The 52,773-nt window shown below is 52.7% G+C and carries 35 protein-coding genes; 20 read left to right on the plus strand and 15 right to left on the minus strand.

Going from position 1 to position 52,773, the window contains the following annotated elements:
* Together K2H17_RS05275 and K2H17_RS05280 are read left to right on the plus strand one after the other, a co-directional pair.
* A partial coding sequence (locus K2H17_RS05275; protein ID WP_300132262.1) for a TlpA disulfide reductase family protein occupies positions 1-920 on the plus strand: 920 nt, incomplete at its 5' end.
* Between the two features lie 173 nt (positions 921-1,093).
* Positions 1,094-1,525 carry a DUF695 domain-containing protein gene (locus tag K2H17_RS05280; RefSeq protein WP_300132264.1) on the plus strand — a complete coding sequence of 144 codons (432 nt, stop codon included), beginning with the start codon at positions 1,094-1,096 and terminating at the stop codon, positions 1,523-1,525.
* Positions 1,526-1,609: 84 nt separating this feature from the next.
* On the opposite strand, the gene K2H17_RS05285 is transcribed toward K2H17_RS05280, so the two are convergent.
* Together K2H17_RS05285 and K2H17_RS05290 are read right to left on the minus strand one after the other, a co-directional pair.
* Positions 1,610-2,161: a DUF6155 family protein gene (locus K2H17_RS05285; protein ID WP_300132266.1), complete on the minus strand. Its 552-nt coding sequence runs from the start codon at positions 2,159-2,161 to the stop codon at positions 1,610-1,612.
* Positions 2,162-2,273: 112 nt separating this feature from the next.
* Complete coding sequence (locus K2H17_RS05290) at positions 2,274-4,328, minus strand: cytochrome c biogenesis protein CcdA (protein ID WP_300132267.1); 2,055 nt, start codon at positions 4,326-4,328, stop codon at positions 2,274-2,276.
* A 381-nt stretch (positions 4,329-4,709) separates the two neighbouring features.
* Here K2H17_RS05290 and K2H17_RS05295 point away from each other — a divergent pair, with 381 nt between their 5' ends.
* The 3 genes from K2H17_RS05295 to K2H17_RS05305 all read left to right on the plus strand — a co-directional run bounded on the left by K2H17_RS05295 (position 4,710) and on the right by K2H17_RS05305 (position 8,609).
* Positions 4,710-6,878, plus strand: a complete 2,169-nt coding sequence (locus tag K2H17_RS05295) for an alpha-galactosidase (RefSeq protein ID WP_300132311.1) — start codon at positions 4,710-4,712, stop codon at positions 6,876-6,878.
* Positions 6,879-6,988: 110 nt separating this feature from the next.
* Positions 6,989-8,011, plus strand: a complete 1,023-nt coding sequence (locus tag K2H17_RS05300; protein ID WP_300132269.1) for a branched-chain amino acid aminotransferase — start codon at positions 6,989-6,991, stop codon at positions 8,009-8,011.
* A 46-nt stretch (positions 8,012-8,057) separates the two neighbouring features.
* The gene (locus K2H17_RS05305; RefSeq protein WP_300132270.1) at positions 8,058-8,609 is read left to right on the plus strand and encodes an HD domain-containing protein; all 552 of its coding nucleotides are present in this window, start codon (positions 8,058-8,060) and stop codon (positions 8,607-8,609) included.
* Positions 8,610-8,762: 153 nt separating this feature from the next.
* Here K2H17_RS05305 and K2H17_RS05310 read toward each other — a convergent pair whose 3' ends face one another.
* The 5 genes from K2H17_RS05310 to K2H17_RS05330 all read right to left on the minus strand — a co-directional run bounded on the left by K2H17_RS05310 (position 8,763) and on the right by K2H17_RS05330 (position 19,962).
* On the minus strand, positions 8,763-10,277 hold the full coding sequence (locus tag K2H17_RS05310; protein WP_300132272.1) for a cellulase family glycosylhydrolase: 1,515 nt from the start codon (positions 10,275-10,277) through the stop codon (positions 8,763-8,765).
* A 76-nt stretch (positions 10,278-10,353) separates the two neighbouring features.
* Positions 10,354-12,963 carry a hypothetical protein gene (locus tag K2H17_RS05315; RefSeq protein WP_300132273.1) on the minus strand — a complete coding sequence of 870 codons (2,610 nt, stop codon included), beginning with the start codon at positions 12,961-12,963 and terminating at the stop codon, positions 10,354-10,356.
* A 25-nt stretch (positions 12,964-12,988) separates the two neighbouring features.
* Positions 12,989-14,995, minus strand: coding sequence for a hypothetical protein (locus K2H17_RS05320; protein WP_300132274.1), 2,007 nt, complete (start codon positions 14,993-14,995; stop codon positions 12,989-12,991).
* Between the two features lie 45 nt (positions 14,996-15,040).
* Positions 15,041-16,750: a RagB/SusD family nutrient uptake outer membrane protein gene (locus K2H17_RS05325; protein ID WP_300132275.1), complete on the minus strand. Its 1,710-nt coding sequence runs from the start codon at positions 16,748-16,750 to the stop codon at positions 15,041-15,043.
* A 32-nt stretch (positions 16,751-16,782) separates the two neighbouring features.
* Positions 16,783-19,962: a TonB-dependent receptor gene (locus tag K2H17_RS05330; RefSeq protein ID WP_300132276.1), complete on the minus strand. Its 3,180-nt coding sequence runs from the start codon at positions 19,960-19,962 to the stop codon at positions 16,783-16,785.
* A gap of 444 nt (positions 19,963-20,406) precedes the next feature.
* Between K2H17_RS05330 and K2H17_RS05335 the strand changes: the two genes are divergently transcribed.
* The 5 genes from K2H17_RS05335 to K2H17_RS05355 all read left to right on the plus strand — a co-directional run bounded on the left by K2H17_RS05335 (position 20,407) and on the right by K2H17_RS05355 (position 33,969).
* Entirely contained in the window at positions 20,407-24,441 is a 4,035-nt protein-coding gene (locus K2H17_RS05335) for a hybrid sensor histidine kinase/response regulator transcription factor (RefSeq protein ID WP_300132277.1), read from the plus strand.
* A 212-nt stretch (positions 24,442-24,653) separates the two neighbouring features.
* Positions 24,654-27,530, plus strand: a complete 2,877-nt coding sequence (locus K2H17_RS05340; protein ID WP_300132278.1) for a TIM-barrel domain-containing protein — start codon at positions 24,654-24,656, stop codon at positions 27,528-27,530.
* 45 nt (positions 27,531-27,575) lie between these two features.
* A complete protein-coding gene (locus tag K2H17_RS05345) occupies positions 27,576-30,101 on the plus strand; it encodes a glycoside hydrolase family 2 TIM barrel-domain containing protein (RefSeq protein ID WP_300132279.1) in 2,526 nt (841 codons plus the stop codon).
* A gap of 13 nt (positions 30,102-30,114) precedes the next feature.
* Positions 30,115-32,322, plus strand: a complete 2,208-nt coding sequence (locus tag K2H17_RS05350) for a glycoside hydrolase family 3 C-terminal domain-containing protein (protein ID WP_300132315.1) — start codon at positions 30,115-30,117, stop codon at positions 32,320-32,322.
* Positions 32,323-32,670: 348 nt separating this feature from the next.
* Entirely contained in the window at positions 32,671-33,969 is a 1,299-nt protein-coding gene (locus K2H17_RS05355) for a mechanosensitive ion channel domain-containing protein (protein ID WP_300132280.1), read from the plus strand.
* 117 nt (positions 33,970-34,086) lie between these two features.
* Here the strand turns inward: K2H17_RS05355 and K2H17_RS05360 are convergent, their stop codons facing one another.
* The 4 genes from K2H17_RS05360 to K2H17_RS05375 form a co-directional block, all read right to left on the minus strand.
* Positions 34,087-35,568 (minus strand): AMP-binding protein, encoded by a 1,482-nt coding sequence (locus tag K2H17_RS05360; RefSeq protein WP_300132281.1) that lies wholly within the window; start codon positions 35,566-35,568, stop codon positions 34,087-34,089.
* 352 nt (positions 35,569-35,920) lie between these two features.
* Positions 35,921-37,534 (minus strand): DUF4435 domain-containing protein, encoded by a 1,614-nt coding sequence (locus K2H17_RS05365; protein ID WP_300132282.1) that lies wholly within the window; start codon positions 37,532-37,534, stop codon positions 35,921-35,923.
* 80 nt (positions 37,535-37,614) lie between these two features.
* Positions 37,615-38,310 carry a phosphatase PAP2 family protein gene (locus tag K2H17_RS05370; protein WP_300132283.1) on the minus strand — a complete coding sequence of 232 codons (696 nt, stop codon included), beginning with the start codon at positions 38,308-38,310 and terminating at the stop codon, positions 37,615-37,617.
* A 133-nt stretch (positions 38,311-38,443) separates the two neighbouring features.
* Positions 38,444-39,361 (minus strand): helix-turn-helix domain-containing protein, encoded by a 918-nt coding sequence (locus K2H17_RS05375; RefSeq protein WP_300132284.1) that lies wholly within the window; start codon positions 39,359-39,361, stop codon positions 38,444-38,446.
* Positions 39,362-39,631: 270 nt separating this feature from the next.
* Between K2H17_RS05375 and K2H17_RS05380 the strand changes: the two genes are divergently transcribed.
* The 9 genes from K2H17_RS05380 to K2H17_RS05420 all read left to right on the plus strand — a co-directional run bounded on the left by K2H17_RS05380 (position 39,632) and on the right by K2H17_RS05420 (position 46,377).
* A complete protein-coding gene (locus K2H17_RS05380) occupies positions 39,632-40,009 on the plus strand; it encodes a hypothetical protein (RefSeq protein ID WP_300132285.1) in 378 nt (125 codons plus the stop codon).
* 28 nt (positions 40,010-40,037) lie between these two features.
* A complete protein-coding gene (locus tag K2H17_RS05385) occupies positions 40,038-40,883 on the plus strand; it encodes a peptidylprolyl isomerase (protein WP_363319925.1) in 846 nt (281 codons plus the stop codon).
* A gap of 103 nt (positions 40,884-40,986) precedes the next feature.
* Positions 40,987-41,967 (plus strand): 6-phosphofructokinase, encoded by a 981-nt coding sequence (gene pfkA, locus K2H17_RS05390; RefSeq protein WP_300132287.1) that lies wholly within the window; start codon positions 40,987-40,989, stop codon positions 41,965-41,967.
* Positions 41,968-41,998: 31 nt separating this feature from the next.
* Positions 41,999-42,649: an ABC transporter ATP-binding protein gene (locus K2H17_RS05395; RefSeq protein WP_300132290.1), complete on the plus strand. Its 651-nt coding sequence runs from the start codon at positions 41,999-42,001 to the stop codon at positions 42,647-42,649.
* 23 nt (positions 42,650-42,672) lie between these two features.
* Positions 42,673-43,368 carry a NigD-like C-terminal domain-containing protein gene (locus tag K2H17_RS05400; protein WP_300132291.1) on the plus strand — a complete coding sequence of 232 codons (696 nt, stop codon included), beginning with the start codon at positions 42,673-42,675 and terminating at the stop codon, positions 43,366-43,368.
* A gap of 200 nt (positions 43,369-43,568) precedes the next feature.
* Positions 43,569-43,799, plus strand: coding sequence for a 4Fe-4S binding protein (locus K2H17_RS05405; RefSeq protein ID WP_300132293.1), 231 nt, complete (start codon positions 43,569-43,571; stop codon positions 43,797-43,799).
* Positions 43,800-43,876: 77 nt separating this feature from the next.
* Positions 43,877-44,959 carry a 3-methyl-2-oxobutanoate dehydrogenase subunit VorB gene (locus K2H17_RS05410; protein WP_300132296.1) on the plus strand — a complete coding sequence of 361 codons (1,083 nt, stop codon included), beginning with the start codon at positions 43,877-43,879 and terminating at the stop codon, positions 44,957-44,959.
* Positions 44,960-45,052: 93 nt separating this feature from the next.
* Positions 45,053-45,820: a thiamine pyrophosphate-dependent enzyme gene (locus K2H17_RS05415; protein WP_300132298.1), complete on the plus strand. Its 768-nt coding sequence runs from the start codon at positions 45,053-45,055 to the stop codon at positions 45,818-45,820.
* A gap of 23 nt (positions 45,821-45,843) precedes the next feature.
* Positions 45,844-46,377 carry a 2-oxoacid:acceptor oxidoreductase family protein gene (locus tag K2H17_RS05420; RefSeq protein WP_300132299.1) on the plus strand — a complete coding sequence of 178 codons (534 nt, stop codon included), beginning with the start codon at positions 45,844-45,846 and terminating at the stop codon, positions 46,375-46,377.
* Positions 46,378-46,536: 159 nt separating this feature from the next.
* Here the strand turns inward: K2H17_RS05420 and K2H17_RS05425 are convergent, their stop codons facing one another.
* From K2H17_RS05425 to K2H17_RS05440, 4 genes are all read right to left on the minus strand, one after another.
* Positions 46,537-48,306, minus strand: a complete 1,770-nt coding sequence (locus tag K2H17_RS05425) for a LysM peptidoglycan-binding domain-containing protein (RefSeq protein ID WP_300132300.1) — start codon at positions 48,304-48,306, stop codon at positions 46,537-46,539.
* Positions 48,307-48,367: 61 nt separating this feature from the next.
* The gene (locus tag K2H17_RS05430) at positions 48,368-49,156 is read right to left on the minus strand and encodes a DUF5683 domain-containing protein (RefSeq protein ID WP_300132302.1); all 789 of its coding nucleotides are present in this window, start codon (positions 49,154-49,156) and stop codon (positions 48,368-48,370) included.
* A 185-nt stretch (positions 49,157-49,341) separates the two neighbouring features.
* Positions 49,342-50,223 carry a ParB/RepB/Spo0J family partition protein gene (locus K2H17_RS05435; protein WP_300132304.1) on the minus strand — a complete coding sequence of 294 codons (882 nt, stop codon included), beginning with the start codon at positions 50,221-50,223 and terminating at the stop codon, positions 49,342-49,344.
* A gap of 37 nt (positions 50,224-50,260) precedes the next feature.
* Complete coding sequence (locus tag K2H17_RS05440; protein WP_300132306.1) at positions 50,261-51,025, minus strand: AAA family ATPase; 765 nt, start codon at positions 51,023-51,025, stop codon at positions 50,261-50,263.
* A 192-nt stretch (positions 51,026-51,217) separates the two neighbouring features.
* Between K2H17_RS05440 and K2H17_RS05445 the strand changes: the two genes are divergently transcribed.
* Positions 51,218-52,666 carry an ATP-binding protein gene (locus K2H17_RS05445; protein ID WP_300132309.1) on the plus strand — a complete coding sequence of 483 codons (1,449 nt, stop codon included), beginning with the start codon at positions 51,218-51,220 and terminating at the stop codon, positions 52,664-52,666.
* Positions 52,667-52,773 lie beyond the last annotated feature (107 nt).

Genomic DNA, 52,773 nt, shown 5'->3' on the forward strand with positions numbered 1-52,773 from the left:
CCACAGACCAGATCAAAAATATCCTCCTCAGCTATACCACAGACGCCGACTCAATCATCGCCCTCAGAGCGATCCCGGCCCCTGAGGCTGATTTCATCCGTCTTCAGGCCTACATCGCTGCCTCGGATGCCTACCGCCTCGCTGCCTATATGGCAAGCCGCAGCAACAACAACAGCCTGATAAGTTTCGGCTCCGCTGACATCCTTCCGGCTGCCGCCAGTGTGCTTGACACACCTATGGCCGCATCCTTCCCGACTGCACCGCAGATCATCCTCGGAAACCTCCCCAAAGGTACTCTCGAAGAGCGCCTCGCCGCACTTGACAGCTCCTACAAGACCGCCGAGATCAAAAACCGTGTCAAAGAACTGCTCGTAAGTGCATTCCTGGACTCATTCGACTATGCCAACGATTTTGAAAGCGGTGAGTCTCGTCTGAAAGCCGTGATCGAACAGTATTCACTCCCCGAAACGTATCTTGCCGCCTTCCGCGGACGCCGTGCGACTATCGCCGGCACTCCCTTCCCGGCTTCCGTAAACCTCGTTGACCGCGATGGCAACAAAGTTGATTTCAGCTCGTTCCGCGGCAAATATGTCTACGTCGATCTCTGGGCCTCATGGTGCGGACCCTGCTGCAAGGAAGTCCCTTATCTCCAGCAGCTCGAAAAAGATTTCGAGAATTCCGACGTGGTATTCGTCTCGATCTCCATCGACTCAACCAAGGCTCCCTGGCTCAAAAAGATGGACCAGCTCAACATGCACGGCAATCAGCTTTGGAACAGCGACGGCGAACTGCCGAAGCTTCTCAATATCCGCGGCATCCCCCATTTCATCATCTATGACCGCGAAGGCAAGCTGCTCAACTATGACGCACCACGTCCCAGTTCAGAACAGACCAGAACACTGCTCCAGTCGCTGAAATAATATGCGTTTCACATAAAAAATCAGGACTCACAAAAGATGTTATTTTTTGTGAGTCCTGATTTTTTGTATCTTTGCCGAAACGTTATAGCCACGACACTCATTGATTATATCCTATTATATCCTGTATGTGTCAGTCTGCATGCGTTTGCATTAAGAAAACAATATCTGAATTTATGGAAAATGGAACCTGGTGGACGGCTCCCACTGAAAGCGAATCAGGACGGCTGATTCTCGTAACGGGCCGCAAGGATGTGGAGAAATTCCGCACAAACCCGCGCTTCAACATCCGTGTGGAAGTAAGCTGGAAGTACGAAGGCGACGCCAAAGGAATGCCTGACAAGGAAACTTCCACCCTGATGGAAGAAGTTCAGGAAGCCTTGCAGAAGGAATTTCACAAAGATCCGGTTGCAGTGCTGACAGGCATCTTCACCGGCGACAACCAGCGGGACTGGATTTTCTATACCCTGAGCACCCACATTTTCGGTCGCAAGCTCAACGAGGCTCTCGCCTCCTTCCCGCTGCTGCCTCTGACCGTCTATACTGAAAACGATCCCGGATGGGAAGAGTATGACGAGATGGCAGAAGCCGAGATCAAGCTCGACTGATCTCCCGCCCCAATCCGGCAAAACGAACTGCGGCCTGCCGCGAAACTCTTTTTACAGTCAATCGTCACTCTGCAAAAAACTTTTTTAAGAGTCACTCATATCATATTGACTGAGATCCACACCCGCTTTGGATAGATTGTCGTCGACAATCCTCCGGAGCGGGTTGACTGTATGGCGGTAGTCGCTGATCGAACGGCGCATTTTTAGGATGCGTGGAAGATAGTCCTGCACCATTCCCCGCTCCTGAAGATAGACCAGCACCTCGGCCATGAATTTGTCGATGTTGGTGTAAAGCGCATCGAGCAGCCAGCCCTTGGCGCCGTTGCCGATCAGAGAGAGAAGCGTGGCGACCATCAGCTCGGCCACAGCATCATCGCCCGGCTCAAGCGAGCGGAAACGTTTCAGCGTGGCCCGCAGGCGCGACATGCGCGGACGATAGGCCCGCTTGGTGTAGCGCGTGGCTTCTTTCTGAAGAATCGCTCTGTACTCCTCGGTTTTCTTTTCGACATCAGGTTCTGCAATAAAATCGAGATATTCCTTGGCATCCTTGCTGTGAGAGTAGACATCCATGAGCAGTGACTGAAGCTGCCCGCTGTCGAAATCTTTGAGAAATTTACGAAGGCTTGTTTTTGACATTTCGGTTGGAGAATGTAAACGAGCGGCGTGTCGCACTGTTTGTCCGACACGCCGCTTTGATGTTCGTATCAGCAGGAAGCCTTAAACAGCCTCCCGCAGACCTGGATTCGGTTTATTTCTTATAACCCTTTATACCCTTTTCAAGGAAAGCGGAGAAGCGGGCCACGTTCTCATCGTAGGTGTAAGGACCCGAAAGGAGTTCGCCTTCATCGTTGAGGATGACGTAATAGGGCTGGGCGTTGGCGTTGAATTTGTAGCGTTGCAGATAGCTCCAGCGGTCACCATAGGTGTAGAGAGTCATATCCTTGCCATATTCCTTAACGGTTATAGGTTCAGGAAGGTTCTTCTTCTCGTCAACCATAAGTTTGACTACTGTGAAGTTGTCCTCGATCATTGCCTTGACGTTGGGTTCGTCAAGCACGGCGCCTTCCATCTTGCGGCAGTTGACACAACCGAAGCCTGAGAAGTCGACGAGGACGGGTTTGCCTGATTCCTTGGCAACCTTCATGCCCTCTTCAAAGTCGTCATATTCCTTGAATCCTTCGCCGTAGAGGTTGAAGTCCTGGGTAAACAAGGGCGGAACGAAAGCGCTGACACTCTTGAGAGGAGCACCCCAGAGGCCGGGGATCAGGTAGATGGTGAACGAGAACGAGCAGATCGCGAGGAAGAAGCGGGTAACACCGATGCTTCTGTCAGCAGGACCATAGTGGGCGAAGTTGAACTGGCCGATCAGATAAAGACCGAGCAGGGCGAAGATAACAATCCACAATGCGAGGAAGGCTTCACGGTCGAGAATGTGCCAGCCGTATGCGAGGTCGGCCACAGAGAGGAACTTGAGCGAGAGTGCGAGTTCCACAAAACCGAGCACCACTTTGAGTGTGTTCATCCAGCCGCCTGAGCTTGGAGCTGCCTGAAGCATGGTCGGGAACATGGCGAAGAGCATGAATGGCAATGCCAGTGCGGTCGAGAAGCCGAGCATACCGATTGCCGGACCCCAGAGGTCGCCCTGTGAGGCGGCTTCAACAAGCAGTGTGCCGATGATAGGGCCTGTGCAGGAGAAAGAAACCAATGTGAGGGTGAAGGCCATGAAGAAGATGGAAAGCAGACCGGTTGTCTTCTCGGCGGTGGCGTCCATCTTATTGGTCCATGATTCGGGAAGTTTGATGTCAAAGGCTCCGAAGAAGCTGATGGCGAAGACCACAAGCAGGAGGAAGAAAATGATGTTGCAGACTGCCGATGTCGAAAGCGCGTTGAGCGAGCTTGCACCGAAAATACCGGTGATCAGCAGACCGAGAGCAACGTAGATGACGATGATTGACAGACCGTAGGTGCAGGCATCAGCGATGCTCTTTGCGCGGTCTTTGCCTTTCTTGAGGAAGAAGCTGACGGTCATCGGAATCATCGGCCACACACACGGAGTGAAAAGAGCCACGAGGCCACCGAGGAAACATGTAAAGAAGATGTACCAAAGTGAAGTCGACGAGAAGTCTTCCGCGCTATCAGAATCTTCGAACGAAACAGGGGCCCAAAGGTCGGCGCCTGCACTGGCGGGGGCGGTGGACTGCTGTGATTCAGCTGCAAGCGAATCAGATGCAACAGCCTCGCTGACTTCGGCAGCATCCGGTTCGGCCACCTCTTCTTTAGGTTCTTCTTTCACTTCAGCCTTAGGCTCTTCCTTGGCGGCGGCAGCCGCTGCGGCAGAGATTTTGGCTGTTCCTGACAGATTGAAAGACGAGCGGGAAGGCGGAATGCAGTTTTCATCGTTGCAGGCTCCGCAGACAATCATCACGTCGATGTTGAATTCGGGTTTTGTCGCTTTGAACTTCTGAGTGATGGTCACTCCCTGAGTCCACCATGAAAGGTCAGCGCCAAACATTTCGTCATACTGCTTGTGAGCAGCCTTGTCGGGTGTCGGTTTTCCTTCGAGAGTCACGCCGTCAAGTTTGGGATACGTGATCTCAAGGATCTGCGGACCGGCATTGGGATCGCAGTCAAGCGAATACATGTGCCAGCCGGAACTGATCGCAGCGGTAAGAACTACCTGCCCTTGGGCATCGCCGGTCATTTCGACCTTGGCCTGCCATTTTACGGGGTTCATGATCTGCGCTACGGCCATGTTGCAGACCATAGACAATAAAAGCAGAAGCGTGAAAGTGTACTTTCTCATGGTTACAAATAAGAGAAATGCTAAATTAGATTGGTTTTATCGCACAAATTTAATGATTTTTCCTCAATCGCAACCATTTTTGCCTTCCTGAAACGTAAAAAGTTAGTCCCGATATTACAAAAAAATCAATTTTTTACACTTTTGCAATGCAAAAAGTCAAACCGACGCCATATTTTCCCTGGAATCTGCCTTCTGCACCTATCTTTTTGCCACCTCTGACTGAGGTCATACTTTTTTGCCATTTTATTGGCACTATGATCACCTGCTCACCTGTTTTATCAAAATTTCCCTAACTTTGTGGTTATACAAATCCAAAACATTTATTTCACCTCAATCCTTCCCATGAAGCATTTTCTTTTACTGTCCGGAGCGGCATTTCTGATGGCGGCTGCAATTCCGGCGAGTGCTGAAACAGTAAACATCGCCACTCCTAACACATCTCTTGTACTTGATGCCGAGAAAGGAGGAAAACTTCAGATTCTTCACTATGGCAACCGTCTCGGCGACGCTGACATCGCGACTCTCCGTGAAGCGGGAGCGATCAGGCGCGATGCCTATCCGATCTACGGCATTTATCCTCAGGCTGAATCGGCTCTGAGCGTGACCCACGCCGACGGCAACATGACCACGGACGTGGAAGTGACCGGCGTGACAAGCCGCAAAGAGGCTGACGGAGGCGAGGTCACAACTGTGGCCATGCGTGACAAAGTCTACCCCTTCGACCTGAATGTCAACTACCGGACCTATCCCGGCGAAGACGTGATCGAGACCTGGATCGATGTCACTAACAATGAAAAAGGAATTGTGACTCTCAACCGTTTCATGTCAGGCTACCTCCCCGTCCGCTACGGCAACGTGTGGCTCTCGCAGCTCTACGGCTCATGGGCGAATGAAGGCAAAGTCTCACAGACACCGCTGACCCACGGTGTGCGCATGATCAAAAACAAAGACGGAGTGAGAAACTCCCATACCTCCCACTCCGAAATCATGCTCTCGCTCGACGGAAAACCGCAGGAGAACACAGGCCGCACCATAGGTGCCGCCCTCGAATATTCAGGCAACTACAAACTGTTCATCGACACGGATGACAGCGACTATCACCATTTCTTCGCAGGCATCAACGAGGAAAACTCGGCTTACAACCTCAAGAAAGGTGAAAGTTTCGTCACTCCTCCCCTCGCACTGACCTATTCTGAAGATGGACTCTCAGGTGTCAGCCGCAATTTCCACCGCTGGGGGCGCAACCATCGTCTCCACGCCGGAAACACTGAGCGAAAAGTGCTCCTCAACTCCTGGGAGGGTGTGTATTTCAACATCAACGAGCCTGTGATGAACGGCATGATGAAAGACATTGCCGACATGGGCGGCGAACTCTTCGTGATGGACGACGGATGGTTCGGCAACAAATATCCCCGCGACAACGACAGCACCACACTCGGCGACTGGGTGGTAGATACCGGAAAACTCCCCAACGGCATCCAGGCCCTCATCGACTCGGCTGCTACCCACGGCATCAAGTTCGGCATCTGGATCGAACCGGAAATGACCAACTCTGTCAGCGAGCTCTACGAAAAGCATCCCGAATACATCATCAAGGCAGCGAAACGCCCGGCAACACAGGGCCGCGGCGGCACTCAGCTGGTGCTTGACCTGGCCAATCCGAAGGTTCAGGACATCGTCTTCACTGTTGTCGACACCCTCATGCGCAAATATCCAGGAATCGACTATATCAAATGGGATGCCAACGCCCCTATAATGGACCACGGATCGCAATATCTGACCGCCGACAACCAGAGCCATCTCTACATCGACTATCACAAGGGATTCGAGACCGTGCTCAACCGCATCCGCAAGGCTCACCCCGATGTGACAATCCAGGCCTGTGCCAGCGGCGGCGGACGAGCCAACTGGGGCATACTCCCCTGGTTTGACGAATTCTGGGCCAGCGACAACAACGATGCCTTGCAGCGCATCTACATGCAGTGGGGCACGAGCTACTTTTTCCCGGCCATCGCGATGGGCTCACACATCTCCGCCTCTCCCAACCATCAGACCTTCCGCCGCATCCCTGTCAAATTCCGTGCCGATGTGGCTATGAGCGGTCGACTTGGCCTTGAGATGCAGCCCCGCGATATGAACGACGAAGACAAGGCTGTCTGCCGTCAGGCCATCGCCGACTACAAAAAGATCCGCCCGATCGTGCAGTTCGGCGACATCTACCGACTGATCTCTCCCTACGACGGCAAAGGTGTGGCCTCGCTGATGTATGTCACTCCCGAAAAAGACGATGCCGTGTTCTATTGGTGGAAGACAGAGACATTCATGAACCAGCAGCTACCGCGTGTGGTCATGGCAGGCCTCGATCCCGACAAGACCTACACTGTCACCGAGCTCAACCGCATCGACAACGAACCTCTCAGCTTCGAGGGCAAGAAATTCAGCGGCCGCTACCTGATGTCAAACGGACTGGAAATCCCTGTCACCCACAAGGTGGACTATCACAAGAACACCGACTATGCCTCACGAGTGTTGAGAGTGACAGCCCAGTAACACGGCAAAAACCACATTCAGTTACATTCTTAAAACTTTTTGGCGCATTTTACTTAGTAATTTGCGCCTTTTTATGTAATTTTGCCTTAAACTATAAAAACTCATAGATCATGAATCAGGAATTGGACTGGGGAAACCTGTCATTCGGCTATATCCCCACAGATTATAACGTACGCTGCTATTTCCGCGACGGGAAATGGGGCGAGATCGAGGTTTCGCAGAGCGAAGAGGTCAATCTCCACATCGCAGCGACCTGCCTGCACTACGGTCAGGAAATTTTCGAAGGTCTGAAAGCTTTCCGCGGCAAAGACGGCAAAGTGCGTGTGTTCCGTCTCGAAGAAAACGCGCGCCGCATCCAGGAATCAGCCAAAGGAATCCTGATGGAACCGCTGCCTTTGGAAAAATTCAAGGAAATGGTGTTGAAAGTCGTCAAACTCAACGAACGTTTCGTCCCCCCCTACGGCTCAGGAGCCTCACTTTATATCCGCCCGATCGAACTTGGCACCTCGGCCCAGGTCGGCGTGAAGCCCTCGACCGAATATCTGTTCATGATCCTCGTGACTCCGGTAGGCCCGTATTTCAAGACCGGATTCAAGCCGACCAACATCTGCATCATGCGCCAATATGACCGCGTGGCCCCCAACGGCACAGGTCTCTGGAAGGTCGGCGGCAACTATGCCGCATCGCTCACCGCCGGTGAACATGCCCATGAGCTCGGCTATTCAGCCGTCCTCTATCTCGACCCGAAAGAAAAGAAATATCTCGACGAATGCGGCCCGGCCAACTTCATCGCCATCAAAAACGGAGTCTACATCACTCCGGCCTCCAACTCGATCCTCCCCTCGATCACCAACAAGAGCCTCATGCAGCTTGCTGAAGATATGGGTGTGAAGGTTGAACGCCGCCACATCACCGTTGACGAACTCGGCGATATTGACGAAGCAGCCGCTGTCGGCACTGCCGCTGTCGCTTCGCCCGTCGGAGAGATCGACGACCTTGACACAGGCGAAAAGTACATCGTTTCAAAGAACGGCGAACCCGGCCCGATCACCACCCGTCTCTACAACACTCTCCGCGGCATCCAGCTCGGCGAGATCGAAGACACCCACGGTTGGTGCACGATCGTTGAATAACTCTCAATTGCAACAACAGCACTTCTGAACAATCAATCTTTCAGCCATGACTTGGCAGGAACTTATTGACAAATATTATCCCGAAGGCAGCCGTCTTCGGGATATTTACTTGGCCCACTGCCGTTCGGTGGCAGACCTCGCGCTTGAAATAAACGCATCCAAAGAACTCGGACTCGATCCTGCTGAGGTAGAAGAAGCCGCGATGCTCCACGACATCGGCATCTTCCGCTGCGATGCGCCGGGAATCGAGTGTCACGGCAGCGAGCCGTATATACGCCACGGGGTGACCGGCGCAACTATCATCCGCGCCGAAGGTCCGGGCGAGACAAGCGCCCGTGTGGCCGAACGCCATACCGGTGCGGGACTTACTCGCGAGGATATTCTCAGCCAGAATCTGCCGCTTGATCCTGACGGCGACTACATGCCTCAGACATGCCTCGAACGCCTCATCTGCTATGCCGACAAGTTCTACTCAAAGAGCGGCGACATGCAGCGCAAGCCTCTCGACCGGGTGATCCGGTCGATGCAGCGGATCTCCGACTCGACTCTCGAACGCTTCATGACTCTCCACCGCGAGTTCGGAGACACACCTATATAATATATACGCCTATAATATATACGCCCTTGGTATATCAAGATTAGCTCAATGAAAAAACGTCCGCTTGCCGTGAAAAGCAAGCGGACAGTTATTTTATTCATCTCAATGGTGAATGCCGGACTTCCGGCGCCACACATCGCTCTGACAATCTGATCAGAAAGGATAGATGCCGTTGGCAGCTCCGTTCATCAGGGCGTTGAAGAGATATGCGTTTGTGAGAATGCCGTCAGTACGGTTTATGTCATTGCCGGTCTCCCAAAGGAAAGGTACACATCCGTGCTTTTTAGCTGACATCGTGACATATTCAGTCCAGTAGGCACGGCTCGCAAGATGTTTGTCGACATCCATTCCATTAATGTTGCGGTTGGCTTCGACTCCATATTCACCAATGATTGCGGGGATACCTTTGCTGACATAGTAATTCTGAATTTTGGCAAACTGTGCGTCGACATGACTTTCATCACCCCATGTGCAGTTGCGGTCTGAACCTTCCACAAAATTGTCCTTACCCCAATAGAGCTTGACAGTAGGTGACCAGTCGCCGTCCTTCTCCATGATAGTGAAGTCCGAGGGATCATAGAAGTGTACTTCTACAAGCGCACGGTCAGCAACAATATCTGTCGGCATTGAATAAAGGCCCTTTATACCTTCATCTATATTGGTGAAAGGAGTCTGATGGATGAGACAGCGAGTGGCATTGTTTCCGCCCGTAGCACGAACAGCATCAACAAACGTCTGCTGATAGGCCATGATGGCTTTCACTGACTGTTCCTTACCGGCCTGAGTCTGGTTCTGCTGACCGGGTTCGTTCATACCGGCAAAGAGCAGGTGCTCGTCATAGTGACCGAGCTTGTTGGCAATCTGAGTCCAGAAAGTGCTCTGCTTTTTGTCAACGTCAGCATCATAGCCGTTTACGCAGCTTTCTTCAAGCCAGCCACCGTCCCAATGGATATTCACGATGGCATACATACCTTCACCGATAACCCAGCCGACGATTTCGTCCACACGGTCAAGCCAAGCCGGATCAATTATATTTTTAGCTTTCTCAGCGGTTGTTTTACCCTGAATGTGGCTGTTCCATGCACAGGGGATACGCACAGCGTTGAAGCCTGCGGCCTTAAGACCACGGATATAGCTGACAGTCACAGGTCGACACCAGGAGCCTTCACCGTCAGGAGCTTCAAGAGTATTGCCGATGTTGACACCAGCAAAGATGCTTTTAGCAATCTCTGTGGCACTGACATTGTTGATGGGAGTCTCAGGAGCAACCACAGGAGCGCTGGTGGGCTGTGTCACAACCATACCGCGAGCCACATTACCGGCAAAAACCGATACACGGGCCGAACGCGGACCACGAGTCTCATTGAGTTCGGTGGTAACTGTTACGGGATAACCATCGGCGGTGCAGTCTCCGACTTCGGCCTTAATCCATTTGAGGTCATCGTTTTCAGACATTTTTTCAACCTGAACCGAAACAGTAGCAGGAGACTTGACCAAAAACGTCTGTGATCCGCCTGTTGCATCAGCTGTCATGCCATCGGCAAAAAGCTGATCAGGCACCTGAATCACATCATAGCGCACTTCATTTCTGTCATCATCACACGATGCTGCAAACGAACCACCGACGGCGATACAGACAGCTAAGTAAAATGATTTGGTTATATTCATCAGAATTTAGATTTCGTGATTGAGACGGAGCTCCAGAGCCGAAGCTCCGTCATGAATAGTTAATTTTACAAGTAATTTACCAAACTACCGGTTTAAAAGGAGTGTCAACAGTGAACTTGACACGGATCGAATCAGTGAAACCGAGTTCCTTTACGACCTCTCCCTGAGGTGTACCGAAAGCACAACCCTGACTTGAGGTGACACCGTAGCAGTTCCATAATTCGAGACGGTGCTTGTCACCGTCATCTGAATTGGCAACCTTCGCGGGATCCCATCCGGTGACAGCATTGCCGTCGATCTCAAGACCGGTAAGGGTCATCTGAGTGCCGGGGAACACATTCATAAGTTCAGGAGTGTTGACGAATGTCATGATCGAGCCACCGGCAAAAGCACCGTCTTTGATTGTGATGTCAAATTCCTTTTTGCTGGCTGCGATTTTGTTGTTTTCGTCAACTACAAATTTGAAAGAGGCTCCGGAGGGATCTGTAACACCGGCCCATCCAGTAGGTTCATACCAGCTTGAATTGACTGTCAGCAGACCAGGGGTAAAATATGCCGGGTTGAGTGTGATTGTATAATCAATCTCAAGTTTAGACGAAACCGAGAATGCCGGATCACTTTCAACATTTGTGGCTGCACTGAAAGGACTTTCCACTACCTTGCCGCCCTGCTGGCCCTTGCCCCAGATGTTGAAGAGCTCAATGCGGTAGTTGCCGTTATCTTCAATGTCGCCATAGAAGAATCTGTTGGCATCAAACTTTATTGATTTGCCGTCACAACGGATGTCGTTGATATAGACGATTGCAGTCGGATATTTTGCAACGAGGTTCTGGAAGTCAATATTGAATACCATAGCGCCATTGACGGTGCCGTTATAGGTCACGGTGTGTTTGCCTTCGAGTTTTTCGGCATCAATGCGGTCGCAGATCGTCCCCCATTCACCGTTCCAGTCACCACCTACACACTGGAAGTTGACCGGAATGGCATCATCGAACTCACGTTTGCGTTCGCTGTAGTAGTTGACTGCATAGCCGTAGTCTCCGTCAGGGATGGCGATGCGGAGTCCGTCATTGTCAAGAGCGAGGATCTTGAGGCTTCCAGACTTATTGGCAAGCCAGGTGTTGCCGCAAAGGATATCAATGTCAATGTTCAGGACAACGTTCTTTTCATCAATAGTGTAGTGGCCGGTCTCGTCGGTAACGGTTCCGTCCTCGGCGATACGATGGATGCTAACGGTTCCGTCTTCAAGGAATTCCATGTAGCCATAGTCTTTTCCGTAAGTGTAGCCGATCCAGCCGTTGTTGGTTCCCATTTCCCATCCGATCTGCTGTTCGACATTGGGATGGTTGTTGGTGATGGTGTTCCAGTTGTCAGTTACGCCAAACTGGGTGAAGGGACCTTCAAACACGTGGAGTTTGCCGTCCTGGCCGTTTTCCATGTACCATTTGCCATAGAGTTTTGTCTTGTCAAACGGAATGTTGCGGGCAGTTGAAATGGCACGGACTGCTGCCGCCTGATAGACAGGAAGAGAGGCGCGGGCTCTGTTGGACAACGAGAACTGATAGGCATAGTAGAAATCGCCATTGTTTACAGAGCCTGTGGCATAGTAACCTGCTGTGCCCTGAGAGCTGATATCACTGACTGTACGAGTGCCGGCAGCGGGAAGGAAGATGGAGTTTCCGTTGGGACCGGTCAGTCTGTAGCCAGCTACGCCCTCAACTTCAGTCCATTCGGCTGTACATTTTGCAAAAAGTTCCTCATAGTCCTGGTAAGAGGGAAGTGTTCCTACACCTCCGGTCACGTTCCATGCGAGGTCCTGCTTAGTGCGATAGATGTCACCTGAAGCATAGTCTTCGGGGAGATATGAAGTATTGACACCCGTGAGATCACCGAATCCGAAGAGGCCTCCGAAATCAGACTCTGATTTCGCGCCAATATTGCTTTTTGCCCATTTGACAGAGAGACCGAGGTCTACGAAATCGGCATCGGCATCAAAGGTCTTTGTGTCAGTGGTGAATTCTTTCACATCGCCGTAGATGACACCTGCGCCAAGATCAAGATAGGCGGCATAGTAATATTTGGTTCCGGGAACGAAGCCTGATTTTTCGACAGAGAATGCGGCAGCCTGCTCAGCAGCGGGAACAATGAGACCTGCTCGTACCTTCTCTACATCAGGATCAGCCGATATGACAACACCTACTGTGGCACCTTCAGGAGCTTCGGTAACGGCTCCGCCCATAGTGGCTGATGCGAAATCAACGGTCTGAACATTGTCAGTGACAACGGTGGCGCTGGTGGTCACGAATGACTTGACTTCGCCCTGGAATGAAACCTGACCTTTGAGAGAGACAAACACCTGATAATAGTATGTCTTTCCGGTTTCAAGGCCATCGACAGTGGCTGTCACGACGTTTTTGTCAAGCACACCGTCAACGCGGTTTGTCAGACTGTTCGGGTCCTCGCCATAGTAGAACCCTACAGAGTAGAATGCAGCAGACTTGTCGGCCAGGCCCTCCACTGTACCGTGGAGGGTCGCGCTGTTGGCCGTCACATCAGAGGAACCGGTTGTGACCGATGACTGGTCGATAACGGGGTCCGTCGAGATGAAATAATTGTCATCGTCATTGCAGGAAGCCAAGGAAAGGCCGAGCATGAGCGACGCACAGAGAAATATTTTGGTTTTCATGTTAAAATTTTCCTTGTTTCATGGTTTATTCAATTGTCAGCGAAACGATTTCGGGCTTGACCACATCTGCATCAAGATTTCCGTCGGCATCAAGCGGTGACACTACAAGACCCTTCTGCTGTATGCAGATTGAGAAGCAGCTTGTGCCCTCAAATTTCAGAGTTCCGGAGGTGGTATTGGTCAGGCTGATTTCGGTCACACCGTCCTTGTTGAGGGAAACAGACGGATTACTGAACACACCTGCGTCATTTGAGTCCCAGTTGAAAGCAGCCAGGTCATCGAAGTTATGGCCGAAGACTACTTTGGGGTCAGCTCCGTCAGTCCAGGTGATGCCGGGGAGGCGGAATGCAAGCTTTATGGTCTGTCCTTTCTTGAGACGGAGTTTGGTCACATCAACAGGATAGAGGCCATCGGCATCATAGAATGCGTTGTAGACTTCCAGACGATAGTGGTGGCCATCCTGGATGTAGCAGTTAAGATATTCCGGATTTACAGCAATTACTGTCGGACCTGTCTGGCCACCGCCAAGAGGCTTGACAGTCAGATTGGCACAGACATAGCGGTTGGCAACACCGTTTTCATCCTTAGCCACGGGAACACCGATAACGAGGGTGCCGTTTTCGGGGTTACATTCAAAGACTGTGAATTCTTTGCCCTTGACGGGATCAGGAGTAGTGGCGAGAAGTGTCACTTCCCGTGCAAACACGATCTTGTTGCCTTCAATGGTGAATTCAGTTTGCGCCAGGCGTTCTTCAATGGCAAGTCCGTAGGCATTGTAAGGGATGCTGAATTTGCCGTCAGAATCCTCTTTGTAGCCGGTGTAGCGATTCATTGTCATTACGAATTCGTCATCAGAGAAAGCCGGACAGGCGGGAGTGCCATAGAGTTCAGAGAGTTTTTTCCATGCACCTTCAACCTTGCCTTCACCGTTCTTCACTGTACCGTCCCATTCCATAAGGCAATAGGGCAGTTCAGAATCAAGGAGATATGTGACAGCGGTTGCGTGATAAGAAGCATCATCGCCGATAATGGTGAAGAGATCCGTGGCAAGATCCTTGTACTCAGGAAGAACCGGCGGAACTGTCGACAGAGACGGTCCGGTGACAGGCCACTCGCCGTCCCAGCCTTTTTCAACGAAGCAGAGAACCATGCGCTGGTCCTTGTTGCCTCCTTTGCCGTCGTTACGGATGAGTTTGAGACCGAGAACGTGTTCGTTGAGTTTGACCAGTTCGATATTAACCATGTCGACAAAATACGAGTCGCCAATGCGGTCGCCAAGCCAGTTCAATCCGGCAGGCATAGTGATAGTTTTTCTATCAGGGTCCATGACGAACGCTTTTGTCTGGCCGTTGACAGTCAGATTTGCACCATTGATGAGATCGAACGTGAGTTCGTGGATAGACTCGATGGTAGCTGTGGTAGTGGCGGCATCGCCAAACAGCCAGTCAGGAGCACCGGCCTGCCATACCCAGTTGGGGTCATCGACACCATCTTCGGCATATGAGGGATAATCGGCCTCGGTATATGTTTTGCCGTCGGTAAATTTGTCCCATCCCATCGGAGCGCACATGAATGTGAACGCGCCTAAATCAAGGTTTTTGGTGTCCAGCTCCCATGTTTTTGACTGGTCGGCACCACCGGTGAGGTATGTCCAGAGAGGGTCTGTCAGCAGGTCGCCGTTGGTATTTTCGAGTGTGAAACGATAGGGTTCGCCATAAACTATGCCGCCACGGGTCATTACGCCGAAACGGATTTCATAATCACCGGCAAAGGGGATGTTGGCTTCAGTAGAGGTTTTGCGCTCTATGCCCTGCGGATGAATCCAGCTTGTGACGTAGCGACTTCCAAGGAGGCTTGTCATTTTGACCTTGTTAGTAGCCTGATCGATTTCAATTGTGTATGCTTTGCCCTCCACGAGATCCGCAGCCGTCAGGTCAGGAGCGGGGAGGGATTCATCTTCCGGCGTACAGGCTGTGGAAGAAAACAACAGAGCCACGCCTGCAAGAAATGAATAAAAAAACTTATGCTTCATGTTTTTCAGAAAATAATAATATAATAACTGTGTGTTTCCTTAAGGTCAATTAGCCCAACCTGGGTTCTGCTTAAGCACACCGTTTGAAAGAATAATCTGATCATTGGGAATCTGCGAAAGACCCTTTGTGGCGATGATCTTGTTGCGGTTGTATGATACCTGACCGGTAGATCCGCCATTTTGTACGGAACCGGCACCGGCAACAACAGCATCAGCCATCACTTCAACTCCCTGACGCAGGAGATCCCAGTAACGGATGCCTTCAAAGGCAAGTTCGCGGGCACGTTCCGCCATGATGTTTTCTTTGTTGACAGGGATGTCTGAAAGGCCGGCGCGCGAACGAATGCGGTGCATGTAGGTTGCAGCTTGAGGCGAGCCGAGTTCGGCTGCCATCAGGAGAACGTCGGCATAGCGCATAATATTGTACGGCTGGCAGTTATTGATCTGCATATCACCGGCTCCGGTCGACATATTAGCATTTTTTATGACCAGAGCTCCGTTTTCGAGCTGATAGAAGGCTATCGGAGAATATTTCTTAACAGTATATCCGGTATATTCACGCCAGTCATTATATGACGGTTTGAAGTTTGCGTCTGACCCGATGCCTTCGCCTGCGATATCAATCACACCTGCTGTGCGACGGGGGTCGGCAGCATCATAGATAGTATTGATGAATGAGGGAATCACGGTGCATGCGCCCCAGCCGCAGTAGTAGGGAACCACGCTGAGCGGGCTGCGCATACCCATCATCACCTGCCAGCGGTTGCCGTCAGCCGATCCGTCGGTAGCATAGGAGGCCATAGGAGTGAAGTTCATGCTGAGTACCACTTCTGAGTTTGCATCACCGGCGTAAGTGGAGGCTGCTTCGTTCCATCCGGCCGAGGTTGTGTTGGCCACGAGCGACGATGCCGGCCAGAAGTCTTTGTATGAATCAAGAAGTTCGTAGTTGCCGCTGGAGATGACATCTTCGACAGCTGCAAGGGCTTCTGCCTTTGTGACAACGCCTGTGGTTACGCCGGATTCATTGGTAAAACCGGGTTCCTGTCCGTAATAGCCTGTATAATAAAGGTAGGCACGGGCGAGGATTGCTTCTGCGGCAAACTTGGTGATACGGCCAAATTGTGATTTCTCAAGATTAGCATCTTCAGGAATATTGGCGATGGCATATTTGAGATCTTCGAAAATAGCAGCATAGACTTCTGCGGGATCAGCCTGACTGCGGTTTTCATTGACGGGTTCGAGGAACAGAGGGATGTTGCCCCACAGACGCACCATGTCAAAATAGAGCAGCGCGCGGAGTGCGCGACATTCGCCCATGTAGAGACCGCGGTTAGAGTCTTTTTCTTTCCATTTGATCTGGCCTTCACGGGTTATAAGCTCGTTGCATCGATAGACGCCCTGATAGTACATCTTCCAGTCCTGGGCATACATCTGGAGGTCGGCAGGTGATTCGCTCTGGTCAAAACGGTCGATGACCTGATAGTTGCGGGCATCGGAGTTGCCAGTACCGCCGTAGCATTCATCGCCCATGACGGTTGAAGCCACATAGAAACCGATACCGGGAGCTGTCGATGTCTGACGCCATCCGTTGTAACAGCCGATCAGCGCACGCCAGGCATCGGCTTCGGTCTTGTAGAAGTTGTCGGTGTTGGAATTGGTCTTCGAATTGACATCGAGGAAACTTTCGGCACAGGAGCTGAGTCCGAGAAGTCCGACAACACCGAGAGTCAATATGTTGAATTTGAATTTATTCATTTGTAGTAGATCTAAACTTTGTGTGAAGTGGATTAGAACGCAAGGTTAACACCGAAGAGGTAGGTGCGCGGACGAGGATAGTAGCCGAGGTCCACACCTGATACCCATGACTGGGTGCCGTAGCCGATTTCCGGATCCATTCCGTCATATTTGGTGAATGTGCAGAGGTTCTGAACCTGGAAGTAGAGACGGGCGTTGCTGCACCATTTCTGCTTCATGATGGGAGCGAAGTTGTAGCCGAAGGTAAGGTTCGAGAGACGGAGGAAATCGCCATCCTGCACATAGAGGTCGGAGAACTGCCAGTTGATGTTCTGGTTGGTCACACGGGGAATCTTGTTGGAAGTGCCTTCGCCGGTCCAGCGGCCGAGGATACGGGTGGTGTAGTTGGCCTGCTGGCTGTCCCAGCTGCGGTAGCTCTGCACGATCTTCTGACCGGCTGCGCCTGTGGCGACAAGGCCGAGGTCGAAGTTCTTGTAGTAGAGATTGATGTTGAAGCCGTAGGTGAACTTGGGCATGCCGTTGCCGAGGTTGACTTTGTCATTGTCATTGATGACACCGTCGCGGTTGATGTCGACAAAGATCACGTCGCCGGGCTGTACATTGTCCTGAAGCACACCGTTGCCTGCCTGAAGCCACTGGTTGATCTGCTCCTGGTTCTGGAAGATGCCTGCGGTCTTGAAGCCCCAGAAGTAGCCGATGGGCTTGCCGTTTTCAGCACGGTAGAATTCGGGGGTGTTGTTGTAGAGTTCGTTCACGTTACCGTGGATGATGCCGTCCTGGTTGGGGATGGAGCCTACTTTGTTCTTGTTCCAGGCACCGTTGACACCTACACTGTAAGAGAAGTCACGACCGATGACGTCGGTCCAGGTGAGGTTGAATTCGACACCGGTGTTTTTAACGTTACCGCCGTTGATGAATGGAGCGTCAGTACCTGCGGTAGCAAGGATCGGGGCCACAACAAGCCAGTCTTTGGTGTTCTTGATGTAGAAGTCAAAGGCAGCTGAAAGACGGCTGTTGAAGAGGCGGGCGTCAAAACCGAAGTCGGTCTGCTCGGAAGTTTCCCAGGTGATGTCGAGGTTGCCGAGACGTTCGGGATAAGCACCCCAGTTGTCAGCCCAGGTTGAGTTGTATTCACCGTTGTAGACACCGTTGGGGCCCATGTACTGGCCGAAGAAGTAGTTGGCGTAGAGGTTCTTGATCGGAGAGAGATACTGATAGTTGTCGATGTTCTGGTTACCGACACGGCCCCAGCTTGCACGGATCTTGAGGAAGTCAAGCCAAGAGCGGGTGGATTCCATGAATTTCTCGTTCGAGATGTTCCAGCCGGCGGATACCGAGGGGAAGGTACCGAAGCGGTGGCCACGGGCAAATTTTGAAGAACCGTCGCGGCGCACTGTGGCGTTGATCATGTATTTTTCCTGCCAGTTCCAGCCGATACGACCGAAATAGCTGACTGAGCGAGACTCGTCGTGAGGATAGCCTGCGGCATTAAGACCGTCGGCTGTCGAAGCGGCGGTACCGTTGCTGATCCATGCGTGGCTCCAGTCATCAAAGCCTTCTTTCAGGTGGCCCTGCTTGGCTTCGAGATATGAACCGGAGTAACGGTAGCTTTCCATACCGATGAGGACATTGAAATGATGATCCTTGATGTCCCAATCGTATGTGGCGGTGTTGGTCCAGGTCATGCCGAGAGAGTTGGTCTTGTTCTGCGACACCTTGGTATAAGAGTGAGAGGTGTCAGTCGAGGTGAACTGGAAGACCGGTTCGAAACTACGAGACTCATTGGCTCCGTAGACGGCGCCGAATACGGTGCGCACCTTGAGGTTCTTGATCGGCTCGATCTGGGCATAGACGTTGCCTGAGAATGTGGCTGTCTTGTTGTTGTTCTTGAGCAGCATCATGTTGCCGTAGGGGTTGCCGTCGCCCTTGTTCCAGTCTGAATTGACGGTTGAGTTGAAATCGCCGTCTTCATTATATATAGGTGCGAGCGGAGAGGTGTAGAACGCGCCGCGGAGGGTGTTGTTATACTGGTTGCCCACGCCGATACCGGTTGATTTGACATAGACGAAACTTGCCTGCTCACCGATAGTCACGATGCCGTCGAAGAGCTTGTGGTCGGAGTTGATGCGGAAGTTGTAGCGTGAATAGTCGGAAGCATCCTTACCGCCGACGATACCTTCCTGATTGAGATAGCCGAGCGACATGGCGTAGGTTGAATTTACCGAACCGCCGGTCACACCGAGAGTGTAGCTCTGAGTCTTGGCATTGTCCTTGAACATCGCGTCCATCCAGTCAGTATCATAGACTGAGACAGGATTGCCGTCGGCATCGCGGCGCCAGATGCTTGAGATCGACGACCAGTCATAGGGAGCCAGACCGCTGTTGATCTGCTGTTCGTCCATGATGGTCATGTATTCCTGAGCATTGAGCATGTGAGCCTTGCGGGGAGCCGACTGCCAGCCGTAGTAACCGTCGAAAGTCACTTTGGCTTTTCCTTCACGGCCCTGGCGGGTGGTGATGAGCACAACACCGTTGGCAGCCTGTGCACCGTAGATAGCGGCGGAGGCAGCGTCTTTCAGCACGTCGATGCTCTCGATGTCGGCAGGATTGAGGGTGGAGATGTCACCGCCGATACCGTCGATAAGATAGAGGGGCTGTGCGTTGCCGGTGGTGCCGAGACCGCGGATTGTCACTTTCATGCCAGATCCGGGCTGACCGGACTCACTGGCAATGTTGACACCGGGAAGCTGACCCTGCATGGCCTGGAGGGGCGAGGTGGTGTTCATCTTGGCGATGTCGTCGCCCTTGATCTGGGCTGTCGCACCGGTGACGAGTTTCTTTTTCTGGACACCGTAACCGACGACAACAACTTCGTCAAGCACTTCGGCATCCTCAACAAGCGCTACATCGAGGCTCGATGATGTCACTTTGATTTCGCGGGTTGTGAAACCGACATAAGAGAAGACGAGGATGGCGCCTTCGTCGGCTTTAAGGGTATAATTGCCGTCAATGTCCGTCGAAGTTCCCTGAGAAGAGCCCTTGATGAGGACGCTGACTCCGACAAGCGGTTCACCGTCGGAAGCCTGGGTGACTGTTCCGGAAACAGTCAGGGGAGCAGCCGAAGCTGTCATTCCGGCCAACAGGCAGAATGCCAACAGGGCAGCCCGGAATAGACGCAGCGAATTGCATCGTTCCAATAGTTTTTTTCCCATTTGAATAGATTTAGTTTTACAGGTTAGTTTGTTGAATCGATTTGTATTTTTTTCGGTTTGTGCGCGATCGGTTTCCGTCTTGAAAAACGATCAGATGGTCTGGAGAAGGATATGTCAGGCAAAGCGCCGGAAAAACAGGGTCAAGTCAGATCCGGACTTTGTAAGGTAAGAAGATTTTAAATAAAAGTAAGCAAATGTAAAGATAGCTTTCGTAATTGCCAATTTTTTGCCCTTTTTATATATGATGAAAACTTATCGCCGGAGGGGGCTATTTGTTAAATTTATTAGCTTAAAATGTTTTATAGATAATGGATTACTACTGAAATTCAACCGTTTAAATCCAATCACAGATGTTATCACCTTCGACCCCACATCTCCGGATTTGGAAATTTCCAAGAAATCCGTTTACTTTGCGAATATAAATATTCCTTAAATGTTAACGCCATGCGTTTATCTATTTTTCTAAGCCTAACAATTTGTTTTCTCATCGGCTCTGCACAAGAGTTCATTCTGAAACATCTTGACACATCCAACGGTCTTGCAAACAACAAGATAAATACTTTTCACCACGACTCAGACGGATTTCTTTGGGTCGGCACATCATCAGGACTATGCCGATACGACGGTTATGGCTTCAAGCTCTACCTTCCGACTGCCGGAGACTCTATCGCCACTGTCTATGACGAGGATGTCACCGATATCCAGGAAGATCTGAAAGGACGCCTGTGGGTCCGGGCCGGAAAAACATACACTGTCTATGATCCTGAATCAGACCGCCTGTCAGCCGACATCTCGCCTTACATGGAAGAACTAAACATCAACGGCACCCCATCGCTCCTGCATCTTGACAATGAAAAAGGCATCTGGATCCACATACATGGAAAAGGACTCTATCGTGTCAAACCGGGATCGACACGTCCTGAAATGCTGAAAGACAAAAGCTATGCAGAGTCCGAGATAACAGACATTGTCTCTACCTCAAAAGAGATCATGACAATCGACAACAGAGGTATCATACGCTTCATCTCTCCGGAATCGCTCCTTATCGTACATTCCGATTCGCTCATTGCCAGAAACACCGATCATAACACCACCTTCATCTACACGATAAAAACCGACAACGATGGTCTGGCCTGGATATTCAGCAATGAAAAGCTGTATCTCTATGACACCCGCAACCGCCGATGGCTCAATGATCTTCTCCCCTCCGACAGCAATCACAAAGTGGTCAAGACATTCATGCAGGACAATTCCGGGACTCGCTGGATTGCCCGCGACCACCGAGGACTGGAAAAAGTTGTCCGCGAAAACGGCAGATTTCGCTTCGTTCCGGTCTCGACGACTGAAGATCCCGGAGTCAGCAACACTGTGACCGCTCTCTACGAAGACGGCAGCGAGTCTCTCTGGATCGGCACTTTCAAGAAGGGGATCTATTATCACAACGAAAGCGCCAACAAATTCAAACTCATCCCCTTCCCTGATGTCAACTGCCTCTATCCTTCGCTTATCGACGGCTCTGTATGGGTAGGGACCGACGCGGCAGGACTGATCAAATGGAATCCAAGTACCAACAGCCGCAACAACATCCCCGATCCGACAGCCGACGGCTCATATCCGGCAATCACTTCCATGATCGAGCTTCCTGACGGCACTCTCTACTTCGGATCTTTTGCCCGCGGACTGCGCCGGTGCCGAAATGGTAAAATCGAGACTCTGACAACCGGCTCACAGCTCGACAACACCTACACATGGGCTCTTGCCAGGACTTCTGACAACAAACTCTGGATCGGAACTCTCGGTCACGGCTTCTTTTGGTTCGACCCCGAATCAATGACCGTCAAATCCTATAACCTTTCGAATTCGGACATCATTTCCGATTACATCCTTGATATCGCACGTGACGGAGAAGGCCAGAAGCGGATCTACCTGGCAACATCGTCCGGCGTGGCCGTCTTTGACCCCGTCAAGGAGAAATTTTCCAACATCCCGCAACTCGACGGCCTGAAAGTCAACGACCTGCTCCACGATCCACGCGGATTACTCTGGGTGGCTTCGACACGCGGACTGCTCATCTATGACCCTCAGCGCAAACGCAAAATCCCGCTGAAAACCTCGCTCGGAAAGGCAACTCCCGACTTCATCCTCGGCCTTCAGATCGACAATAGCGGCAACATCTGGGTCAGCGAAGGAGGAAACATCGTCAAATTCACCGTAAAGTTCGATGACAAGACAGGCGATTTCTCTTACAGCACAAACCGCTATGACTCAGCCGACGGATTGCAGAACTGCGATTTCAACCAGCGCTCGTTCGGTCGCCTGCCATCAGGGAAGATATTCATCGGAAGCCTTTACGGCATCAATGAATTCAACCCTGACAGCATCCGCCACAACCGCACACTGCCAAACGTGATGTTCTCGGCCATCAGCGTCGGCTCACACCCGATCGAGGTCGGCGAAAAGGTCAAAGGCCATGTCTTGCTGAAATCATCGCCAAACCATGGCGGCAAACTCGAACTCTGGCCGGGCAACTCTTCATTTACAGTGACTTTTGCCACTGACAACTATGTTTTCCCGGAGAAAACCACCTATCAGTACAAACTTGAAGGGCTCGACCGGGAGTGGATGACCACACCGACCGGCGTACACCGCGCAAGCTACACCAACCTCGCACCGGGCACATACAAGTTGCTTGTCAAAGCTGTCAACAACGACGGATATGAAAGCGCAAAACCGGCAGAACTCATAATCGTCATGCATCCGCCGTTCTGGCTGTCTGTCTGGGCAAAGCTGCTGTATGCCGCTATTATATGCCTGATTATATATGCCGTCATACGCCATATCAAGATACGCGAACGCCGTCGATTCAACGAAAAGCGCAAAGAGGACGCTCTCGCCAAACAAGAGGAAATCAATCAGCTGAAGTTCAAATTCTACACCAATGTCAGCCATGAACTGCGCACTCCACTGACACTCATTGTATCTCCATTGGAAAACATGATAAAGGAAGCCACTGACGAGAAACAGATCCGGCGGCTGACTCTGATGCGCAACAACGCAATGCGTCTGCTGATGCTTGTCAACCAGCTCCTTGATTTCCGCAAAAACGAAGTGACCGGACTCTCGCTTCAACTATCCGAAGGCGAACTTGTCGGTTTTGTCCGTGGAGTCTGCCATTCGTTCGCCAATCTGTCCGAAAAGAAAAACATCCGCCTGACTTTCACCTCGGATTCTCCTGAAATCAATGCCATGTTTGACGAGGACAAACTCTACAAATCAATCATGAATCTTCTCTCCAACGCCTTCAAATTCACTCCTGAAGGAGGCGAGGTGAAAGTTGAGCTCTCAAACACCCAGTCAACCGTCTCAATCCGCGTCAGCGACACCGGCACGGGCATCAGCGACAGCGACAAAGCCCACGTTTTCGAGCGCTTCTTCCAGGCCGACAACTCAAAAGCCGACAATTCGATGACCGGCAACGGAATAGGCCTCAGTATGGTCAACGAGTATGTGAAACTCCACAACGGCACAATCGACATCACCGACAACCCCTGCGGAGGCACAATATTCACAATCAATCTGCCCCTTATCAAACAGCCACAAAAGGCCGCCGGACAGGCTCCATCTGTCAGCGAGACTGTCTCTTTGGCCAATCTTACCATCGACCAGACAGATCCGGTTTCCGAAAAACAGGAGACATCTTCGCCTGAAAAGCCGACCGCATTGATTGTCGATGACAGCCGCGACATGATCGAGTTTCTCCATGACGGACTCAGCGATGACTTCCACGTCATAACTGCCCCGGACGGCACCGCCGCTCTCCGGCTGCTCGAATCAATCAGACCGGCCATTGTCCTTACCGACCTGATGATGCCTGGCATCGACGGACTCGAACTTTGCCGAAAGATGAAGGCCACCCCCGACCTGGCCTCGACTCCGGTCATTATCCTGACAGCAAAACACGATATCAGCGCCAAAGTCGAAGGTCTCACCACCGGTGCCGACGACTATATCACCAAGCCCTTCAACATCGAACTGCTGCTGCTGAAAATGAAAAAACTCATTTCACTCTCCCATCGCGGCAGCGGACGGACTCTGATCGACCCCGAACCGGACACGATCAAAATCACTCCTCTGGATGAAAAAATGGTCGAGAAAGCCATCAAATACGTGGTGACAAACATCAAGCGTCCCGAACTCTCGGTTGAAGAACTCAGCAGCCACCTCGGCATGAGCCGCGTCCATCTCTACAAAAAACTCAAAGCCACCACCGGCAAGACTCCGGTCGAATTCATAAGGCTCATCAGGCTCAAGCGCGGGGCGCAAATGTTACGCGAAAGCCAGCTAAACGTTTCTGAAATAGCCTTCCAGCTCGGCTACAACAACCCCAAATATTTCAGCAAATATTTCAAGGAGGAATTCGGTGTACTCCCTTCCGTCTACCAGGATAAAGAGGGTAAGGCAACAAATTATCATGTATAAATTAACATTACCTACCCGTCTGACATCATTCCGATCCATGAGGGTCAACATAGACTGAACCTCATGCCAATTCTTATTTATAACTTTGCATAGTCTCGGAGTCCACCCTGTCCTGAGCCTCCGGGGCTATGCTTTTTCATCCGGCTTATTCCTGCCGGATCTTCTTTCCTTAAACAATCAATTGAAACTAACCCCAGTTCTAATATTCAATCATGAAATCAGGAACCTTGACAGCCTCTTTGTTTGCCGCGATGCTTCTCGCCTCGTGTGCCGAAGGCAAATATGAAAAATCAGACCGCGGAGTGACCGTCAACGTCACAGCCGACACCGAAAATTCGGTCCGCAAAGTGCGTCTTCAGGTGATCGACGACAAAATCATCCGCGTATCAGCGACTCCCGACAAAAAATTCTCTTCTGACACCAGTCTCGTGGCCCTGCGTCCGAAAGCTGATGTCGCATACTCTGTTTCTGAAACAGACTCCACTGTTTCCATAAGCACCTCGCAGCTGACAGCAACAGTCTCTTTCGCGACAGGCAATGTCAGATTCTATGACAAGGACGGAAAGCTGATTGTTGCCGAGGCGGATGGCGGACGCGAATTCTCCCCCATCGAAGTAGAAGGTACCAAGGGCTACACAGTCCGTCAGGTATTCGAATCGCTTGACAAGGAAGAAGGCATCTACGGCCTCGGACAGCATCAGAGCGACGAATTCAATTATAAAGGTAAGAACGAAGAACTGTTCCAATACAACACCAAAGTTTCAGTCCCCTTCATTGTGTCCACTGACAACTACGGCATCCTCTGGGACAGCTACTCGCTCTGCCGTTTCGGCAATCCCGAACCCTACAAACAGCTCGGTCAGGTGTTCAAGCTCTACGACAAGGACGGCAAGGAAGGCGCTCTGACCGGCACCTACATCCCTGCCAAAGCCGAAGAGCCGACAATCGTGCAGCGCGAAGACTCTATCTATTTCGAACACCTCATCCGCAAAGAACTGGTCCATGTGGTCAACCTGCCGCAGGATTTCAAATATCAGGGTTCCCATGTGACTTATGAAGGCGAGATCGAACCGTCGGAAAGCGGAGAATTCAAATTCATCCTCTACTACTCAGGCTACATGTCTGTCTACATTGACGGCAAGGAAGTTGTCCCCGAACGCTGGCGCACTGCCTGGAATCCCAACTCCTACAAGTTCTCTGTCAATCTCGAAGCCGGCAAACGCGTTCCCCTCAAGATCGAATGGAAGCCCAACGGCGCTGTGGCCTACTGCGGCCTCAGAGTCTACTCTCCTGTCGATGACAATGAGCAGATGCAGATGAGCTGGTGGGGTGAAATGCAGAGCCAGATCGACTACTACTTCATCTATGGCGATGACATGGACGATGTCATCCACGGCTACCGCACCATCACAGGCAAAGCTCCCATGATGGCCAAATGGGTCATGGGCTACTGGCAGAGCCGCGAGAAATACAACACCGCCGAAGAGGTGCTCTCCACTTTCGCAGAATTCCGTCGCCGCGGCATTCCGATCGACAACATCGTGATCGACTGGCTCCACTGGAAACAGGACTCATGGGGCAGCCACGAATTTGACCCCGAACGCTTTCCCGATCCCAAAGGAATGGTCGACTCGATCCACTCCATGAACGGACGCGTGATGATCTCAGTATGGCCGAAATTCTATGTCACTACCGAACACTACAAGGAATTCGACAAAAACGGCTGGATGTACAAACTTCCCGTCCAGGACAGCATCCGCGACTGGGTAGGCCCCGGCTATCTCGGCTCATTCTATGACGCATACAGCCCCGACGCCCGCAAGCTCTTCTGGAAACAGATCGAAGACCACTACGTACCCGTAGGCCTCGACGCCTGGTGGATGGACGCATCCGAGCCCAACATCCGTGACTGCACGGACCTCCAGTATCGCAAAGACCTCATCACCCCGACCGCACTCGGTCCTTCGACCAAATATTTCAACGCCTACGGTCTGATGAACGCCGACGCAATCTATAACGGACAGCGCGGCATCAATGACAACCGCGTCTTCCTCCTGACCCGTTCAGGCTTTGCCGGACAGCAGCGCTACTCGACAGCGACCTGGAGCGGCGACATCGCCACCCGCTGGGAGGACATGAAGGCCCAGATCTCTGCCGGACTCAACTTCGCAGCCTCTGGCATACCCTGGTGGAGCATGGACATCGGCGGCTTCTGCGTGGAAGACCGCTATGTGGCCGCAGCCGCCGAATTTGACAAAACCGGACGCGAAAACCCGGACCTGAAAGAATGGCGCGAACTCAACACCCGCTGGTATCAGTTCGGCGCGTTCGCCCCGATGTTCCGCGCCCACGGCCAGTGGCCCTACCGCGAAATCTTCAACATCGCACCCGAAAACCATCCCGCATACAAATCAGTGGTCTACTACACCAACCTGCGCTACGACCTGATGCCCTACATCTATTCGCTCGCAGCCAAGACCCACTTTGACGATTACACCATCATGCGCCCGATGGTCATGGACTTCACAGCCGACAAAGCTACTCGCAACATCGGCGACCAGTACATGTTCGGCCCCTCGCTGCTCGTAGCCCCCGTCTACACCTATGGTGCGACTTCACGCGAAGTCTACTTCCCCTCAGGTGCCGACTGGTATGACTTCTACACCGGCAAGGAGGTCAACGGAGGCCAGACACTCAAAGTCGCAGCGCCCTACGAACGCATCCCCCTCTTTGTGCGCTCCGGTTCGATCATCCCCTTCGGACCTGCCATGCAATGGTCTGCTGAAAAGCCCGCCGACATGATCAATCTCTATGTCTACACCGGCGAGGATGGCAAATTCGTCCTCTATGAAGACGAAAACACCAACTACAACTATGAGAAAGGCCAGTATACAATGATCCCATTCTCATGGAACAATGAAACATCTACCCTCACCATAGGCAAGCGCGCAGGTCAGTATCCAGGCATGCTCCGCAACCGCAAATTCAACATCATCAAGGTTTCAAAAGAAACCCCTGTCGGCTACGGTCGTGACAAGAAGGGTGTTGTGGTTGCCTATAACGGAGAGGCTAAAAACGTAAAACTTTGATGATAGTATCACATAAGCCTCTACGAACCCCACACACAATAGGTCATGTTATCTAAGGTAAATTTGATTGTAATGGTATGCCTCGTCCTTTTTGGCGGGGCGGCCATTTTTTCGGTGTCTGCCGCCGATCCGCGAGCCGTCTCTTTCAACAACGGATGGAAATTCAACCTCGGCGATGCCCCGGAAATGGCCTCTCCTGATTTTGATGATTCCGGATCGCGGAATCTCAGTCTGCCCCACGACTGGGCCATTGAAGGAGATTTCAACATAGACAACCCGTCCGGAACCGGCGGAGGCGCTCTCCCAGGCGGTGTCGGATGGTATCGCAAATCATTCTCCCTTTCCCCTTCTCAGACAGGGAAACAGATCTTCATTGACTTTGATGGAGCCTATATGAACTCAACGGTTTTCATCAACGGTCATGAACTCGGCACCCGCCCCTACGGCTACGCCTCGTTCAGCTATGATCTTACGCCCTATCTGAACGCCGACGGCGAAAACGTCATCGCCGTCCGCGTCGACAACGCCGAACAGCCTAATTCCCGATGGTACAGCGGCTGCGGCATCTACCGCAACGTATGGCTTCGCTCCCTCAACGCGATCCACATTCCTCTGTGGGGACAGCAGATCTCTTCTGCTGTCACCGACAGCCTTGCCTCCGTAAGCATCGTGACAGACATTGTCGGCAAACCGTCAAAGACAACCAAGGTCAGCATCTACACAGCGCTCATGGATGCCGCAGGCAAAATGATCGGCAAAACCGAGACTCAGACCGTTCAGCTCGGCAAAAAAAACACATCCGTGAAAGTGAATTCCGGACTTGACCTTAAGAATCCGCACCTATGGTCAACCGAAGATCCCTATCTCTACACCCTCGCCACTTATGTCTCCGATGCGAAAAGCGGCGAACTGCTTGACACCTATATTCAGACCACCGGTTTCAGATATTTCAATTTCGATCCCGCAACAGGCTTCTCGCTCAACGGCAGACCAATGAAAATCAACGGTGTCTGCATGCACCACGATCTTGGCGCACTCGGTGCGGCAGTCAACACACGCGCAATTGAGCGTCAGCTCGAAATCCTAAAGGAGATGGGAGTGAACGCCTATCGCGCATCCCACAACCCGCCCGCGCCTGAAGTGCTCGACCTCTGTGACCGCATGGGCATTCTCGTAATGGACGAGACTTTTGACATGTGGCGGAAGAAAAAGACATCCCACGACTATGCCCGCTACTTCCCTGACTGGCACGAAAAAGACCTGACAGACCTGATTGTCCGCGACCGCAACCATCCGTCGGTCATCATGTACAGCATCGGCAACGAAGTGCTCGAACAGTGGAGCTCTGCGAAAGCCGACACTCTTTCGCTCGAACAGGCAAACCTCATCCTCAACTTCGGCCACGGAAAAGAAAATCTGGCCAAAGAGGGCGAAAAACTCAGCATAAACTCGCTGCTCACAAAGAAACTTGCCGGAATGGTCAAAGAACTTGACCCTTCGCGCCCTGTCACTGCCGGCTGCAACGAACCTGATCCCGGCAACCACCTCTTCCGCTCAGGAGCCCTTGACATCATAGGTTATAACTATCACGACAACTGGTTTGACTCCGTACCAGGCTGGTTCCCGGAAAAACCGTTTATAATCACCGAAAGTGTCTCCGCACTGATGACCCGCGGCTATTACCGTATGCCGTCAGACAGCATGTTCATATGGCCAAAACGCTGGGACATCGCGTTCACCGACAGCACATTCTCCTGCTCTTCTTATGACAACTGCCACGTGCCCTGGGGAAACACCCATGAGGGTACGCTCAGCCATGTCGACAACAAGGATTTCATAGCCGGACAATTCATCTGGACCGGCTTTGACTACCTTGGCGAACCTACGCCTTTCGGCTGGCCCGCCCGCAGCTCCTATTTCGGCATTGTCGATCTTGCCGGCATTCCAAAGGACATATATTATATGTATCAGTCCCAATGGCGTCCCGACAAGACTGTCCTCCACCTCTTCCCGCACTGGAACTGGGAACCGGGACAGGAAATCGACATGTGGGCCTACTACAACAATGCCGATGAAGTGGAACTCTTCATCAACGGCGAATCACAGGGCACACGCAAAGCCGACGCCGGAAAATATCACGCCTCATGGCGTGTCACCTTCTCGCCGGGCAGCGTCAAGGCCGTCAGCCGCAAAGAAGGCCGGGTTGTTGCCACACGCGAGATCCGCACCGCAGGCGCTCCTGACCGTATCCGTCTTACTCCTGACCGCTCCTCGATCAAGGCCGACGGAAAAGATCTCAGCTATGTTCTCGTCGAGATTCTCGACAAAGACGGCAACCTCTGTCCCTGGGCTGAAAACCAGGTGACATTCGAAGTTTCCGGCTCAGGCGTCAACGAAGGTGTTGACAACGGCTCCCCCATCTCCCTCGAACGCTTCAAAGATGACAAACGCAAAGCCTTCTATGGCAAAGCGATGCTTATAGTCCGGAACAACGGTTCCGAAGGACCGATAACAGTCACCGCGACCTCTCCGGGGCTAAAGCCTTTCACCACAACTCTAAATTCATTCTGAAAAACAAATGACTCTGAGAAATTCCTTATTTGCTCTCGCCATTGCCGGCTCAATAGCCAATGCCGGTGCTGCTGTTCCTGTCTATCAAGATGAATCCAAGCCGATGGATGAACGCGTGGAAGACGCCCTTTCACGCATGACTCTCCGGGAAAAAGTGAATATGATCCACGCGCAAGGCAAATTCTCCTCCGCCGGCGTTCCCCGCCTCGGAATTCCCGACCTCTGGATGAGCGACGGCCCTCATGGCGTACGCGCAGAGATCAACTGGAACGACTGGGGATATTCCAACCGCACAAATGACTCCATCACAGCCTTCCCGGCTCTGACCGCCCTCGCGGCAACCTGGAATCCTGATCTGTCATTCGCCTACGGCAACGCTCTCGGCGAGGAAGCCCTCTACCGAGAGAAAGATGTCATGCTCGGCCCCGGTGTAAACATCTACCGCACACCGCTCAATGGCCGCAACTTCGAATACATGGGCGAAGACCCCTACCTTGCCTCAGTCCTTGTCGTACCTTATATCAAAGGTATGCAGCAGAACGGCGTCGCAGCCAGTGTCAAACATTTTGCCCTTAACAACCAGGAACTCTGGCGCGGCCACATCGACGTCAACCTCTCGGACCGCGCGCTCCACGAGATCTACCTCCCGGCCTTCAAAAGCGCCGTGACCGACGGTGACAGCTGGACCATAATGGGTTCCTACAACAAAATCCGCGGCCAGCACGCCTGCCACAACGAAATGCTCCTCAACAAGATACTCAAAGGCGACTGGGGCTACAAAGGTGTGGTTGTCACCGACTGGGGAGGCGCTCATGACACCCGCGAGGCTGCTCTCTACGGTCTTGACCTCGAAATGGGCTCCTACACCAACGGTCTGACCTCAGAATCAGAGTTCACTACCGATGACTATTACCTGGCCAACCCTTACATCGAGATGCTTCAGAAAGGCGAGGTCCCGATGGAGACTCTTGACGACAAAGTCCGCCGCATGCTGCGCCTGAACTTCCTGACAGCGATGAAGCGCGACAAACCCCTTGGCTCACTGGCGACAGACGAACACTATGCCGTAGCAGAAGAGATCGGCAACGAAGGCATCGTGCTTCTGAAAAATGCTCCTGTAAGCAAAAAAGCTCCCCGACTGCTTCCTCTCAACCCTGACGTCAGATCAATCCTCGTTGTCGGCGACAATGCCACCCGCGACCTGATGAAAGGCGGAGGCTCAAGCGAACTCAAAGTAAAGGACAACGTCACTCCGCTCGAAGGCCTGAAAGCAATCTACGGCGACAAAGTGAAATATGCACAGGGATACCGTGCAGGCAAACCGATGTATGCCCACGTTGAAGAAATACCTCAGGCCATCCAGGACTCGCTCCGGGCCGAGGCTGTTGCGATGGCCAAAGAAGCAGACGTTGTCATCTTTGTCGGAGGCCTCAACAAAAACCATCAGCAGGACTGCGAAGCCGGCGACCGCGAGGAATACGGTCTCCCCTTCGGCCAGCCTCAGCTCATCAGAGAGCTCAGCGAAGCCAATCCGGATCTCGTAGTTGTTCTCCTCTCAGGCAATGCCGTGGAAATGCCCTGGGCCAAAGATGTCCCGGCAATCGTCCAGGGTTGGTATCTCGGATCAATGGCAGGCCGCTCACTCGCCAATGTCATCAGCGGCAAAGTCAGCCCCTCTGGCAAACTCCCCTTCTCCTTCCCCGCACGGCTTGAAGACAACGGTGCCCACAGCTTCGGTGCCATCGCCTACCCCGGCGACTCGATCCGCGAGGAGTATCTTGAAGACATTCTCGTCGGCTACCGTTGGCACGACACCAAAAAGATTCCGGCTTTCTACCCCTTCGGACACGGTCTGAGCTACACAGACTTCAAATACGGCAAAGCCTCGGCCTCAGCCAAGACAATCGGCGCTGACGAAAACCTCACAATCGAGATCCCCGTCACCAACACCGGCGCCGTCGAAGGCAAGGAAGTGGTCCAGCTCTACATCGGCGACGAATCAGCCTCTGTGTTGCGCCCGCTCAAGGAACTCAAGGGCTTTGAAAAAATCAGCCTCAAACCCGGCGAGGAAAAGACTGTCAGATTCACCGTCAGACCTGACGATCTGAAATTCTATGACGACAAGGCCGGAGAATGGCGCGCCGAACCGGGCAAATTCAAAGCCTACATCGGATCGTCGTCAGCCGACATCCGCGCTACCGTCCCCTTTGAACTCAAATAAAGGCGTGTTTCAAACTGTTTTAAATTCATATCACTTTGCTTCAGAGGCTTCTGTCAGTGTCTGTCAAAAGCCGTATCATATAAATTTAGAGGTTGTTTACTCCTGCTCTTAATTTTTAAACCTCCCCCGATAACAGACCTGCAAGGCTTCCCGCCTTACAGCGACAAGACACCGTTTTCATCCCGGCAATCCATTGTTCAGCCGATTTGAAAACGGTGTCTTGCACATCTCAAGAACCTTACATTCAGAGGTTGTCAGATCGCCACTAAACCATGCATAAGCCAAGGGCGTTTATAATAGAAACATTCAGAACAACAATTCTGTCATCACGTCAACTATTTGTTTCCTATGGTCTACGCTCTTATCCCCTCGAACCAGCTGGCCTCGTGGCTGCTGGTCCACATCCATCGCCTGCTTGACTCCATCGGTCTTGAAAAAGACCACACAGCCGAGGAAATCATCTATACGGCAATTATTGTCTGCTTGGCACTCTGCCTCGGATGGCTGATCCGGACACTGGTTCTGCTCGGAGTCCGCAAATTCGTCATGCTGCGCCACAGCAGCCTCGGCAAAGAACTTGTCCAGCACAAAGTGCTGATCCATTGCAGCCACATCATCCCGCCTCTGGTCATGCTCTCGCTCCTGCCGTTCGCCTTCACCGAAGACTCCATGCTGCGCACCGTGGTCTTCCGTGCGCTGCTGGTCTACACAACCTTAGTTATCTGCCGCGCCGTCTGTTCGGTCACCTCTTTCATCTGGCTGCGCTTCGACGAGACCCGCAACAGCAAAAACCTCCCTATCAAAGGTATTCTTGATACAATTGTGGGAATCCTCTGGTTCATCGCCCTCATCATCAGCGTGGCCGTCATAGTCAACAAATCTCCGGCAAATCTGCTGACCGGTCTCGGAGCCTTCGCCGCAGTGCTGATGCTGGTATTCAAAGACAGCATCCTCGGACTTGTCGCCGGATTGCAGCTGTCGCAGAACGAGATGCTTCGTGTCGGCGACTGGATCGTGGTCCCCTCCACACTTGCCAACGGCATTGTGACCGATGTCTCGCTGACAGCCGTGAAAGTCCAGAACTTTGACAACACCATCGTGACACTTCCGCCCTACACCCTGATCTCCTCATCCTTCCAGAACTGGAGAGGAATGGCCGAAAGCGGATGCCGCCGCATAGCCCGGTCGGTAATCATCGACTCTGACACCATTGTCGAAGCAACTCCCGAAATGATCAAGACCGTCTCGGAGAAGTTCCCGATCATCAAAACATATCTGGACCACATCGGGCAACTCGGCCATCCCGACTTCAATCCAGGACTGGCAGTTGTCAACGGCACAGACTCGACGAACCTCGGACTCTTCCGGGCCTATATGTGCCAGTGGCTCATCAACAATCCGGCCATCTCCACAGACAGCCAGATCCTTGTCCGCGTCATGGACCCAACCGGCGAAGGCATTCCGCTCCAGATCTACTGCTTCACCGCAACCACCCAATGGACCGCCTATGAAGCCATCCAGAGCGCCGTCATCGAGCATGCCGCCGTCACCGCACAGCAATTCGGACTCCGGCTCTTCAACGACCCCTCAGGCACAGACGTCACCACCGTCAGCCTCACACCCCAAATGCAGCAGCCACAGGCCTGATGAGCCAAAACTCCTGACCGGCATCACAACACAGCAGCGAAGCGCCTCCACTCCGGAGGCGCTTCGCTGTTCCATTTCAGATTCGAAGATTTCAGATTGTCATCGACCGCTTCGTCATCACCCGGCCTTGCCGTCCTTGAGGACCACCGGAAGAGCCTGGGGATTGACAGCGCCGGCGGCATCTGTCGGAAGAGTCTTGAGCAATACGAAAAACTCCGGTATCATATAGGCCGGCAGATACTGGGCCATGCGGTTCTTGACCCAGGAAAGTCTGAACGACCGGCTTTTCGGGACCACATAGGCCACCAGATAAGCCGCGCCCTGCTCGTCGACATAGTGGACAACCACACAGTCCTCGACCTCATCGCTCTTCCTCATGGCGCGCTCCACTTCACCCGTGACAACTTTCTTTCCGAGAATATTGACCTCGCTGTCCTTTCGGCGCAGATAAGCGAAACCGCCGTCAGGGAGCTGACGGCCAATGTCGCCTGTGCGGAACACCCTCCGGCCATCGTTTATTATTGCAAACGGCTGAAGATCGCCGCGATGATCCCCCGTATAGTAATCCGCCAGTCCGTCACCGACAAGACAGATCTCACCCTCGGCGCCCGGAGAGACTTCACGCAGATCATTGTCAAGAATCATGACATCGGTCCCGTTCATAGGCTTGCCGATCGGGAAAGTGCCGTCGCGAAGCACCCCGTCGGGAGTGCAGCAATAACAGGTCGCGCTGACAGTAGCCTCAGCCGGACCGTATGTATTGTAGACAGGCACCTGTTCGAGCAGATGGCTGACCACCGCGGCATGAAGCACATCTCCGCCACTGATCAGCAGCCTGACAGTCATCGGCAATGACCTCAGACGGTCAAGTTCCATCATCAGGTAAGGGAAACCGCTGATGACAGTGACATACTGCTCGTCAATAAAGCGGATCAGCGAATCGAGATTGTTTCGCGTGGCGGCTGAAGGGATGGCGACAGCCGCGCCGTTGAGCAGCGCGCCGAAAACCTCCTGAATGAAGATATTCATGATGCAGGCCGAAAACTGCAAGAGAATGTCGTCACCGCTGATGTTATATGTCCGCCTGAATGACTCAGCGAAATGCAGCACCTGACTGTTGCCGACAGCCACGCCCAACGGATAACCGTCAGGAGTCGAAGTGTACATTATATATGCCGGCCGGTCAGAGCGCGAACGGTCGGGAAGCGGGTGCAGGGCCGGATCTATAAAAACCTCACTCGTGATGATCAGACGGGTAAAGTCCTTGACAAGCGCAGCATATTTTTCCTGGGTGATCACGAAATCCACACCACTTTCCATGAGGAAAGTCGTCAGTCGTTCGGGCGGGAAATCAGGTTCGACAGCCACGAAAGCCGCTCCTGACTTGATGACAGCAAGGATGGAACCAATCATCTCCACATTATGGTCCATCACAATACCTACACGGGCCGGAATGAAAGAGGGAAAGCGTGAAATGAGACTGTCCACTAAACGGTCGAGACCTGCATAGTTGACACAGGAGCGTTCGTCGATGACAGCAGGATGATCCGGGTCATTGTTGACGAGCTCTTTGAAGCGTGAGTAAATCGTCGGTTCCATAATATTACATCCTTTTTATTTTAAGAGGTTGTTTAAAACTGTAACCACATTGTCTGATAGCGATTTGATACCTGAATAACGGCCCGAACTCGCAATAAGTTTAGAGGTTGTTTAAAAACAATCGTTAAACAACCTCTTAGTCCGTCGCTGTTAAGAGGGTGTTTCATAACAAGAGTTAAAATCCGAGTGGTGTATCTTTTAGATAAATTGTTGTAAATGAGAAAGTCACATAGCTCGCCATGCTCCTTCGATTCAGAGTCATATCCACCTCAAAACTTTCGCTCAGATTTTAACTCCTGTTATGAAACACCCTCTAAAAATCAGTCAATGCGGCAAGGATGTATCTATGCCGTCATTCAATGCCGAACACTGCCCGGATCGCCCTCCTGATGGTCGAGGCCGGATCCCGGTTTTCTTTCAGAATCGAGAGGATGGCGCGGATATATGTGTCCTTGTCATCGCGTCTGAGGCCACAGGCCCGCGCCACATGGCTTTCGGAAATCATGGTCTTCCGGTTGTAGACTTTCAGTACCGCCGCATAGTCTCCCTGCGCCACATAGCGCCTGAAGTCCCGGCAGTATCCTTCATAAATGCCACGTGGATTGATCGACTGGCACAGGTCATTGATATGCTCTTCGAGCTTGCCGATATTGGCGAAACGGCCATCGATACGGTGTTCGACAGTCTTCTTGACCTGATGGCGCGTGTGCATCAGAGCCTGCTGACGCAGATCGGTCTCAAACAGGCGCATGATCGACTTCTTGACCTTCGCAAAAGCATCGTCTTCATTGCGTCTGAAATGGCGGGCTACTGACCTGACAACCTCTTCCAGCATAAAGATGTTCTCTATCTCGGCGACTTCAGGCACAAAGATCTTCTTCCCACGCAGATAATTGACTTCAGCCTCGTTGCGCCGGTCGCGGTCGACGATTCCGAAAGCATCGAGATTATGGAACGCCCGCAGACTGTTGAAAGTGCGCGTCGACTCGATCACACGGTCGCAGCCCCCAAGCGACTTCACGGTGTACTCCTCGAAAATCAGCGGATAGAGTTTGGCGTCGATCGAATTGACCCCGTCGCCCTCTATGAACAACACCGGCTTGCGCGCGCCGAGAATTGCCAGATAGACTTCGTCGTTGAGACCGTCGGCCGAAGTCAGAAAATCATAGTCCCACTTGTCCTGCGACGGATCGCAGCCCTTGACCCAGACCGTCACGCCGTCGCCGCGCGTCGATGCGAACGAAAGATCATGGGTAATGTAGACAAACGAACAGTCGCGCCTCATCTCCTCGATCCGGTCCCAGAGCGAGCGGATCGACGATGGGTGCAGCAGCAGATCCGGAGCTTCGACAAAGATCGTAGCGCCCTTGGGAGCGAACATCGCACCGCCTATATAATAGAGCACCGCTCTTTCGCCAGCCGACAGTTTGGCTGATGAATAAGTGTCATCCGAGCTTTCGCTTCCGAAAATCATCTTTCCGCTTTCGATCAGGACCCGATTGCCCGGAAAGACCCTTTGCCACAGACGCACCATACGGTCCAGACGCGTCACCGGCAGTTTCCCTTCCCGGCCTCCTTTCTGACTCCCGGAAGATGGGGATGATACCTGTACGCTATATGAATTATACTTGAATGCGATCAGGTTGAGCATCTCCTCATTCAGCATGAGCGCAAGCATACGGTCAAACTCCCCCTTGATGTCGTTGCGGATGAAATTTGATCCCCCCGAAGTAGCCTCCCTATACAGAGCGTCAATCGACCCCGGAGTCATGTCCTCCTCTTCTTTGCCATAAAGAGCTTTCAGAGCCGACATGCGGAATGCATTGGTACCGAGATCAGCCATCATCCGGTTGGCAAAACGGGTCTTGCCTGAGCCGTTGGCCCCGATAATGATCAACTGACGGTTTTCTGCGGTGTCAAGCTCAAGCGGCTGCCCCGAAAGGCGTGGAGGAAGAGTGAGTTTCATATCGAATGGGATCTTTAATGTAGCATCTTAGAGACGGTCTTGCCCGCTCTCCGGCAAAAATAAGGATTGTTTCTATAAAATCAAAATTCCAGACTTACAATAAGGCCCGGCGACAAGAGACTCCGCCCTTTATGCCAAGGTTCCTGTCCTCCGGAGGCAACAAGAGCCGTCGGCTGTATGGAAAGCCGATAGCTCTCGCCAAGTCCGCGCGTCCCGAAGACACGGTCGGCAAGAAAATATCCCGCCTCTGTCATGGCGACACCGATCAGCGCCCCGGCAGTCACATCGACCGCTGAATGGCGCCGCACAGCAATGCGCTCTATCGCGATACCGGTCGCAAAGGCATAGGCCCCGACCGAATACCACGGCGAACGCCATCCCAGCTCCCTGGCCACGACCGTAGCACCGGCAAAAGCCCATGCGGAATGCCCAGACGGAAAAGAGCGGTCATCCGACCGGTCAGGCCTCTCCGAGCCGACAAGCCGTTTCAGCGCATAGACAGACCCGCCGGTCAGCACAACCGAAAAACTCTGTGAAACAACGAGGCGCCCCCAGTCGGAACGCGTCGGCCCGCCGCAGATTTTCATAATCTCCGGAAAAGCCATAGGCAGATATTGCAGACAATCCACTACTCCGTCATTGGCCCGGCTGACCATCCGTGAATCCCTTTCCTGGGCCATTACGGACGAAACCGCACAGCAGACCGACAGAAGAATCAATACTAATTTGTTCACTTCTTCAATGTTGACCATCGAGCGGCGCAGAACCTGTCCCATAAACACAGGCGGCAATAATGGCTCTTATGCACCCTCGATGTTTCTATGTATAGTGTGTATGTAAATGCGTGAGGAGAAAGCAGGTCTGAGGAGAAAAAAGAGAAGAATTTCAGAAGAGCGGCGACAGCGGGCTTCAGTTAGAACGCTGGTACTCCGAAGGCGACAGACCGGTCAGATGTTTGAAATACTTCCCGAATGACGACTGGTTCGGGAAATTCAGCTCATAGCTCACCTGCTGGATGTTTTTGCCTGAAAAGCGCAAGAGATTCTTGGCTTCGAGAATCACATAGTCATCAATAATCTCTGCGGCAGAGCGTCCGATTGTTTCTTTGATGATCAGCGAAAGATACTTCGGAGAGATAAACAGTTTGTCGGCATAAAAAGCCACCGTGCGCTCGCTGCGGTGATACTCATGGACCAGATGGATGAAATCATGGACATAAGTCAGGCGGCGTGACTTCGGACGGTCCTTTGACTCGGCCGGAATCCGGCGGCTGACAATCTGGATAAGCTGATAGGTCAGAGCCGCGATGATGCAGCGGGCAATCGACTTCCCGTAAGCACTGTCCGAATTATGAGTATTATGATGCAGAATTTCAAAATAATCTCTCAGCAGTGTGGCCTCATCGGTCGAAATCGGAATCACAGGATTCTCTTTCAGCCCCCACTCTCCCATAGGCGCGAGAGTGCCGAGGATGTTGAGATCAAAATTGATGTCCTGAATGAAAGCGCTTGAGACAAAGAGCATGTAGCAGTCAAGTCCTTTCCAGTCGATATTCTTCAGCTCTATAAAAGAGCCTGGACGCGTGACACCCACCGAATTTGGAATCAACGAGGCCGGTGTCAGATTGACCTCGAAATCAAGACTGCCGCCAAAACAGAGAAACCATGACATGCCGTCAAACCTGACAGGACCCGTATCGGCAAACAGGTTTGAAGCACGCGTCTGTTCAGTCAGACGCGTAAAGATATAATCATCACTGAGGTTTGAAAACTCCGTGACAAATTTTTCAAGTGATTTGAGCTGAGTCAGATTTACAGTCTTGCCCATATTCAAAGTAACTTTTATACTGATTTCTCATTGTAATCATCGGCAAAATTATCATTTTTCATCCAAATTCACCATCAAACACCACAATATTTGTCCTTTTAGAGTAAAACAGTGGACATTTAGACCAATCGCAAGACAAAGTCCCGATCAAAATACACCGACAACCAAACCTCACAGCCTCAATCAGAATCTACGATTTGGATAATTAAGCTAATGTTAGTACTTTTGCACAAATTTTCACATCTTACGATTTCCTTACCTCAAATCATCATGGATCAGGATTTAAAAAAACAGCTGTCACAGGATCAGGACGGACTACTGACGTATGAATATATCGCCAACCACATCGGTCATTGCGATGACATCATGGACGAACTGATTGACAACATGATTCTTGTTGACAACACCGGACAATTCGTTGTCTCAGCCGCCCGCTATCTTTTCGCGATTGACAGCGAACACTATGCTGCAACGATATCGCGTCTGACAGCCATCGCAATTGAAAAAGACCGCGAACACCGCTATCTGCCGGATCTGATTACAACAATCTGGGGTGCGGACTATCAGTCTCGCGCTGCCGAACTCAGCGCCGCCGATGATAATTTCCGACGCATCTACAAACGCATTACCCCGACTGAAAGCATCTGAGACCAGCCTCTAAAGCGCACCAGTCTTTATGAAATATATTCTTCCTCTAATCATAGCGCTTGCCTTGGGTCTCGGACTCCGGGCGCACAATCTCAATGAAGAAATGAACGATCTCCAGACAAATCCGGGCGACGTCAAAGTCATGCTCCACACATCGCTCGGCGACATCACCCTCCTGCTCTACGGTGACACCCCGCTCCACACAGCGAATTTTGTAAAACTCGTCAACGACGGCTTCTATGACGGGCTGCTCTTCCACCGTGTCATCGACAATTTCATGATCCAGGGCGGTGACCCGACATCCAAGAACGCTCCGAAAGGCAAGCGCCTCGGAGAAGGCGATCCGTCCTACCGGATTGATGCCGAGATCCTCTTCCCCAAGCATTTCCACCACCGCGGCGCACTGGCTGCCGCCCGTGAAGGAGACGCGACCAATCCTGAACGCAAATCGTCCGGATCGCAGTTCTACATCGTCACCGGCAAGAAATTCTCACCCGCACAGCTCGACCAGATGGAACACAAAGCCGTGATGCGCCACAAACAGGACGTTTTCGACAGCCTGTCCGTGCAGCACCGCGACAGCATCATGAACATGCGCCGCAACCGCGACCACGCAGGCCTTGAGGCACTGCGCGAGCAACTGGCCGCCGAGACCGAAAAACTCACCGCCAACGACTCGACATTCTTCACGCCTGAACAGCGCGACCTTTATGTGCGCGAAGGCGGCACACCCCACCTCGACGGCGCCTATACCGTATTCGGACGTGTACTCTCAGGCATGGATGTCGTAGACCGCATCCAGAAGGTCGACACCGACGGCTATGACCGCCCGATCGAGGACGTCCGCGTAATTTCCGCCAAGATACTTCCTTGACATTTTTTTACCTTTCAAACAGAAGTATTCTCGCATTTAAACCCTAACTTTGCAAAGACAATACTTGTTTCTAAGGTAATTTAATTTAACGGATTCAACTGTTATGGCAGAAATCAAATGTGTAGGCATCCTCACTTCCGGAGGAGACGCCCCCGGCATGAACGCCGCAATCCGCGCCGTAACCCGCTCGGCCATCTTCGGAGGCCTCAAGGTCAAAGGTATCTATCGTGGCTACCGCGGTCTCATCACCGATGAGATCCAGGAATTCCACACCCAGAACGTTTCCAATATAATTCAGGCAGGCGGTACAATTCTCAAAACCGCCCGCTGCAAGGAATTCACAACTCCCGAAGGCCGACAGCTTGCTTTCGACAATCTCAAACGCCACGAAATCGACGCGCTTGTGGTCATCGGCGGCGACGGCTCTCTCACGGGTGCCCGCATCTTCGCCAACGAATTCAACTTCCCGATCATCGGTCTGCCCGGCACCATCGACAACGATCTCTACGGAACAGACTCGACTATCGGCTACGACACAGCCCTCAACACCATCATGGAATGTGTCGACAAGATCCGCGACACAGCCACAAGCCACGAACGTCTCTTCTTCATCGAAGTCATGGGACGTGACGCAGGTTTCCTTGCGCTCAACGGCGCGATCGCCTCAGGCGCCGAAGCTGCCATCATCCCTGAGATATCCACTGAGGTCGACCAGCTTGCCGAACTCATCCAGAACGGCTTCCGCAAGAGCAAAAACTCCTCGATCGTGCTCGTGGCCGAAAGTCCTGTGACCGGCGGCGCAATGGGTCTGGCCGAACGTGTGAAAAACGAATACCCCGGCTATGACGTGCGCGTATCGATCCTCGGTCACCTCCAGCGAGGTGGCTCGCCGACAGCCTACGACCGAATCCTCGCATCACGCATGGGAGCCGCCGCGATCGACGCCCTTCTTGAAGAGCAGCGCAATGTGATGATCGGTATCCGCAACGACGAGATTGTCTACGTGCCTTTCTCGAAGGCTATCAAAAACGACAAGCCGATCAAACGCGAGCTGCTTGACACACTCCGCAGACTCTCGATCTGATCCGCGGAATATACCGCCTCCCCCCTCCAAGATGATCCAGGTAAACGACATAACCAAAAGTTTCGACAAACTGCAAGTGCTTAAAGGCGTCTCGCTGTCCATTGAAGACGGCGAGATGCTTACCATTGTAGGACCGAGCGGAGCGGGAAAAACCACTCTGTTGCAGATCATCGGCACCCTCGAACGTCCCGACAGCGGCTCTGTCATCTTTGACGGCGAGGACATCACAGCCCTCAAAGACTCCAGGCTCGCCCGCTTCCGCAACCGCAACATGGGTTTCGTATTCCAGTTCCATCAGCTGCTGCCTGAGTTCACGCTTGAAGAAAACGTAGCACTCCCGGCACTCATCGCCGGCACCCAGCGTAAGGAAGCCATCGGCCATGCCCGTAAGCTCCTGGAGGAATTCGGACTCGGATCACGCCTCGACCACCGCCCGGCACAGCTCTCAGGCGGCGAACGCCAGCGTGCAGCCGTGGCCCGTGCCCTCATCAATGACCCGAAAGTCATCCTCGCCGACGAACCGACAGGCAGTCTCGACAGCCACAACCGCGCCGAACTCTACCGCCTCTTTTTCGATCTCCGCCAGGCAACCGGCAAAACATTCATCATCGTCACCCATGACGACACTCTGGCCCTCAACTCAGACCGTGTCATCAGAATGAACGACGGCAACATCATCTGAATCCCCCTCACCTCTCAGCTACCGTGACAAGAAGAAAACTCACAACCACAATCTGCAATCTGGCCTCCGCCCTCATCCTGCTCGCCTTATGCCCTTCGTGCGCGGACGAAGAAGGCGTCAACGGACCTGTCGAAATGCAGCTGTGGGATATTGTCACCTATGACGGCACCACTGACGGCGGCGACCGCTGCTGCTTTTCGTTCCGCCAGGTCGATGACAGCCCGATGGTCTCACTCTTCTCGTCAACCCTCTTGCCTTCAGAAATCGAATCAGGGACACGGATGGTGATCCGCTATATCCCTGAAAGCGGCAAAGCCTACACATCCGGAGAGATAACACTCCTGAGCGCGTCGCGCATAAACCAAAGTCCGGTAGCGACCGAATGGAAAGACGAATTCAACAACTGGAACAGAGACAAGATCTATCTGTACAGCGTCTGGCGCTCCGGTTCATATCTGAATTTCCATGTGCGCCTGACCTACAATCCGGAACCGCGTCTGTTTCAGCTCGCAGTCGATCCGGCCACTCTCACATCGGCATATCCGGATGTCTATCTCATCCACGTAATGGCCGCCCCCACAGACTATCACGACCGCGCCTACTTCGCATCGTTTGACATTTCCAGGCTTTGGGAATCGCCCGAAGTCAAAGGAATCACACTCCATGTGGCCAATACGAACCTCGAACAGCAGGAATTTGCATTTGTTAAGAATAATTAATCAGGCTCTGTCCCATAAACCCCTATTATCAGTGGATTTAATTGCCTTGCGCAACACCTTATCAGATGTGCAATAGGTTAAAGTTTAATTAAAATATGACATATAAAAAGAATTATATGTAAATTTGTGTTGAATAAGTATGTCTACGATGAGGAAATATTCTATCCGCACCTCACCGCCAAACTAACCGCTAAAACATCATGGCAAAAGTTATAGGAGCTGTCGAAATCAACCGCGAACGTTGCAAAGGATGTGACCTCTGCGTTGTAGCCTGTCCCTGCAATGTGCTTTCGCTGCAACAGAACGAAGTCAACGACAAAGGCTATCACTTCGCAACTGATATTGCTCCGGAAAAATGTATCGGCTGCGCAGCCTGTGCAACCGTATGTCCCGACGGATGTATCACCGTCTATCGTGTGGTAGAGAAATAACATCCATCACCCTCATCACCCCCGAAACAGAAACGCAACAAAAAAATCAGGCACTGCCAACAAAAGTGCACCTCAATATGGAAGATGAAGTCAGACTAATGAAAGGCAATGAGGCCGTGGCCCACGCCGCCATCCGCTACGGAGTCGACGGCTATTTCGGCTACCCGATCACACCTCAGAGCGAAATCCTCGAAACACTTGAAGAGCTTATGCCCTGGGAGACCACCGGAATGGTGGTGTTTCAGGCCGAAAGCGAAGTCGCCGCGATCAACATGGTCTATGGCGGCGCCGCAACCGGCAAGGCCTGCATGACCTCATCCTCAAGTCCGGGTGTCAGCCTCAAGCAGGAAGGCATTTCCTACATAGCCGCAGGCGAACTTCCGGCTCTGATCATAAACTGCATGCGCGGAGGTCCGGGCCTCGGTACAATCCAGCCCTCGCAGGCCGACTACTTCCAGGCCACAAAAGGCGGAGGCCACGGTGACTACCATCTGATCGTGCTCGCCCCTGCCTCGGTTCAGGAGATGGCCGATTTTGTCGCCCTCGGCTTCGATCTGGCATTCAAATACCGCAACCCGGTGATGATGCTTGCCGACGGCGTTGTCGGGCAGATGATGGAAAAAGTCGTGTTGCCCCCGCAGCGCCCCCGACGCACCGACGAAGAAATAGCGCGCCAGTGTCCCTGGGCCGTGACCGGACGCACCGGAAAGCGCAAGCCCAACGTCATGACAACCCTCGAACTTGATCCGGTGGCAATGGAGAAAAACAACCTGCGCCTTCAGGAAACCTATCGCCGCATTTCGGAAAACGAGGTGCGCTTTGAGGAACACGGCACCGAAGACTGCGACTACCTCATCGTCGCATTCGGATCTGTGGCCCGCATCTGCCAGAAAGCAATGGAAGATGCCCGCGCCGAAGGACTGAAAGTCGGAGTACTCCGTCCGATCACCCTCTGGCCTTTCCCTTATGACGAGGTCAAACGACTGAGCAAGAAAGTCAAATCAATCCTCGTTGTCGAGCTTAACGCAGGTCAGATGATCGAGGATGTCAGACTCAGCCTTGAGGACCGTGTGCCTGTCCATCACTTCGGACGCATGGGCGGTATAGTCATGGACCCCTCCGAAGTTCTTGAAGCACTTAAGAACATCATTGAAAAGTAAGAGTTACTTAATGAATAAAAACGATAACAGAAGTTCCGGAAACCAACCGTTACGGCATCACTCCTGTTATCAAACAACCTCTCAGAGACTGTCATGACTCCAGAAGAAATCAGACAAAGCGCCAACATAGTCGAGACCAAGCCCAGGCTTCTCAACGACAACACCATGCACTACTGCCCCGGCTGCTCCCACGGAGTGGTCCACAAACTCATCGCGGAAGTGATTGAAGAAATGGGCGCTGAAGAAACAGCCATCGGCATCGCCCCTGTGGGCTGCGCCGTCATGGCCTACAACTATATAGATATCGACTGGATCGAAGCCGCTCACGGACGTGCGCCTGCAATCGCCACTGCCGCAAAGCGCCTCAATCCGTCAAAACTGGTCTTCACCTATCAGGGCGACGGTGACCTTGCAGCAATCGGCACCGCAGAAACAATCCATGCCGCCAACCGAGGCGAAAACATAGCAATCATCTTCATCAACAACGGCATCTACGGCATGACCGGCGGACAGATGGCACCGACAACCCTTGAAGGTCAGGTGACTTCGACAACCCCCTATGGGCGCCGAGTCGATCTCAACGGCTATCCGCTGAAAATAACCGAGATCCTCGCCATGCTCGACGGCACATGCTATGTCACCCGCCAGAGCGTCCACACTGCCGCAGCCGTGCGCAAGGCGAAGAAAGCCATCCGCAAAGCATTTGAGAACTCGATGTCGGGATTCGGAACCTCTGTGGTTGAAATCGTCTCTACCTGCAACTCCGGCTGGAAAATGAGTCCCGCCAAGTCAAACCAGTGGATGGAGGAACACATGTTTGCCAAATATCCCGTCGGTGACCTCAAGGACGTGAAATTCTAAGATGTTGTTAAAAAACAAGAACGATGAAAGAAGAAATCATTATAGCAGGCTTCGGCGGTCAGGGAGTGCTCTCGATGGGCAAGATCCTCGCCTATGCCGGCCTCATGGACAATCTTGAAGTGACCTGGATGCCGGCCTACGGTCCGGAACAGCGCGGAGGCACCGCTAATGTCACGGTGATTCTTTCCGATCAGCCGATCAGCAGCCCGGTGCTCAACTCCTACGACACCGCTGTTATCCTCAACCAGCAGAGCCTCGACAAATTCGAGTCCAAGGTCAAGCCCGGAGGCACTCTGATCTATGATCCTTACAGCATCCACCACGCCCCGACACGCAAGGACATAAACATCTATCCGGTCGAAGCGATGGAAGCCACTTTCGAGCTTTCGTCAAGCAAGGCCTACAACATGGTCCTGCTCGGCTCTCTGCTCAAAATCCGCGGTCTGCTCCCGGTCGAGGCCGTCATGAAAGGACTTAAAAAGACCCTTCCGGAACGCCATCATCATCTTCTGCCGATCAACAAGGACGCTATTCTCAAAGGAATGGCACTCATCTGAAACTGCCCTCTGTCACCTTCAGATCAATAACAGTAAAGCCGGCCAATTCCCGTCTTTTACAGACAAGAGATAACAATAACTCATAAAACATCAGATCCCCGCGAGCTTCGGAACTCGCGGGGATCTGATGTTTTATGCTACTTTTGCTTCAGAAAGCGCTCAGCGTCTTCTGCGAGTGGCTTTCTTACGGGTTGATTTTTTTGCAGCTGCCTTGGCGGGTATTTTCAGAGTCTGGCCGGCTCGGATGTTTGTGCTCTTGCCCAGACCGTTGGCCGACTGGATGGCAGCAACCGTAGTTCCGTGCTTGCGGGCGATCTTGTCCAGAGTGTCACCGCTGCGGACCTTGTAGGTTGTAGCCTTGGGAGCGGCAGCTTTTGCAGGTGCAGGCTTGGCAGCAGCCTTTGATGCAGCCGATGTTTTGACAGGAGCCGGATTTGCAGTTGCCGAAGCGGATGACCGGGCGGTAGCGGCAGCGGCAGTAGAGGAAGAAGCAGCCGACTCGCGGAGAGTCTCGGCGCTCACCTGAGCCACTTCAGGAGCAGCGACCACTTTGACGCTCTCAGGAGCCACACGCTCGAAGACCTCGATCTTCAGCTTGTCGCCCTCCTTGACCTTGCCTCGGCGCAGCTGGTTCCAGCGCTTGATGTCCGTGGCCGATACGCCATACTGGCGGGCTATATCGCGGATGCTCTCGCCACGGGTGACCACATGGGTCTTCACAACGGTCTTCTCCGTCAGCTGAGTCTGGGCAATCTCATTGTTTGTCTCGGCATTGGCCGTCTGACGGCTCGCCTGGGCAAGATTCGAGACACCGTTATCACCCTGGATCACTTCCGGCTCGGAGTTTTCGCCCGGTTCGACGTAGCTGCGGCGCGCATATCGGTCGGCATCGTATTCGACAATGCGTCTCTCGCTCATCACATAGCTCAGACACTGCTGGGTCGGGAGTGTGAGCAGATAAGGCCGATAGTCACCGGGGATGATATCCTTTCGATACTGCGGGTTGAGCATACGGATTTCATCGACAGGGATGTTGAGCACGGCTGCGATCTGGTTGAAGTGGATATATTTGTTGACCTGGACGGTGTCGGTGGTCAGATGGCGCTTGATGACGGTCGGAGAGATGCCATGCCTGTTATAATAGTTCATGACATAGTTCGCGGCGATGAAGGCCGGGACATAGCCGCGGGTTTCGGCAGGAAGGAAGTTGTAGATTTCCCAATAGTCTTTCTTGCCTTCGCCTCCGGCACGGCGCAGAGCCTTGTTGACATTGCCCGGACCGCAGTTGTAGGCAGCGATGGCCAGTGACCAGTCATTGTAGATCTCATAGAGCTGCTTGAGATAGCGGGCGGCATTGCGCGAGGAGAGGCGGGCGTCGCGGCGCTCGTCAATCAGAGAGTTGACCTCCATTCCAAGCCCTTTGGCGGTGGCGGGCATGAACTGCCAGAGGCCTGCGGCACCGGCGCGGGAAACGGCGTTGGGATTGATCGCCGACTCGATCACCGGAAGATACTGCAACTCCGTCGGCATTCCTTCCTTGAGAAGCTCCTCGACGAAGATCGGTCCATAGTAGCTGTGGAGCGCGAGCATATCGGCCACAAGCGAGCGGCGCTTGGTGAGATACATGTTGATGTAATTGCCGACAATCGAGTTGTAGGGCAGCTCGATCTCGGTCGGCAGTTTCTTCAGCCGTTCCTCATACTCGGCGGCTGTCGCTGTCTGCGAGGCGCCGAGGTCGATGCCGGGAACCACATAATTTTTCAGATAGAAATTCTCCTCAAGCAGCCGGGTCTGGGTCTCGAAGCTTTCAGGAGCTATGATGTTGTCATCGGTAATCGAATTCTTTATCTCAAGTATGGACTTGGCGCCAAAAGCGCTCACTGCGTTGAGTCCGATGGCAAATACTGTGACAAGGATTGACTTATTCATTATTTCTTTACAGATATATCAATAGGAGAGGTGGAATTTTTATCATTCGGCTGACTGCACGTCAGAAATTGACAGCCCAGCAGACTCCGAGTCCCGGCAGACCGTTCTTGCGGGTCTCCGTAGGCAGCAGCGCCGGAGCTATGTCCACACTGAGATCAGGACTTATGTCAAAATGAGCGAGCTGCGCATCGACATAGGCGTCGATCATCGCAACAAGATAGACACCGACCATGCAGATGACACAAAGGTCACGCTGACGGCGATACATGTTCTTGCGCTGACGCAAAAGATTTGTCAGCCATTCTTTATTAAGATCGGCCTCATTCACGGTCGGCGCGAAGAAATCCATATAGCTATTTGTCGACGGGTCGTTGTCCATGATGTCGGAATAGGCGCGGGTGTAGTCACGCAACATTGTATTGTTCCAGTTCATGGCATAGCCCAGCCCCATGAATCCGCCGACAACGATCGGGAGCTTCCAGTAACGGCGGTTGTAGAGCTGCCCCAGACCGGGGAAAAGGGCCGACATCCAGACGGCCTTTGTCGGGTCAGGCACGAAGGTGAATTTCTTCTCCGCAAACCCTCCGCCGACAGAATCGGTCTTCGCGATCAAAGGCGCGTTGATGACCGCCACGGAGTCGATCGGCACAATGCTGACAGAGTCTCCACGAGCCGAGAGACTGTCAAGCACCACCAGCGCCGGCGATTTCAGAGGATCACCGATCGGGAAACTGTCCGGCAGATTTGAAATAGGCGAAGTGTGGCGTCTCTCCGGCCTTACCGGACGTCGGGAAGGCGCAACAGAGGGCGCGACCGTATCCGCGACCGCTATTTCTGCTGAAGCCGGCAAACTTTTAGAAAAAATGTTAAACGGGCACGTCAGCACGATCAAGATCATGCCGACGACAACGCTCAAGATGGTTCCGACCGTTCGTGGTTCTTTTTCCGCTTCGAATTGCATTTGAAATTATCATCCTGATTCCCTGATAGATAACAACACCCACAGGGAGATTTCCAGGCGGTAGCTATGATCGGCTACTGCTTTGCAGTGTCAAAGATAGCAATTAATCTTTCAAGTTCAGCCTCATCACGGAAAGAAAATGAGATTTTTCCTTTCCCGGAAGCGTCGCAAGTCAGCTTTACAGGGGTGCTGAAGCGCTGCGAGAGATGATCTTTTAAAATATCATAATCATTGTTAGAAAATCTTCTGCTGTCGCTTTCAGGCTTCTTCCCTTCGAGAGCAGCCTGCTGGTATTTCTTGGCCAGTTCCTCGACACGTCTGACCGAAAGACCCTGCTTGACAATCTCGTTGTAGAGACGCAGCTGGAACTTCGGATCATCGATGCTCAGAAGGGCGCGTGCATGGCCCATGTCTATGCGGCGGTCGCGCAGGCCGAGCTGAACCTCTGCCGGCAGACGCAGCAGACGCAGAAAGTTGGCTATCGTGGTGCGCTTTTTGCCTATGCGTTCGCTCAGACGCTCCTGGGTCAGGTTGTACTGGTCGATCAGCTTCTTGAAAGTCAGGGCGATCTCGATTGCATTGAGGTCCTCACGCTGGATATTCTCGATGAGAGCCATCTCGGTGAGTTCCGTGTCATTGGCCGTGCGTATATAGGCTGGGACAGTTGTCAGGCCGGCCATCATCGCCGCGCGGTAGCGGCGCTCTCCGGCAATGATCTGATAGGTGTCCGGTCCGGTTTTCCTCAGCGAGAGGGGCTGAATGATGCCGAGCTCGCGGATCGAGCGCGAAAGTTCCTCCAAAGCCTCCTCGTCGAAGAGGCGGCGTGGCTGGTCAGGGTTGGGAGAGATGCGGGAGATCTCTATGTCATTTATTGCCGACGTTCCGCGGGCGGGTGCGTCATCCATTGCGATGAGCGAATCGAGTCCGCGGCCGAGGGCCGGGCGTTTTGGCTGCATGAAATTAGGAGTGATATGTGATTAGAGAGTGTTTCTGTCAGCTGTTTTTGGCGATGAGCTCGCGGGCAAGAGCGATGTGCGAGGTGGCGCCGCGCGAAATCGAGTCGTAGAGCAGGGCGGGCAGGCCGTGGCTCGGCGCCTCGCTCAGACGGATGTTGCGCGGAATGACCGTGTCGAACACCATCGGTCCGAAGTGGCCTTTCAGCTCCTCATAGATCTGGTTGGCCAGGCGCAGACGTGCGTCATACATGGTCAGCAGGAAACCTTCGATCTCAATGTATGGGTTGAGCTTCGATTTGATGATGCGGATCGTGTTGAGAAGTTTCGTGATCCCTTCCAGGGCAAAATATTCGGCCTGCACGGGTATGATGACGGAGTCAGCCGCCGTCAGGGCGTTGACTGTTATGAGTCCCAGCGAGGGAGAGCAGTCGATCAGTATATAGTCATACTTGTCCTTCACAGGCGCCACGGCCCTTTTGAGGACATTCTCTCGCGCGGGCTTGTTGATAAGTTCGATTTCAGCACCGGCAAGGTCGATGCGCGACCCGATAAGATCAAGTCCCTCGCAGCAGGTCTGGACCTGAGAACCCTCCATAGGGTAGTCGTCGACCAGACATTCGTAGATCGACGATGCCATGGTCTTTGGATCGATACCGTAGCCCGACGTAGCGTTGGCCTGCGGATCGGCGTCTATGATAAGCGTCTTTTTTCCTTCTGCCGCCAGAGATGCGGCAAGGTTGATGGTTGTGGTGGTTTTTCCGACGCCGCCCTTCTGATTGGCGATTGCAATTATTTTACCCATAAGGTTTCTATTGGTTTCTGATGCAAAGTAACAAAAATTCCTCTGTCCGTTAGACTTTTCTACTATCAAATCGTGTTAAAATGTTGAAAACTGCCCCTGATTGTTAATAAACTCCCCCTAAGCGCCGCTAAACCTTAGTCAGGCCTAATTCGTTTATCATATAAACTCCATCACGCAAACTATTTATATCTTATGAAGCGACTGTTAACACTGGTCATCGCACTGACCGCCGCGGCCTTCGGGATGTGGGCCGACAGCCAAACCGAGCTCAACCGCCATCTGAAGGCCTACAACACGCAGTTGGCCTCCCGGCAATATCTTCCCGCCGCGCGTTCGGCTGCGGCCGCAGCCGCAATATGCGCCGACGCTAAAAACTATGACGGCGCTTTCCGCCTTCTCTCCAACAACGACCGGATTCTTGCCGAACGCCATATCTCGGCCGACTCCCTTCCGGCTGTGTTCTATACCACCGAACGCGCCCGTTTCATGATCTACCGCAACCTCTCCAACAATTCCGAAGCCGGACGCTCGCTCACCAAAATGTCGGCCTACGCAAAGAAAGCCGGATCAAAGGAGCTTGTCACCGACATGCTCTTCAACGAGGCTCAATATTACTACGCGACCAACCAGACTGCCAAAGGCGATCTCTGCATAGCCCGCCTGATCAAGCAATATGACCAGGCCAATGACTACAAAGCCGCCGACAAGGCCTATCAGGAACTGATCGAGCGCGCGGTCAACGCCAACGACGCCCGTCTGGTCGAGCACACTTATGAAAACTACATGCGGTGGTCCGACTCGATCGAGGCCATCACCGCTGACACCGAACTCGGAAAGGTCAAACAGGAATATGCCGAAAGTCAGGAGACAATCGCCGACAAGGACCACACCATAAAGACCCGCACCGGCTGGATCGTCACATTTGTGACACTCTTCGTCATCGCACTCGCAGCTCTTGGCGTAGGCGCTATGTTCTACTGGCGTGTGATGGCCAAAAACCGCCGCATGAAGAAATCAGTCGAGACCGCCAACGCCGAAAGCGCTGCCAAGAGCGCTATTCTCCACAACATGTCGTCAAAAATGGAGCCTACCCTCGAACAGCTTGACCAGAGCGATCCGGCGGTGCGCAATCTGCGCGGCTACGTCCAACGTGTCGGCGAGCTCTCCGACGTTGGCAGTTCAGCGCCTCCTGAGGAAGAAGCCCTCGAAGAAGTGAACCTCCAGACCTACTGCGACGCCATCGCCGCCAGGATACGTCCTATGCTCAATCCTCGCGTCTCCCTCAATCTCGACGGCTGCAAAGGCTATGCGAGAATCGACGCCCCTGAAGTGGACAAGATCCTCACCCACCTGCTCGAAAACGCGGCCAAACACACTCCGGAAGGAGGAAAGATCACCCTCGCCTACCGTAAGCGCGGAGCCAAAAGCCACCAGTTCATCGTGACCGACACAAGCCCCGGCATCCCTGAAAACGAACGCGAAGACATCTTCAAACCCTTTGCCATCCCGACCGACATCAGCAAAGGCGCACGTCTCGGCCTCCCGATCTGCGCCCTCCGCGCCGAAAAGATCAACGGAAACCTCACCCTCGACCCCAACGTCACCACCGGCGCCTCCTTCATCCTCACCCTCCACAGCTGAACAACAAAATTTCATAATATATAATCTGTGATTAAGAGGTTGTTTAAAAACAAGAGTTAAAATCTGAGTGGTGTATCTTTTAGATAAATTGTTGTAAATGAGAAAGG

Source organism: Duncaniella sp. (assembly GCF_029054785.1).
Lineage (GTDB): Bacteria > Bacteroidota > Bacteroidia > Bacteroidales > Muribaculaceae > Duncaniella.

What these genes read in the sequence shown, in the direction of transcription:
- K2H17_RS05280 (WP_300132264.1), top strand. Translation starts at nt 1,094, where the DNA reads ATGGAAAATGGAACCTGGTGGACGGCTCCCACTGAAAGCGAATCAGGA.
- K2H17_RS05285 (WP_300132266.1), bottom strand. Translation starts at nt 2,161, where the DNA reads ATGTCAAAAACAAGCCTTCGTAAATTTCTCAAAGATTTCGACAGCGGG.
- K2H17_RS05290 (WP_300132267.1), bottom strand. Translation starts at nt 4,328, where the DNA reads ATGAGAAAGTACACTTTCACGCTTCTGCTTTTATTGTCTATGGTCTGC.
- K2H17_RS05295 (WP_300132311.1), top strand. Translation starts at nt 4,710, where the DNA reads ATGGCGGCTGCAATTCCGGCGAGTGCTGAAACAGTAAACATCGCCACT.
- K2H17_RS05300 (WP_300132269.1), top strand. Translation starts at nt 6,989, where the DNA reads ATGAATCAGGAATTGGACTGGGGAAACCTGTCATTCGGCTATATCCCC.
- K2H17_RS05305 (WP_300132270.1), top strand. Translation starts at nt 8,058, where the DNA reads ATGACTTGGCAGGAACTTATTGACAAATATTATCCCGAAGGCAGCCGT.
- K2H17_RS05310 (WP_300132272.1), bottom strand. Translation starts at nt 10,277, where the DNA reads ATGAATATAACCAAATCATTTTACTTAGCTGTCTGTATCGCCGTCGGT.
- K2H17_RS05315 (WP_300132273.1), bottom strand. Translation starts at nt 12,963, where the DNA reads ATGAAAACCAAAATATTTCTCTGTGCGTCGCTCATGCTCGGCCTTTCC.
- K2H17_RS05320 (WP_300132274.1), bottom strand. Translation starts at nt 14,995, where the DNA reads ATGAAGCATAAGTTTTTTTATTCATTTCTTGCAGGCGTGGCTCTGTTG.
- K2H17_RS05325 (WP_300132275.1), bottom strand. Translation starts at nt 16,750, where the DNA reads ATGAATAAATTCAAATTCAACATATTGACTCTCGGTGTTGTCGGACTT.
- K2H17_RS05330 (WP_300132276.1), bottom strand. Translation starts at nt 19,962, where the DNA reads ATGGGAAAAAAACTATTGGAACGATGCAATTCGCTGCGTCTATTCCGG.
- K2H17_RS05335 (WP_300132277.1), top strand. Translation starts at nt 20,407, where the DNA reads ATGCGTTTATCTATTTTTCTAAGCCTAACAATTTGTTTTCTCATCGGC.
- K2H17_RS05340 (WP_300132278.1), top strand. Translation starts at nt 24,654, where the DNA reads ATGAAATCAGGAACCTTGACAGCCTCTTTGTTTGCCGCGATGCTTCTC.
- K2H17_RS05345 (WP_300132279.1), top strand. Translation starts at nt 27,576, where the DNA reads ATGTTATCTAAGGTAAATTTGATTGTAATGGTATGCCTCGTCCTTTTT.
- K2H17_RS05355 (WP_300132280.1), top strand. Translation starts at nt 32,671, where the DNA reads ATGGTCTACGCTCTTATCCCCTCGAACCAGCTGGCCTCGTGGCTGCTG.
- K2H17_RS05360 (WP_300132281.1), bottom strand. Translation starts at nt 35,568, where the DNA reads ATGGAACCGACGATTTACTCACGCTTCAAAGAGCTCGTCAACAATGAC.
- K2H17_RS05365 (WP_300132282.1), bottom strand. Translation starts at nt 37,534, where the DNA reads ATGAAACTCACTCTTCCTCCACGCCTTTCGGGGCAGCCGCTTGAGCTT.
- K2H17_RS05370 (WP_300132283.1), bottom strand. Translation starts at nt 38,310, where the DNA reads ATGGGACAGGTTCTGCGCCGCTCGATGGTCAACATTGAAGAAGTGAAC.
- K2H17_RS05375 (WP_300132284.1), bottom strand. Translation starts at nt 39,361, where the DNA reads ATGGGCAAGACTGTAAATCTGACTCAGCTCAAATCACTTGAAAAATTT.
- K2H17_RS05380 (WP_300132285.1), top strand. Translation starts at nt 39,632, where the DNA reads ATGGATCAGGATTTAAAAAAACAGCTGTCACAGGATCAGGACGGACTA.
- K2H17_RS05385 (WP_363319925.1), top strand. Translation starts at nt 40,038, where the DNA reads ATGAAATATATTCTTCCTCTAATCATAGCGCTTGCCTTGGGTCTCGGA.
- pfkA (WP_300132287.1), top strand. Translation starts at nt 40,987, where the DNA reads ATGGCAGAAATCAAATGTGTAGGCATCCTCACTTCCGGAGGAGACGCC.
- K2H17_RS05395 (WP_300132290.1), top strand. Translation starts at nt 41,999, where the DNA reads ATGATCCAGGTAAACGACATAACCAAAAGTTTCGACAAACTGCAAGTG.
- K2H17_RS05405 (WP_300132293.1), top strand. Translation starts at nt 43,569, where the DNA reads ATGGCAAAAGTTATAGGAGCTGTCGAAATCAACCGCGAACGTTGCAAA.
- K2H17_RS05410 (WP_300132296.1), top strand. Translation starts at nt 43,877, where the DNA reads ATGGAAGATGAAGTCAGACTAATGAAAGGCAATGAGGCCGTGGCCCAC.
- K2H17_RS05415 (WP_300132298.1), top strand. Translation starts at nt 45,053, where the DNA reads ATGACTCCAGAAGAAATCAGACAAAGCGCCAACATAGTCGAGACCAAG.
- K2H17_RS05420 (WP_300132299.1), top strand. Translation starts at nt 45,844, where the DNA reads ATGAAAGAAGAAATCATTATAGCAGGCTTCGGCGGTCAGGGAGTGCTC.
- K2H17_RS05425 (WP_300132300.1), bottom strand. Translation starts at nt 48,306, where the DNA reads ATGAATAAGTCAATCCTTGTCACAGTATTTGCCATCGGACTCAACGCA.
- K2H17_RS05435 (WP_300132304.1), bottom strand. Translation starts at nt 50,223, where the DNA reads ATGCAGCCAAAACGCCCGGCCCTCGGCCGCGGACTCGATTCGCTCATC.
- K2H17_RS05440 (WP_300132306.1), bottom strand. Translation starts at nt 51,025, where the DNA reads ATGGGTAAAATAATTGCAATCGCCAATCAGAAGGGCGGCGTCGGAAAA.
- K2H17_RS05445 (WP_300132309.1), top strand. Translation starts at nt 51,218, where the DNA reads ATGAAGCGACTGTTAACACTGGTCATCGCACTGACCGCCGCGGCCTTC.